Source organism: Microbacterium sp. HSID17254 (assembly GCF_003989315.1).
GTDB lineage: Bacteria > Actinomycetota > Actinomycetes > Actinomycetales > Microbacteriaceae > Microbacterium.
Window position 1 is genome coordinate 1 of sequence record NZ_RBLT01000017.1, and the last position, 55230, is coordinate 55230.

At 71.2% G+C, this 55230-nt stretch carries 58 protein-coding genes (1 of these 58 only partly in view); 36 read left to right on the forward strand and 22 right to left on the reverse strand.

Annotated features, from left to right (window positions below; genetic code table 11):
* Window positions 1-1565, forward strand: a 1565-nt coding sequence (locus D8M34_RS11030; RefSeq protein WP_274543264.1) for an SbcC/MukB-like Walker B domain-containing protein, incomplete at its 5' end; no start/stop codon positions are given.
* Window positions 1566-1567: 2 nt separating this feature from the next.
* Here D8M34_RS11030 and D8M34_RS11035 read toward each other — a convergent pair.
* Window positions 1568-2125 carry a phosphorylase family protein gene (locus D8M34_RS11035; RefSeq protein ID WP_025104480.1) on the reverse strand — a complete coding sequence of 186 codons (558 nt, stop codon included), beginning with the start codon at window positions 2123-2125 and terminating at the stop codon, window positions 1568-1570.
* Window positions 2126-2235: 110 nt separating this feature from the next.
* On the opposite strand from D8M34_RS11035, the gene nadE reads away from it, so the two are divergent.
* From nadE to D8M34_RS11050, 3 genes are all read left to right on the forward strand, one after another.
* On the forward strand, window positions 2236-3054 hold the full coding sequence (gene nadE / locus D8M34_RS11040; protein ID WP_126894009.1) for an ammonia-dependent NAD(+) synthetase: 819 nt from the start codon (window positions 2236-2238) through the stop codon (window positions 3052-3054).
* A gap of 86 nt (window positions 3055-3140) precedes the next feature.
* Complete coding sequence (locus tag D8M34_RS11045) at window positions 3141-6623, forward strand: TM0106 family RecB-like putative nuclease (RefSeq protein ID WP_126894010.1); 3483 nt, start codon at window positions 3141-3143, stop codon at window positions 6621-6623.
* Entirely contained in the window at window positions 6620-7423 is an 804-nt protein-coding gene (locus tag D8M34_RS11050; protein WP_238695644.1) for a GNAT family N-acetyltransferase, read from the forward strand. The genes D8M34_RS11045 and D8M34_RS11050 overlap by 4 nt, the downstream gene beginning before the upstream one ends.
* A gap of 24 nt (window positions 7424-7447) precedes the next feature.
* Here the strand turns inward: D8M34_RS11050 and upp are convergent, their stop codons facing one another.
* Window positions 7448-8080: a uracil phosphoribosyltransferase gene (upp, locus tag D8M34_RS11055; RefSeq protein WP_025104476.1), complete on the reverse strand. Its 633-nt coding sequence runs from the start codon at window positions 8078-8080 to the stop codon at window positions 7448-7450.
* A gap of 81 nt (window positions 8081-8161) precedes the next feature.
* On the opposite strand from upp, the gene D8M34_RS11060 reads away from it, so the two are divergent.
* Window positions 8162-8617, forward strand: a complete 456-nt coding sequence (locus tag D8M34_RS11060; protein WP_036292935.1) for a nucleoside deaminase — start codon at window positions 8162-8164, stop codon at window positions 8615-8617.
* Window positions 8618-8621: 4 nt separating this feature from the next.
* Here the strand turns inward: D8M34_RS11060 and D8M34_RS11065 are convergent, their stop codons facing one another.
* A complete protein-coding gene (locus tag D8M34_RS11065; RefSeq protein ID WP_126894011.1) occupies window positions 8622-9593 on the reverse strand; it encodes a cation diffusion facilitator family transporter in 972 nt (323 codons plus the stop codon).
* A 59-nt stretch (window positions 9594-9652) separates the two neighbouring features.
* Here D8M34_RS11065 and proC point away from each other — a divergent pair, with 59 nt between their 5' ends.
* Window positions 9653-10492: a pyrroline-5-carboxylate reductase gene (gene proC, locus D8M34_RS11070; protein ID WP_126894012.1), complete on the forward strand. Its 840-nt coding sequence runs from the start codon at window positions 9653-9655 to the stop codon at window positions 10490-10492.
* 95 nt (window positions 10493-10587) lie between these two features.
* Here proC and D8M34_RS11075 read toward each other — a convergent pair whose 3' ends face one another.
* From D8M34_RS11075 to D8M34_RS11090, 4 genes are read right to left on the reverse strand one after another with little or no spacing between them, the layout of a single operon-like run.
* The gene (locus D8M34_RS11075; RefSeq protein ID WP_126894013.1) at window positions 10588-12180 is read right to left on the reverse strand and encodes a hypothetical protein; all 1593 of its coding nucleotides are present in this window, start codon (window positions 12178-12180) and stop codon (window positions 10588-10590) included.
* Window positions 12162-12938, reverse strand: a complete 777-nt coding sequence (locus D8M34_RS11080) for an ABC transporter ATP-binding protein (RefSeq protein ID WP_085603845.1) — start codon at window positions 12936-12938, stop codon at window positions 12162-12164. Before D8M34_RS11080 ends, D8M34_RS11075 begins: the two co-directional genes overlap by 19 nt.
* Before the next feature lie 57 nt (window positions 12939-12995).
* Entirely contained in the window at window positions 12996-13667 is a 672-nt protein-coding gene (locus tag D8M34_RS11085) for a potassium channel family protein (protein ID WP_025104470.1), read from the reverse strand.
* A complete protein-coding gene (locus D8M34_RS11090) occupies window positions 13660-15090 on the reverse strand; it encodes a TrkH family potassium uptake protein (protein ID WP_025104469.1) in 1431 nt (476 codons plus the stop codon). Before D8M34_RS11090 ends, D8M34_RS11085 begins: the two co-directional genes overlap by 8 nt.
* 104 nt (window positions 15091-15194) lie before the next feature.
* Here D8M34_RS11090 and D8M34_RS11095 point away from each other — a divergent pair, with 104 nt between their 5' ends.
* From D8M34_RS11095 to D8M34_RS11140, 10 genes are all read left to right on the forward strand, one after another.
* Complete coding sequence (locus D8M34_RS11095) at window positions 15195-15611, forward strand: ArsR/SmtB family transcription factor (RefSeq protein ID WP_025104468.1); 417 nt, start codon at window positions 15195-15197, stop codon at window positions 15609-15611.
* Window positions 15612-15854: 243 nt separating this feature from the next.
* Window positions 15855-16781, forward strand: a complete 927-nt coding sequence (locus tag D8M34_RS11100) for a cyclase family protein (protein WP_025104464.1) — start codon at window positions 15855-15857, stop codon at window positions 16779-16781.
* Window positions 16782-16856: 75 nt separating this feature from the next.
* Window positions 16857-17048 (forward strand): helix-turn-helix domain-containing protein, encoded by a 192-nt coding sequence (locus D8M34_RS11105; protein WP_025104463.1) that lies wholly within the window; start codon window positions 16857-16859, stop codon window positions 17046-17048.
* A 115-nt stretch (window positions 17049-17163) separates the two neighbouring features.
* Window positions 17164-17262, forward strand: coding sequence for a 30S ribosomal protein bS22 (locus D8M34_RS11110; RefSeq protein WP_003792170.1), 99 nt, complete (start codon window positions 17164-17166; stop codon window positions 17260-17262).
* 79 nt (window positions 17263-17341) lie between these two features.
* On the forward strand, window positions 17342-17644 hold the full coding sequence (locus tag D8M34_RS11115) for a rhodanese-like domain-containing protein (RefSeq protein ID WP_025104462.1): 303 nt from the start codon (window positions 17342-17344) through the stop codon (window positions 17642-17644).
* On the forward strand, window positions 17641-17937 hold the full coding sequence (locus tag D8M34_RS11120; protein ID WP_025104461.1) for a glutaredoxin family protein: 297 nt from the start codon (window positions 17641-17643) through the stop codon (window positions 17935-17937). The genes D8M34_RS11115 and D8M34_RS11120 overlap by 4 nt, the downstream gene beginning before the upstream one ends.
* The gene (locus D8M34_RS11125; RefSeq protein ID WP_025104460.1) at window positions 17934-18236 is read left to right on the forward strand and encodes a Dabb family protein; all 303 of its coding nucleotides are present in this window, start codon (window positions 17934-17936) and stop codon (window positions 18234-18236) included. The genes D8M34_RS11120 and D8M34_RS11125 overlap by 4 nt, the downstream gene beginning before the upstream one ends.
* 143 nt (window positions 18237-18379) lie before the next feature.
* Window positions 18380-19192, forward strand: a complete 813-nt coding sequence (locus D8M34_RS11130; RefSeq protein WP_025104459.1) for a basic amino acid ABC transporter substrate-binding protein — start codon at window positions 18380-18382, stop codon at window positions 19190-19192.
* Window positions 19193-19226: 34 nt separating this feature from the next.
* Window positions 19227-20024, forward strand: coding sequence for an amino acid ABC transporter permease (locus D8M34_RS11135; protein WP_025104458.1), 798 nt, complete (start codon window positions 19227-19229; stop codon window positions 20022-20024).
* A complete protein-coding gene (locus D8M34_RS11140; protein WP_025104457.1) occupies window positions 20021-20776 on the forward strand; it encodes an amino acid ABC transporter ATP-binding protein in 756 nt (251 codons plus the stop codon). The genes D8M34_RS11135 and D8M34_RS11140 overlap by 4 nt, the downstream gene beginning before the upstream one ends.
* 100 nt (window positions 20777-20876) lie before the next feature.
* Here the strand turns inward: D8M34_RS11140 and D8M34_RS11145 are convergent, their stop codons facing one another.
* The 5 genes from D8M34_RS11145 to D8M34_RS11165 form a co-directional block, all read right to left on the reverse strand.
* Window positions 20877-21968 carry an ABC transporter ATP-binding protein gene (locus tag D8M34_RS11145; protein ID WP_126894014.1) on the reverse strand — a complete coding sequence of 364 codons (1092 nt, stop codon included), beginning with the start codon at window positions 21966-21968 and terminating at the stop codon, window positions 20877-20879.
* Window positions 21965-22756 carry an ABC transporter permease gene (locus D8M34_RS11150; protein WP_126894041.1) on the reverse strand — a complete coding sequence of 264 codons (792 nt, stop codon included), beginning with the start codon at window positions 22754-22756 and terminating at the stop codon, window positions 21965-21967. The genes D8M34_RS11145 and D8M34_RS11150 overlap by 4 nt, the downstream gene beginning before the upstream one ends.
* Window positions 22753-23691, reverse strand: coding sequence for an ABC transporter permease (locus tag D8M34_RS11155; protein ID WP_425375201.1), 939 nt, complete (start codon window positions 23689-23691; stop codon window positions 22753-22755). The genes D8M34_RS11150 and D8M34_RS11155 overlap by 4 nt, the downstream gene beginning before the upstream one ends.
* On the reverse strand, window positions 23688-24827 hold the full coding sequence (locus D8M34_RS11160; protein ID WP_126894016.1) for an ABC transporter substrate-binding protein: 1140 nt from the start codon (window positions 24825-24827) through the stop codon (window positions 23688-23690). The genes D8M34_RS11155 and D8M34_RS11160 overlap by 4 nt, the downstream gene beginning before the upstream one ends.
* Window positions 24828-24962: 135 nt before the next feature.
* Entirely contained in the window at window positions 24963-25478 is a 516-nt protein-coding gene (locus tag D8M34_RS11165) for a GNAT family N-acetyltransferase (protein WP_126894017.1), read from the reverse strand.
* Window positions 25479-25583: 105 nt separating this feature from the next.
* Here D8M34_RS11165 and D8M34_RS11170 point away from each other — a divergent pair, with 105 nt between their 5' ends.
* On the forward strand, window positions 25584-26357 hold the full coding sequence (locus D8M34_RS11170; protein WP_126894042.1) for a sulfite exporter TauE/SafE family protein: 774 nt from the start codon (window positions 25584-25586) through the stop codon (window positions 26355-26357).
* Between the two features lie 102 nt (window positions 26358-26459).
* Here the strand turns inward: D8M34_RS11170 and aspS are convergent, their stop codons facing one another.
* Window positions 26460-28238, reverse strand: a complete 1779-nt coding sequence (gene aspS, locus D8M34_RS11175; RefSeq protein WP_060921711.1) for an aspartate--tRNA ligase — start codon at window positions 28236-28238, stop codon at window positions 26460-26462.
* 132 nt (window positions 28239-28370) lie between these two features.
* Here aspS and D8M34_RS11180 point away from each other — a divergent pair, with 132 nt between their 5' ends.
* Together D8M34_RS11180 and D8M34_RS11185 are read left to right on the forward strand one after the other, a co-directional pair.
* Complete coding sequence (locus D8M34_RS11180; RefSeq protein WP_126894018.1) at window positions 28371-28760, forward strand: DUF5684 domain-containing protein; 390 nt, start codon at window positions 28371-28373, stop codon at window positions 28758-28760.
* Between the two features lies 1 nt (window position 28761).
* Window positions 28762-29403, forward strand: a complete 642-nt coding sequence (locus D8M34_RS11185; RefSeq protein WP_126894019.1) for a histidine phosphatase family protein — start codon at window positions 28762-28764, stop codon at window positions 29401-29403.
* A 66-nt stretch (window positions 29404-29469) separates the two neighbouring features.
* On the opposite strand, the gene D8M34_RS11190 is transcribed toward D8M34_RS11185, so the two are convergent.
* Entirely contained in the window at window positions 29470-30363 is an 894-nt protein-coding gene (locus D8M34_RS11190; RefSeq protein ID WP_126894020.1) for an NAD(P)/FAD-dependent oxidoreductase, read from the reverse strand.
* A 55-nt stretch (window positions 30364-30418) separates the two neighbouring features.
* Between D8M34_RS11190 and D8M34_RS11195 the strand changes: the two genes are divergently transcribed.
* From D8M34_RS11195 to ccsB, 5 genes are read left to right on the forward strand one after another with little or no spacing between them, the layout of a single operon-like run.
* A complete protein-coding gene (locus tag D8M34_RS11195) occupies window positions 30419-30823 on the forward strand; it encodes a MerR family transcriptional regulator (protein ID WP_025104446.1) in 405 nt (134 codons plus the stop codon).
* Window positions 30824-30877: 54 nt separating this feature from the next.
* Entirely contained in the window at window positions 30878-31528 is a 651-nt protein-coding gene (locus tag D8M34_RS11200; protein WP_126894021.1) for a TlpA family protein disulfide reductase, read from the forward strand.
* A 16-nt stretch (window positions 31529-31544) separates the two neighbouring features.
* Window positions 31545-32312: a cytochrome c biogenesis CcdA family protein gene (locus tag D8M34_RS11205; protein WP_126894022.1), complete on the forward strand. Its 768-nt coding sequence runs from the start codon at window positions 31545-31547 to the stop codon at window positions 32310-32312.
* 16 nt (window positions 32313-32328) lie between these two features.
* Window positions 32329-34110: a cytochrome c biogenesis protein ResB gene (gene resB / locus D8M34_RS11210; RefSeq protein WP_126894023.1), complete on the forward strand. Its 1782-nt coding sequence runs from the start codon at window positions 32329-32331 to the stop codon at window positions 34108-34110.
* Between the two features lie 9 nt (window positions 34111-34119).
* On the forward strand, window positions 34120-35100 hold the full coding sequence (ccsB, locus tag D8M34_RS11215) for a c-type cytochrome biogenesis protein CcsB (RefSeq protein WP_025104442.1): 981 nt from the start codon (window positions 34120-34122) through the stop codon (window positions 35098-35100).
* 107 nt (window positions 35101-35207) lie between these two features.
* On the opposite strand, the gene D8M34_RS11220 is transcribed toward ccsB, so the two are convergent.
* The 3 genes from D8M34_RS11220 to D8M34_RS11230 all read right to left on the reverse strand — a co-directional run bounded on the left by D8M34_RS11220 (window position 35208) and on the right by D8M34_RS11230 (window position 40673).
* Window positions 35208-35798: a 2'-5' RNA ligase family protein gene (locus D8M34_RS11220; RefSeq protein WP_238695645.1), complete on the reverse strand. Its 591-nt coding sequence runs from the start codon at window positions 35796-35798 to the stop codon at window positions 35208-35210.
* A gap of 124 nt (window positions 35799-35922) precedes the next feature.
* Entirely contained in the window at window positions 35923-37890 is a 1968-nt protein-coding gene (locus D8M34_RS11225) for a YhgE/Pip domain-containing protein (RefSeq protein WP_126894024.1), read from the reverse strand.
* Window positions 37887-40673 carry an MMPL family transporter gene (locus D8M34_RS11230; protein ID WP_126894025.1) on the reverse strand — a complete coding sequence of 929 codons (2787 nt, stop codon included), beginning with the start codon at window positions 40671-40673 and terminating at the stop codon, window positions 37887-37889. The genes D8M34_RS11225 and D8M34_RS11230 overlap by 4 nt, the downstream gene beginning before the upstream one ends.
* Window positions 40674-40802: 129 nt before the next feature.
* Here D8M34_RS11230 and D8M34_RS11235 point away from each other — a divergent pair, with 129 nt between their 5' ends.
* Window positions 40803-41429 (forward strand): TetR/AcrR family transcriptional regulator, encoded by a 627-nt coding sequence (locus D8M34_RS11235; protein WP_025104438.1) that lies wholly within the window; start codon window positions 40803-40805, stop codon window positions 41427-41429.
* Here the strand turns inward: D8M34_RS11235 and D8M34_RS11240 are convergent.
* Window positions 41426-42412, reverse strand: coding sequence for an o-succinylbenzoate synthase (locus D8M34_RS11240; protein WP_025104437.1), 987 nt, complete (start codon window positions 42410-42412; stop codon window positions 41426-41428). The two genes, D8M34_RS11235 and D8M34_RS11240, sit on opposite strands and share 4 nt — an antisense overlap.
* A gap of 90 nt (window positions 42413-42502) precedes the next feature.
* Between D8M34_RS11240 and D8M34_RS11245 the strand changes: the two genes are divergently transcribed.
* From D8M34_RS11245 to D8M34_RS11295, 11 genes are all read left to right on the forward strand, one after another.
* Window positions 42503-42835 carry a PadR family transcriptional regulator gene (locus D8M34_RS11245; protein WP_029989612.1) on the forward strand — a complete coding sequence of 111 codons (333 nt, stop codon included), beginning with the start codon at window positions 42503-42505 and terminating at the stop codon, window positions 42833-42835.
* 1 nt (window position 42836) lies between these two features.
* A complete protein-coding gene (locus tag D8M34_RS11250) occupies window positions 42837-43796 on the forward strand; it encodes a permease prefix domain 1-containing protein (protein WP_025104435.1) in 960 nt (319 codons plus the stop codon).
* Window positions 43797-43801: 5 nt separating this feature from the next.
* Window positions 43802-44722, forward strand: coding sequence for a 1,4-dihydroxy-2-naphthoyl-CoA synthase (locus D8M34_RS11255; protein WP_102208055.1), 921 nt, complete (start codon window positions 43802-43804; stop codon window positions 44720-44722).
* A gap of 15 nt (window positions 44723-44737) precedes the next feature.
* A complete protein-coding gene (locus D8M34_RS11260; protein WP_174235387.1) occupies window positions 44738-45889 on the forward strand; it encodes an AMP-binding protein in 1152 nt (383 codons plus the stop codon).
* Between the two features lie 105 nt (window positions 45890-45994).
* On the forward strand, window positions 45995-46786 hold the full coding sequence (locus D8M34_RS11265) for a class I SAM-dependent methyltransferase (RefSeq protein WP_102208056.1): 792 nt from the start codon (window positions 45995-45997) through the stop codon (window positions 46784-46786).
* Between the two features lie 54 nt (window positions 46787-46840).
* Complete coding sequence (locus D8M34_RS11270; RefSeq protein WP_126894026.1) at window positions 46841-48022, forward strand: sensor histidine kinase; 1182 nt, start codon at window positions 46841-46843, stop codon at window positions 48020-48022.
* Entirely contained in the window at window positions 48019-48654 is a 636-nt protein-coding gene (locus D8M34_RS11275; protein ID WP_025104430.1) for a response regulator, read from the forward strand. Before D8M34_RS11270 ends, D8M34_RS11275 begins: the two co-directional genes overlap by 4 nt.
* Window positions 48655-48822: 168 nt before the next feature.
* The gene (locus D8M34_RS11280) at window positions 48823-49584 is read left to right on the forward strand and encodes an ABC transporter ATP-binding protein (protein WP_025104429.1); all 762 of its coding nucleotides are present in this window, start codon (window positions 48823-48825) and stop codon (window positions 49582-49584) included.
* Entirely contained in the window at window positions 49581-51041 is a 1461-nt protein-coding gene (locus D8M34_RS11285; protein ID WP_126894027.1) for an ABC transporter permease, read from the forward strand. Before D8M34_RS11280 ends, D8M34_RS11285 begins: the two co-directional genes overlap by 4 nt.
* An 18-nt stretch (window positions 51042-51059) precedes the next feature.
* Complete coding sequence (locus tag D8M34_RS11290) at window positions 51060-51719, forward strand: 2-phosphosulfolactate phosphatase (RefSeq protein WP_126894028.1); 660 nt, start codon at window positions 51060-51062, stop codon at window positions 51717-51719.
* Window positions 51720-51745: 26 nt separating this feature from the next.
* Window positions 51746-52327 (forward strand): DUF3054 domain-containing protein, encoded by a 582-nt coding sequence (locus tag D8M34_RS11295; RefSeq protein WP_126894029.1) that lies wholly within the window; start codon window positions 51746-51748, stop codon window positions 52325-52327.
* A gap of 25 nt (window positions 52328-52352) precedes the next feature.
* Here the strand turns inward: D8M34_RS11295 and D8M34_RS11300 are convergent, their stop codons facing one another.
* The 4 genes from D8M34_RS11300 to D8M34_RS11315 all read right to left on the reverse strand — a co-directional run.
* Window positions 52353-52841, reverse strand: a complete 489-nt coding sequence (locus tag D8M34_RS11300) for a SprT-like domain-containing protein (RefSeq protein ID WP_025104425.1) — start codon at window positions 52839-52841, stop codon at window positions 52353-52355.
* 44 nt (window positions 52842-52885) lie between these two features.
* Entirely contained in the window at window positions 52886-53413 is a 528-nt protein-coding gene (locus D8M34_RS11305; protein WP_025104424.1) for a hypothetical protein, read from the reverse strand.
* Between the two features lie 81 nt (window positions 53414-53494).
* Window positions 53495-54355, reverse strand: a complete 861-nt coding sequence (locus D8M34_RS11310) for a spermidine synthase (RefSeq protein ID WP_126894030.1) — start codon at window positions 54353-54355, stop codon at window positions 53495-53497.
* 30 nt (window positions 54356-54385) lie between these two features.
* Window positions 54386-55230 carry the 3' portion of an LCP family protein gene (locus tag D8M34_RS11315; protein ID WP_126894031.1) on the reverse strand. The gene runs 421 nt beyond the window's last position, so the window shows 845 of its 1266 coding nt (coding positions 422-1266); its start codon lies off the right edge, out of view; the stop codon is at window positions 54386-54388.

Sequence of the window (55230 nt, forward strand, 5' to 3'; positions counted from 1 at the left end):
TCGACCGGGTCCTCGCCGAGGCGACGTCCGCGCAGGCCGCCGCGCAGTCGGCTCTGGCCGATCTGCGCCAGCGCCGGATCGACGGCATGGCCGGGGAGCTGGCGTCCGCTCTGATCGAGGATCACCCGTGCCCGGTGTGCGGTGCGCGGGAGCACCCGGCCCCGGCAGACCACAGCGCCGCGGTCTCCGTGGAGGACATCGCGGCTGCGGAGACCCGGAGGGACGAGGCGGCGCGCCGCGAGCAGCAGGCGAGCTCGACCTGCACGTCGCTGCAGGTCGAGCTCGCTGCGGCTCTGGCGCGCGCGGACGGACGAGACGTCGAGGCAGCGAAGGCCGAGCTCGATGCCGCCGTGGCCGCGGAGAAGGAGGCCCTCGCCGCGGCCGAGGCCGCGCGGCTGCGCGACGGCGAGCTCGTCGAGCTCGGCGCCCAGCAGAGCGCGCTCGAGGGGCGGCGCGTCCAGGACCAGGCGGCCCTCGCCGAAGCCCGTGAGCAGCTCGCCCTGGTCGTCCAGCGCGACGAGGCCGCCCGTACGGCGATCGACGAGGCGCGAGGGAGCTACGCGTCGGTGGCTGAGCGCATGGCGGAGGCCACCGCCCACCTCGCCGTCGCACGCCGCCTCCTCGACGCCGAAGCCGAACGGGCGCGGAGGCAGCAGGCGGCGGCGGAGGCGGCTGCCGAGAGGGATGCCGCCCTCGATGCCTCCGAGTTCTCCGACGTCGAGGCCGCCACCGCGGCGCTGCGTCCGCCGGCGGTGCAGACGGAGCTGGACGAGCGGGTGACGACGCACGCCGTGCAACGGGAGAAGGAGCGCGCCCTGCTCTTCGACCTCGAGCTGCGCACGCTGCCGGAGGAGCCGATCGACCTCGCGCCCCATGAGCAGGCGGCGCTCGACGCCAGAGCGGCGTGGTCCGCCGCCGTCGACGAGGCCACCAGGGCGGCGGGCGACGCGGTGCGGCTGGCCGGCCTCATCGACGCCGCGAAGGACGAACATGCCCGCACGGCGGAGGATGCCGCGGCGTTCGAGGTGCTCCAGGCCCTCGCCGACACGATCGCCGGACGAGGGGCGAACACCCGCAAGATGACGCTGGAGACCTTCGTGCTGGCGGCGGAACTCGAGGAGATCGTCGATGCCGCGAACCGCCGCCTCCACGACATGTCGGAGGGGCGCTACCGCCTGCAGCACTCCGACGCCCTGGCTGCGCGCGGTGCGGCGTCCGGGCTGGGCATCGTGGTCGCCGACGCCTTCACCGGGCAGACCCGTCCGCCGCAGTCGCTCTCGGGCGGCGAGACCTTCCTCACCTCCCTCGCGCTCGCCCTCGGACTGGCCGAGGTCGTGACGGCCCGCGCCGGAGGGATCCGCCTGGACACGCTGTTCATCGACGAGGGATTCGGGTCGCTCGACGGCGACACGCTCGACGTCGCGATGCGCACGCTCGACGAGCTGCGGCAGGGCGGTCGCACGGTCGGCGTCATCAGCCACGTCGAGGCGATGCAGGAGCAGATCCCCGCGCAGCTCACGGTCCGTGCGCTGCCGAACGGACCGAGCGTCATCGAGACGCGCTGAGGTCAGACCCCGTACTCGGCGCGGATCACCTCGCGCAGCTCGATGCTGCACCGGGCGATGGCCTCGCGGAAGTCGGCCAGGGCGCCGTCCTCCGCCTGGTCGGAAACGGCGCGGAAGGCGCGGATCGGCACGCCGAACTGCCCCGCCACCCAGATGTAGGCGTAGGTCTCCATGTCCACCAGGGCGGCACCCATCGGCCGGATCACGGCGGTGACCTCGGCGTCGTTCACGAAGTGGTCACCCGTGGCGATCACGACGCCCTCGCGGCCTGTGGTCACCTGCGGCGGAAGCGAGACGTGCCGTCCGACGACGCCGTCCAGGTCGATCACGTCGTGCTGAACCGCGGTCGCGATCTCGTGCACCGCGTACGCACGCCCCTTCTCGATGGAGCCCGCGGTGCCGACGACGACGACCTCGTCGTAGCTCTTCGCGTCGAGGGCGCGGGTCAGGGCGTACGTCGCCGGCAGCTTTCCGGGGCCGGTGACCAGGCGGTCGAAGCCGTCGAGCTCCTCGGGGAAGGCGGACAGTTCGGACTCGAGGGCGGCGACGAGGAGCTTCACCGCTTCAGTCTCTCAGGTCGCGGCCGGATACCGCGTCCCGGCGCAGTGGCGTGACCCGCACGAAACACGGAAGGGGGATACTGGAGCCGAACCGATGAGCGGAGGACAACGTGTCGTTGCAGAAGCAGATCGCGGAAGACCTGGGCGCCCGGCCCGACATCGATCCCGAAGCGGAGGTGGAGCGTCGCGTCGGGTTCCTCGCGGACTACCTGCGCACGACCGGCGCGAAGGGCTTCGTCCTCGGCATCTCCGGCGGACAGGACTCGACGCTCGCGGGGCTCCTCGCCCAGCTCGCGGTGGAGCGCGTACGTGCGGAGGGCGGGGAGGCCACCTTCCTCGCGGTGCGCCTGCCCTATCGCGTCCAGCACGACGCCGACGACGCGCAGGCGGCCCTGGACTTCATCGCGCCGGACTCGTCGATCGAGGTCAACATCCAGAACGGCGTCGAGGGCGTCGAGAAGGACATCGAGTCCGCCGTCTCCAGCGACATCTCCGACTTCAACCGCGGCAACATCAAGGCGCGCCTCCGCATGGTCACGCAGTACGCGCTCGCCGGGCATGAGGGGCTGATCGTCATCGGCACCGACCACGCCGCCGAGGCCGTCACGGGGTTCTACACGAAGTTCGGCGACGGGGCCGCTGACGTCCTCCCGCTGGCCGGTCTCACGAAGCGACAGGGGCGGGCCCTGCTCCAGTTCCTGGACGCTCCGGAGCGCCTGGCCTTCAAGGTCCCCACCGCCGACCTCCTCGACGACCAGCCGGGGCGCACGGACGAGGACGAGCTGGGGCTGACGTACGAGCAGATCGACGACTTCCTCGAGGGCCGGGAGGTCGATCCCGAGGTCGCCGGCCGCATCGAGGCGCGGTACCTCGCGACCCAGCACAAGCGTCATCTCCCGGTGACCCCCGACGACACCTGGTGGCGCTGACCGGTTCCCCCTGTGCGGGACCGCCCGCTTTTCGCCGTGTCGGATGCCGCGGATAGTGTCGAAGCAGCCGACAGAACGGGAGAATCGTGCGGATCGACACAGAGGCGCAGCGGGTCATCTGGAGCGCGAGCGACCTCAAGGCGGCCGCCGAGTGCGAGTTCGCATGGTCGCGGGCGATCGACGCGAAACTGGGTCGGGTCCCCGCCGTCGAGGAGCCGGAGGACGCGACGCTCCTCCGCGCCGCCCAGCTGGGAGACGTGCACGAGCAGAACGTGCTCGACCGCTACATCCGGGAGCTCGGCGACGAACGGGTGCACCGGATCGCCAAGGTCTCCTCGAGCGATCCTGAGGCCCTCGCGGCCGCCGTCGACGAGACGCTGAGCGCTCTGCGGTCCGACGCGCTGGTCGTCTTCCAGGCGGCCTTCGCCACCGACGAGTTCGTCGGGTTCGCCGACTTCCTCCGCCGCGATGCGGACGGACGCTGGCGGGTGCAGGACTCGAAGCTCGCCCGAAAGGCCCGCGTGACCGCCCTCATGCAGCTCGCGGCATATGTCGATCAGCTCGACCGGCTCGGCATCCCTCGAGCCGACGAGGTCGACCTCATCCACGGGGACAACAGCGTCAGCACGCACGCCGTCGACGACCTCCTTCCGCTGTTCCGTGTGCGTCGGTCGCGGCTGCGCGCTCTCATCGCGGACCGCGCCGTGGCCGATGGCGCCGCCGGGGCGCCCCTCGCGTGGGGTGACGACCGCGGCGACCTGCGCGTGGTCGCCTGCGGGCGCTGCGCCACCTGCGAGGAGCAGGTGCTGGCCCACCGGGACCTCCTCATGGTCGCCCGCATGCGTCCGGTGCAGCGGGCCCGTCTCCGCGCCGCCGGGATCCTCACGATCGACGACCTGGCTGCGGCGACGCAGGCCCCCGAGGGCATGAACGTCGACACCTTCGAGAACCTCCGCGCCCAGGCCCGGGTGCAGCTGCGGGCGGATGCCGAGGGCGCGGCGACGTACGACGTGCACTACGCCGCGGCGATCCACACCCTCCCGGTGCCCAGCCACGGCGACATCTTCTTCGACTTCGAGGGCGATCCGCTGTACACCGAGCCCGCCCCCGACGGCGAGGCGGAGTGGGGCATCGACTACCTGTTCGGCTGGGTCGACAACGCCGACCAGTACACCGCTCTCTGGGCGCACTCGTTCGCGGAGGAACGCCGGGCGCTGGAGACCTTCCTCGACTTCGTGAAGGTGCGCCGCGCCGCGCACCCCGGCATGCACATCTACCACTACGCCCCCTACGAGACCTCGCATCTGGTCGCGATGGCCGCCCGCCACGGCGTGCGCGAGGGCGAGGTGGACCGCCTCCTCCGCGAAGGCGTGTTCGTCGACCTGTACCCGCTGGTGCTGCGCACCGTGCGGGTCGGGTCGCGGTCCTACTCCATCAAGAAGCTCGAGCCGCTCTACATGGGGGAGGACGTGCGCACGAGCGACGTCCAGAAGGGCGACGACTCCATCGTGCAGTATGTCGCGGCGCGGGAACTCGCGGCAGCGGGCGCGCAGGCCGAGGCCGACGCCGTGCTCGCCGACCTCGCCGACTACAACCGCTACGACTGCGTCTCGACCCGCCGGCTGCGCAACTGGCTCATCGAGATCGCCCGCGCGGAGGGCGTGACGCCGGCCCCGCCGGACGATGCGGACGAGGTCATCTACGAGCCGTCGCCGCGTTCGCTCGCTCTGCTCGGCGACGCGGAGCGTGCGGTGGAGGTCGGTGACGACGGGCTCGTGCACCGGATCGCGGCGGCCGCCATCGACTACTTCCCGCGCGAGGCGAAGAGCTTCTGGGTCGCGCACTTCCAGCGGCTTCGGGAGCCGGTCACCATGTGGGACGGCACGCGCGACGTGGTGAAGGTCGATGCGACCCGCTCGCGGGTGCGCCGCGACTGGAGCATCGGCGAAGGCCGCCGAGTGCTGTCGCGGGAGCTCGAGATCCGCGGCGAGGTGTCCCCGGGCACGACGCTCGGCCCCGGCGCGCAGCCGTTCGCGCTCTACGACGTCCCGGCCCCGTTCGACACCGACGTCCCGTCGCGGGCCGTGCACGTGCCGCACGGGGTCACAGTCGTCGAGGTGCTGGACGACGGGTACCTCGTGGTCGAGTCCGCCGTGCAGGGACAGACCTGGGACGACCTCCCCGTCGCGCTGACCCCTGCGGCGCCGCCTCGCGTGGTGTCGCTGCAGCAGGCGATCGACGAGTGGGCGGACGCGGTGCACGCGGCCGCCCCCGACTTCCCGGAGGACGCGGCCACCGACATCCTGCGCCGCCTGCCTCCGCGCACGGTGTCGGGGAACGCGCTTCCGGCCGCAGGGGATGACACGATCGACGCGATCGTCCGCGGAGTCCTCGACCTCGACCGCAGCTACCTCGCGGTGCAGGGGCCTCCGGGCACAGGGAAGACCTACACCGGCTCGCAGGTGATCGCCCGGCTCGTCAACGAGCACGGCTTCCGCATCGGCGTCGTCGCGCAGTCCCACGCGATCATCGAGACGCTCCTGGAGCGCGTCGTCGCCGACGGTGTCGCCCCGGGCCAGGTGGCGAAGTGCCCCAAGGATGCCGACGCCGATCCCGGCTACACGGTGATCCCGAAGACCGGGATGGCCGCCTTCCTCGCCGAGCACGAGAACGAGGGTGCCGTCGTGGGCGGCACCGCGTGGGACTTCAGCAACACGCAGCGAGTCGCCAGGGGAGAGCTCGACCTGCTCGTGATCGACGAGGCCGGACAGTTCTCGCTCGCCTCCACCATCGCGGTGGCCGCCGGTGCGCAGCGGCTCCTGCTCCTCGGCGACCCTCAGCAGCTGCCCCAGGTCAGCCAGGGCGCCCACCCGGAGCCGGTGGACACCTCTGCGCTCGGCTGGGTGATGGACGGCGATCCCGTCGTGCGTCCGGAGTACGGCTACTTCCTCGCCCGCTCCTGGCGCATGCACCCGTATGTCGCGGCTCCGGTGTCGAAGCTCGCCTACGCCGGGAAGCTCGCGTCCGCTCCCGGTACCGAGCGGCGCGCGGTCGAGGGCATCGACCCGGGCCTGCACGTGGTGCCGCTGCGGCACCGCGGCAACGCGACCCAGTCCCCGGAGGAAGCCGCAGAGGTGGTGCGTATCGTCCGCGACCTCGTCGGCCGCACCTTCCATGACAACGACGCGGAGGGCAGCGTCCGCCCGCTGACGCCGGAGGACATCATCGTGGTGGCGCCGTACAACGCGCAGCGGCAGCTCGTGCACGATGCGCTCGCGGCGGCCGGTTTCGGCGGGGTCCCGGTGGGGACCGTCGACAACTTCCAGGGCAAGGAGGCGGTCGTCTCTATCACGACGCTCGCCGCGTCGAGCGGTCGGGATGCCCCGCGGGGCCCGGAGTTCCTGCTGCTGCAGAACCGGCTCAACGTGGCGATCTCCCGCGCGCAGGTCGTGGCCTACCTCATCCACTCGCCGGCGCTGCTCGACGATCTGCCGTACACGCCCGAGGGCGTCGCGAGGCTCAGCGCCTTCGCCCGCCTGGTGGGCGCGGCTGAAGAGGAGGGATCATGATGTCGTCCGTCCCCGGGTCTGCTTCCGTCGAGACGCCGACGGCTGATGAGATCCTGCGCGCCGCCGCCGCATGGGCGTGGTTTCCTCGCGGCAGCGAGGACGTCCGCGACGATCTGCTGCTCGTGCGCTACCCGGAGCGGTTCGGAGGCGGCGTCCGCGGCTCCCAGGTGACGTCGACGCGGTCCGCCGCCGAGGTGCTGGACGGAGCGCTGGAACGCACCAGAGCCTGGGGTGAGGACGTCTTCACGTTCTGGACCAACCCCGCGGACGACCCGGACCTCGAGGACGAGCTCCAGCGCCGCGGTGCGGTGCACTTCGACACCGTCACGGTGTTCGCGCGTCCGACCATCGGAGCCGCGGTCGACGTGCCGCCCGGGGTCACCGCCGAGGTCGTGCGCACGAAGGATCAGCTCCGCGAGGTCGACGCGATCGACGTCCCCGTCTGGGAGCAGCAGCCGCTGGACGAGGACGGTCTGGACGCCGAGTTCGCTGAACTCACCGCAGCCCTGTCCACGGGGGAGGGCTTCCGGGTGCTCGGCCGCATCGACGGTCGCGCGGTGAGCACCGGCGGCTGCACGATCGTCGACGGGTTCACCCGCCTGTGGGGAGCGGCGACACTCGACGCCGACCGCGGGCGCGGTGTCTATCGGGCGGTCCTCGCGGAGCGCCTGCGACAGAGCGCCGCGCGCGGGGCCGCAACGGCGCTCGTCAAGGGCCGCGTCTCGACCTCGGCACCGATCCTCGCCAGGGCCGGCTTCACGCGTTACGGCGAGGAGCGCGGCTACCGCCTGACCCTCTGACGCGAGTCGAGAGCGCGAGCGAGGTCAGACGGTGCCGTAGAGGCGGTCGCCCGCATCGCCGAGGCCGGGCACGATGTAGCCCTTCTCGTCGAGGCGCTCGTCGAGCGCTCCGAGGACGAGGGTCACATCACGGTCGCCCGCCATCGCCTCGATCGCGGCAACGCCCTCCGGGGTGCCCAGCAGGCAGATCGCGGTGACGTCCTTCGCGCCGCGGTCGAACAGGAACTGGATGGCCGCGGCCAGCGAGCCGCCGGTCGCCAGCATCGGGTCGATCGCGAAGCACTGGCGGTCGGAGAGGTCGTCCGGAAGCCGCTCGGCGTAGGTGGTGGGCTCGAAGGTCTCCTCGTCGCGGACCATGCCGAGGAAACCGACCTCCGCGGTGGGGAGGAGCTTGACGAGGCCTTCGAGCATGCCGAGACCGGCGCGCAGGATCGGCACGACGATGGGCCGCGGCTCGGAGATCTTCACGCCCGTGGTCGTGGTGACCGGCGTCGTGATCTCGATCGGCGTGACCTTCACATTCCGCGTCGCCTCGTACGCGAGGAGCGTCACGAGCTCCTCGGTCAGCTGGCGGAAGACCGGCGACGGGGTGCGCGCGTCGCGCAGCACCGAGAGCTTGTGGGTGATGAGAGGGTGGTCGGCGACGTGAACACGCATGGATACAGGCTAATGCGCGCCGCGTCCGCGCACGACATCGGGTGCCGTGGCGGCCGCCTCGTGCTGCCGTAGGCTCGGGGCATGACCGCCGCCGACCGCCTCGCGATGCAGCGGGCGCTCGAGCTCGCCGCCGAGGCCGCCACCGCCGCGGAGATCCCCGTCGGCGCCGTCGTGCTCGACGCGGACGGCCGTGTCGTGGCCGAAGGGCGGAACACCCGGGAGGCTACGCACGACCCGACCGGGCACGCCGAGATCGAGGCGATCCGCGCCGCGGCGTCGGCCCGCGGGTCGTGGAACCTCGACGGCTGCACACTCGTCGTCACCCTCGAGCCCTGCGTGATGTGCGCCGGCGCGATCCTCCAGGCACGCATCGGCCGCGTGGTCTTCGGCGCGTGGGACGACAAGGCGGGAGCGGCCGGCTCGATGTACGACGTGCTGCGCGACCGCCGCCTGCCCTATCGCGCGGAGGTGATCGGCGGCGTGGACGAGCACGCGTCCATCGCTCTGTTGCGTGCCTTCTTCGAGGACCGTCGCTGAACGCTCAGTCCGAGGACTTGAGGACGAACACGTCCGTCGAGGGCTCCGGATCGATCGCGGGACGGTAGACGTCCGGCTCGATGTAGACGACCCGGGCGACCGGCACGGCGGCGCGGATGCGGGCCTCGATCTCGTCGATGTCGTCCGCGACCTCGCGCAGCGGCTTATCGGCGCTGAGCGCGATCTTCGCGGCGACCATCAGCTCGTCCGGCCCGAGGTAGAGGGTCTTCATGTGGATGATCTTCTCGATCTCCGGACCGTCGTTGATCGCGTCCACGATGCGGTCGTAATCGGCGGGGGTCGCGCCCTCGCCGACGAGCAGGCTCTTGGTCTCCACACCCAGCACGATCGCGATGAGCACGAGCAGAACGCCGATCATCACCGTGCCCAGGGCGTCGAAGACGGGGTTGCCGGTGAGGAGCGTGAGGCCGACGCCGAGCAGGGCGAAGGTGAGGCCGGTGAGGGCCCCGACATCTTCCAGGAGGACCACGGGGAGCTCCGGCGCCTTGGACCGCCGGACGAAGGAGAACCAGGACTGGCCCTTCTCGCGGACGACGTTGCTCTCGCGCACGGCGGTGCGCAGGGAGAACGACTCCAGGCCGATCGCGATGAACAGCACGACGAGCGGGAGCCACCACCAGGTCTGGTCGATCTCATGCGGGTGGGTGAGCTTCTCCACGCCCTCGTAGATCGCGAAGAGCCCGCCGACGGAGAAGAGGATGATCGACACGACGAACGCGTAGACGTAGCGCTCGCGGCCGTAGCCGAACGGGTGCGCGCGGTCCGCGTGACGCTTCGCCTTGCGGCCGCCGAGCATCAGCAGGAGCTGGTTCCCCGAGTCGGCGACGGAGTGGATCGCCTCGGCGAGCATCGAGGCCGAGCCGGAGAGGGCCCACGCGAGGAACTTCGCGAGAGCGATGCCCAGGTTCGCCAGGAACGCCGCGACGATGGCCTTGCTGCCTCCGGATGCACTCATGCGACGAGTCTAGGACGGGAGTCCGAGCGGCACAGGAGCGCCCGCCGTAGGATGACGACATGGCTGATGCGCTCCCGTCCCTCGCGTTCCTCGGTGCCGGATCCATGGGGGGAGCGATCCTCCGCGGCGTGCTCGCCTCTGGCGTCCCGGTGGACGGAGGGATCACCGCGACGAACCGCACGCCGGAGAAGGCGGAGGCGTTCGCGGGCCTCGACGGCGTCACCAGCATCGCGCTGTCCGAGCGGCCGGAGGGCAATGCCGACGCCGTGGCCGGCGCACGGGTGGTCCTGGTCGGGGTGAAGCCGGCGATGGTCCCCGACCTGCTCCGCGAGATCGCGCCGCACCTCAGCCCGGAGACCGTCGTGGTGAGCCTCGCCGCGGGGGTCACGCTGCAGACCTTCGCGGATGTCCTCGGCCCGGAGGCCCGCGTCATCCGCTCGATGCCGAACACCCCGTCGACGATCCGCAAGGGGGTCACCGGGCTCGCGGCCGGCGCCGCGGCGACTCCCGAAGACCTCGCGCTCGTGCGCCGTCTGTTCGAGACGGTGGGGGCGGTGGTGGAGGTCCCCGAGTCGCAGATCGATGCGCTCTCGACGATCTCGGGCTCCGGTCCCGCCTACGTGTTCCTCCTCATCGAGGAGTTCACCGCGGCCGCGCGGGAGATGGGCTTCGCCGACGCGGACGCCCGGCTGCTGGCCGAGCAGACCTTCATCGGTGCAACCGCGCTGCTGGATTCGACGGGGGAGGACCCCGCCGAGCTGCGCCGCCGGGTGACGAGCCCGAAGGGGACGACGGAGCGCGCCGTCGCCGTGCTCCAGGACGCGCATCTGTCCGACACCTTCGCCGCCGCTGCCGCCGCCGCCCTCGCTCGCGCAAAGGAGCTCGCCGCCGGCGCCTGATCCCACCCTCGCGAGAGCAGGCGATCACGCGAGTTCAGGCGGCCAGCGCCCCTGGAGCCTGAACGCGCGCGAGTGCCTGTTGCGGCGAGGTGCGGCTAGGCCTCGCTGGCGACCTCGGCGAGCACCTCGGGCCAGCACCGCTGCAGGGTGCGACCGCCGAGCACCGTGCCGCCCCACAGCGCGACCCCACCGAGGACGACGGCGGCTGCGAGGCTCGCCCAGCCCAGGGGCGGGATCCAGATCGACGCGATCGCGAAGCCGAGGGCGGGGCCGCCGAGCAGCAGGGTGATCGGCGACATGATGAGCATCGCGAGGAAGGACTGCGCGCCCCCGGAGGAGCCGCGTCCGAACGGGTTGGCCTCCGGTGCCGGAGCTCGCCCCGGAAGGAACGCGCCCACCCAGGAGCCCGCGCCCGCCGACACCGCCATGAGCCCGAGAGCAGCGCCCAGGCTGCCCGGAAGCAGATCCGGACGCCCGGCCAGCAGACAGGTCACGACGCACAGGAGGATCGTGATCGGCACCGCCACCAGCGCGAACCCGAGCAGGCGTCCGACGCGATCGGCCGTCCCGCTCACCCCGGTCAGGATGTGTAGTGCGACGGCGTCGTTGTCGTAGGCGATCGCCATCTGCACGATGCTGCCGGCGAGGAGGGCGTTGATCGCGGGGATGAGGGTGATCGCGGGCGCGAAGCCGGTACTGTCCTGCTGCAGTCCGTTCATGAGCGCGAGCCCGAGGAAGATCGCGGGGAGCAGCAGGAGCATCACGATGTTGACGACCTGACGCGGGTCGCGACGGAAGTAGCGGAGCGTCCGTCCCGCGATGGCGCCGACGGGCCCCGCGGGAAGAAGACGGTCGAGCACGCCTCCCGAGCGCACGCGTCCGCCCCCGCTCGACTGCAGGGGGGCGACGAGGCGCGCAGCGAGCATCCGGCGCGCGGCGACCCAGAAGACGACAAGGGTGGCGGCGGCGATGAGCAGCCGCAGGGCGGCGGTGACGACGTCGCCCTGTGCCACCGCGGCGGGGACTCCGAACACGGCGGCGACCGGCGTCCACGCGGCGATCTCGGCGACCGCGGTGAAGGCGCCCCCGACGTCGCGCACGGTCGACAGCGCCTGCAGCCCGATGTTCAGGAGGAGGCCGGAGGAGGCCAGCAGCACCACGCCGAGGGTGAGGACGAGGTCGCGCGTCCGCCGACGGGCGAGCCATCCCGCGAGCAGCCCGCTGACGACGCGGGCGCCGAGGACGCAGGTCGCGAGGGCCACGGGGACCATGAGCACCGCGACGAGGAGGGCCGGCACGCTGACCGACCATCCCACGAGCATCAGCAGCAGGGCCAGGGCGGTGCCGATGCCGCCGATCGTCGTCATCCCCGCCACGACCAGTCCGGGGAGGAGAGCGCGGGCGGTCACCGGGAGCAGGGCGAAGCGCTCGGGGGCCAGCGAGTCGTCCGCGCTGACGAGGATCGACCCGATCCACCATCCGAGCACGATGATGGCGCCGGTGAGCACCATCGCGGTCACGGCGGCGTCCGGGGCGCCCACCCGCAGGGCGATCAGCCCAACGGTCAGAAGCCCCAGCATGCTCAGCGCGATGAGACCCACGATCACGAGGGTCACGATCATCCAGGGGTTGCGCCTGAGCTGATGTCCGAGCTGTCGCAGCCGCAGGCCTACGAGGAGCGCAACCACGCGAGCGTCTCCGTTCCGAGGTCGTGCGCGCCCACGAGGGTGAGGAAGCGCTCCTGCAGTGTGAGCCCGGCCCGCACCTCGTCGAGGGCGCCGTGGGCGAGCAGACGCCCCTCGGCGACGATGGCGACGCGGTCGCACAGCGACTCGACGAGCTCCATGACGTGGCTGGAGAGGACGACCGTGCCGCCACCGTCCACGAAGGAGCGCAGGATCTGCCGGATCGTCTGTCCGGAGACCGGGTCGACGGCTTCGAGGGGTTCGTCGAGGATCAACAGCCGGGGCGCGTGGATGAGCGCGCAGGCCAGGCCGATCTTCTTCTTCATGCCCGCCGAGTAGTCGACGACGAGGGTGTCGCCCGCCTCCGTCAGGCCGAGCGCGTCGAGGAGCTCACCGGAGCGGGAGACGACCTCTGTCTCCGGCATGCCGCGCAGCAGGCCGGTGTAGCGCAGCAGCTCGGCGCCGCTGAGCCGGTCGAGCATCCGGATGCCGTCGGGGAGCACGCCCATCCGCGCCTTCGCGGCGGCAGGGTCCTGCCAGACGTCGGCGCCGAGCACCCAGGCCGTCCCGGCGTCCGGGCGCAGGAGCCCGGTGGTCATCGCGAGCGTCGTCGTCTTGCCGGCACCGTTCGGGCCGAGCAGCCCCAGCATCGAGCCCGCGGGGACGTCCAGCGACAGCGCGTCGACGGCGACCTTCTGGCCGAACTGCTTGCGGAGCCCGCGGAGGGCGAGGACGGGCGGTGCGGGGGCGTGATCGCTCATGCCCCCATCCCACCACGCCTGCCGCGACCGGCGCATCCGCCGCGGGGAGGACCCGGCTCAGCGGTCGAGGGCGGCGAAGCGCTCGATGTCGCTGTTCGTCCCGGAGACGATGATGAGGTCGTGGTTGGTCACGATCGTGTTGGCCTCCGCGTAGCGGAACGGCTTGCCCGGGCTCTTCACCCCGACGACGGTGACCTTGTACTTCGAGCGCACGCCGGACTCGTTCAGGCCGACGCCGCGGATGAACTTCGGCGGGTACATCTTGGCCAGGACGAAGTCGTCGTCGAAGCGGATGAAGTCGAGCATGCGCCCGCTCACGAGGTGGGCCACGCGCTCGCCGGCCTCGCGCTCGGGGTAGATGACGTGGTTGGCGCCCACGCGGGCCAGGATCTTGCCGTGCGACTGGGAGACCGCCTTCGCCCAGATCTGCGGCACCTTGAGGTCGACGAGGTTCGCCGTGATGAGCACGGACGCCTCGATCGAGGAGCCGACGGCGACGACCGCGACCTGGAAGTCCTGGGCGCCGATCTGGCGGAGGGCGTCGATGTTCCGGGCGTCGGCCTGCACGGTGTGCGTGACGCGGTCCGACCACTTCTGCACGAGCTCGAGGTTGTCGTCGATCGCGAGCACCTCGCGGTCGAGGCGGTCGAGCTCGCCGGCGCAGGCGGCGCCGAACCGGCCGAGACCGATGACGAGGACGGGAGCGTCCCCCCGAAGGACTTCAACCAACGATCGGCCTTTCCACGGGCAGTGAGTAGTACTGCGTGCGCGATGTCGCGGCGACTGCCGCAGCGAGAGTCACTGTACCAACGCGGCCCATGAAGATCGTCGCGGCCATGACGTACGAGGCGGAATCCGGAAGCTCCCCGGTGAGACCCGTCGAGAGCCCGACCGTGCCGAACGCGGAGATGACGTCGAAGAGCACATGGCTGATGTCGGCCTTGGTGATCTGCGCGATCACGATGGTCGACAGCGCGACGATGGTGGCGCCCCAGGCGACGACGCTGAGGGCGACGCGCTGCACGTCGCTGGGGATGCGGCGGCCGAACGCCTCGACGGACTGGCGGCCCTTCGCCTCGGACCAGACGGCGATCGCGAGGACCGCGAGCGTGGTCACCTTGATGCCGCCCGCCGTCGACGCGGACCCGCCGCCGACGAACATGAGCATGCTGGCGGCGAGCAGCGACGAGCCGTTGAGGTCGTCCATCTCGATGACGTTGAAGCCGCCGGAGCGGGTCATCGCGGAGAGGAAGAACGCCTGGAAGGTCGTGTCCGCCGCGTCCATCGAGCCGAAGGTCTTGGGGTTGTCGTATTCGAGGATGAGGAAGGCGGCCGCGCCGAGGATGAAGAGCAGAACCGTGGTGACGATGGTCAGCTTCGAGTGCAGCGACCAGCGCTTGACGTGCCAGACGTGCTTCGCGAGCGTGTAGATCACCGGGAAGCCGATGCTCCCGAGGAACACGCCGACCATGAGCAGCGACAGCACGAGGTAGTCGTCGGCGAAGACGGCCACTCCGCCGTCGTTCGGGGCGAAGCCGGTGTTCGTGAACGCCATCGCCGAGAAGTACGGGGCCTCCCAGAGCGCGGCGATCGGGTCGACCCCCGCCATCACCAGCGCCGGATACAGGAGGGCCGCGAGGGCCGCTTCGATGAAGAGGGCGGAGAGGGCGACCGTGGTGAGCAGCTGGCCCACCTCGCCGAGGCGCACGGTCTGGCTCTCGTTGACCACGCCGCCGTGCGCGCGGAGCGGGTTCGTGTCGCCGGCCGCCATGAGCTTGGCCCGCAGCCCGAGGCGCTTCGAGATGAGCATCCCCATGAGGGAGGCGAGGGTCAGCACGCCGAGGGCGCCGATGTTGACGCCGATGAACACGACGACGTGCCCGAACGGCGACCAGTGGTTGGCCATGTCGACGGTCGCGAGGCCCGTCACGCAGATCGTGGAGACGGCGGTGAAGAGCGCGTCGCTGAGCGGTGTCACCGTGCCGCTGGCGGACGCGATCGGCAGCGAGAACAGCACCGTGAACACGAGGATCAGCAGCGCGAAGACGGCGATGGCGAACCGGGACGGCGACGAGGTGATGAGGTGCTTCACCCGGCCGGCGGCTCCGGGAAGACCGGTGCGGGGAGACGACGCCGAAACGATGCCCGACATCGCTGCCCCCTTCTTCCGCGCCGTCCGTTCCACGGCCGCAGCACGGCGCCTCTCGCCGAGCCTTCGTCATGGTACTCCGTGCCGGGGCGCACTACCCTGATCACATGACGGACATCTTCGACGTGATCGCAGACGGTACGAGGCGCGACATCCTCCAGCTCCTGCTCCGACGCACGTCCGAAGGCGAGTCCGGCACGAGCGTGAGCCAGATCGTGGCCGACCTCGGCATCAGTCAGCCCACCGTCTCGAAGCACCTCAAGGTGCTCCGCGACGCCGAGCTCGTCACCGTCCGCGAAGACGGGCAGCGCCGCTTCTACAGCCTGTCCGTCGCGCCGCTGGAGGCCGTCGACGACTGGCTGGTCCCGTTCCTCGTCGATGCGTTCGGCGATGCGGCACCGGACATCGCCTATCCGGGCGCCCCGATCCCCGACGGTGCCGCGCACGCGGCCGAGGTCGTCGGGCGTGCGGCCGCCTCCGCCAAGCACGTGGTCACGAACGCGCTGAAGCGCCTCGGCGCCTGATCCCGCGCCCCGCCCGGACGGGGAACCGCCCCCGAAGGCAGGGGGGATGCCGTCGGGGGCGGTGTGCGGACCCCAGATCCGCGCGGACTCGGCAGGTGCCGGCACGGGTCCCGCACCGACACTGGCAGGGCTGTCTGAGCGATCGGGCAATGCGGGCTATGCGCGGGCTGGACGTCGGTGTGCCGGTTCGAGCAGGGCGGGCGCGCACATCACGGTGTCGGCTGTCTCCGGCAGGATGGGCCCATGACGGACGAGTACCGCGCGCATTTCGACTTCGCGATCACCTTCGCCAACGGCGGCGGGCTGCAGGGGCAGGGGTTCCGACTCGATCTGCCACGGGAGGACGTGACCGCGGACGAGGTCGCAGCCCTGCTCGTCGCCCATCTCGGCCTGGCGCTCGTGGGCGAGGTCGAGCTCCGCGACCTGCGGATCGTCGCCGAGCCGCACCGGGGCAGCCGTGGCGTCGCGGCTCCGGCTCGTGGAGACCGCACCGAACGGGTCGTGGACCTGAGCCACCCGATCGCGGAAGGCATGGTCACCTATCCCGGGCTGCCGGCGCCGACCATCACCCCGCACCTCACCCGCGCGGCGTCGCGCGAGCGCTATGCGCCGGGGACGGAGTTCGCGATGGACGTGATCACGATGATCGGCAACACGGGTACTTACGTCGACGCGCCGTTCCACCGCTATGCGGACGGGGCCGACCTGGCGTCGCTCGACCTCGACACCCTCGTGGACCTGCCCGCCGAGGTCTTCCATCTCCGCGACGCGTGGACGCCCGAACGGCGGGGTATCAGGGCGGCGACGATCGCGGATCGTGAGCTCCGCGACACCGCGGTGCTCCTGGACACCGGCTGGAGCCGGTTGTTCGGCACGCCCGCCTACGGCACCGGCTCGCCCTTCCTCACCGAGGACGCGGCGCGCTTCCTCGTGGACGCCGGGGTGCGCCTCGTCGGCATCGACGCGCTCAACATCGACGACACGGAGAGCGGCGGGGAGCGACCCGCGCACAGCATCCTCCTCGCGGCGGGCGTGCACGTCGTCGAGCACCTCACCGCTCTGGATCGCCTCCCCGCGCGCGGGGCGCGGTTCACCGCGGCCCCTCCCGCGATCCGCGGGTTCGGGACGTTCCCGGTCCGGGCGTTCGCGACCGTGCCGACATCCCACTGATCACAACAGCCACGCGGGTTTACACGCGTCCCAGCGACCCCATAGAGTGTGCTCATCGAGAAAGGGGTACGTGGGATGCCCGAGGTTCCAGACGTCCGATTCCTGACGGTGGCCGAAGTCGCCGAGCTCATGCGCGTGTCCAAGATGACCGTGTACCGGCTCGTGCACGCCGGTGACCTCCCCGCCATCCGATTCGGACGGAGCTACCGCGTGCCGGAGTCCGCCGTCGCGGAGGCTCTGCAGCGGCCCATCGCCGACGCCGGCTGACGAAGGGGCGCGGGGCACCCTCCTGAGTTTGCTAGGATGATCCGAGGCATTTTTCGTGCTCGTACCCGGGTGTCCGATTCCGGCGACACCCAGCCCCTGACTTAGTGAGGTTTCCGTGGGTTCTGTCATCAAGAAGCGCCGCAAGCGCATGGCGAAGAAGAAGCACCGCAAGCTGCTTCGCAAGACTCGCCACCAGCGCCGCAACAAGAAGTAAGCGGCCAGACACCGAGCGCCTGTCTTCGGACGGGCGCTTTGTGTCTCTGCGCGCCGTTCCGCACCGCCGAGAGGATGTCATGAAGTCGATCACCGTCGCCGAACTCGCCGAGCGCTCCGGCACGCCCCTCATCGATGTCCGGGAGGTGCACGAGTTCCAGGCCGGCCACGTCCCCGGCGCCGTGAACATCCCGATGTCCGAGATCGGCAACCGCCTGGACGAGCTCCCGGCCGAGTCGTTCGACGTGATCTGCCAGGCCGGCGGCCGCTCGGCTCGCGTGGTCGAGGCGCTCGAGGCCCGCGGCTACGACGCGACCAACGTCGAGGGCGGCACCGGCGAGTGGATCGCCCAGGGACGCGAGGTGGAGGTCCCGTCGTCGTGACGACGCTGACCCTCATCGGCAAGCCCGACTGCCATCTGTGCGCCGTGGCCTCCGAGGTCGTCGACGCGGTCGTCGCCGAACTGCCGGACGCCGCCGCGGAGCGCATCCAGATCGTCGAGGCGTCGATCCAGGACGACCCCGCCCTGTACGAGCAGTGGTGGGAGAAGATCCCCGTCGTCCTCATCGACGGACGACTGCATGCGCACTGGCGCGTGTCCCCCGACCGTCTGCGCGAGGCGCTGGAGGAAGCCGTCGACGCGGAGGCCCGTGCCGACCAGAAGGAGCTGCGATGACCATCCGCCATGTCGTGACCTGGAAGCTCGCCGCGGAGGACGCGGGGGAGCGGCAGGCCCAGGCGGCCGAGGTCGCCCGTCGGCTCAACGCCCTCGACGGCGTCGTGCCGCAGCTGCGCAGCATCTGGGCCGGTGCGAACGACGTGTACCCGGACGCGAACTGGGACGTGACCCTGGTCGCGGACTTCGACTCCGTCGCCGACCTCGAGCAGTACCAGGTGCACCCTGCGCACGAGGAGGTCGCCGGGTACATCCGCTCGGTCGTCTCCGGCCGTGTGGCGGTCGACGCCGAGCTCTGAGCGTCGAGCGTCGTCCTCGCGGCACCGAAACACAAACGTAATGCGGCGCGAGGGGATGTCATTGGTCACGCGACGAGCCGCATGTTTAGATGAACTCCTACCCGTCCGTGGGCTCACCCGCCCCCCGACTCCCAGGAGCCGACATGTCCCGTCGTAACCTCTTCGCCGGCCTCGCGATCGCGGCCACCGCCACCCTCGCGCTCGCCGGATGCGCCACCGGCTCCTCCGATGCGGGCAGCGGCGGCGAGCCCGCCGCCGGCGACGAGTACGGCCTCGTCGAGGCGGGCACGCTCACCGTCTGCTCCGACATCCCCTACCCGCCGTTCGAGTTCGAGGGCGACGACGGCGAGTACACGGGCTTCGACATCGACCTCCTCGGCGCGATCGCCGAGCAGCTCGACCTCAAGCTCTCCGTGCAGGATGTGGGCTTCGATGCGCTGCAGTCGGGGACGACCCTCGCCGCCGGCACCTGCGACGTCGGCGCCTCGGCCATGACGATCACCGACGAGCGCAAGGCCAACATCGACTTCTCCGACCCGTACTACGACTCGCTGCAGTCGCTGCTCGTGCGCACCGACTCGGGCATCGAGTCCATCGACGACCTCGACGGCAAGAACGTCGGCGTGCAGCAGGGCACCACGGGCGAGGCGTACGCGACCGAGAACGCGAAGGGCGCGCAGCTCGTGCAGTACCCCTCCGACGGCGAGCTGTGGCCGGCCATCCAGGCGGGGCAGATCGACGCGATCCTGCAGGACCAGCCCGTCAACCTCGAGCACGAGAAGGCCGACTCCTCCTACGAGATCGTCGAGACCTACGAGACCGACGAGTCCTACGGCTTCGCCTTCGCGAAGGGCGAGAAGGACGAGCTCCTGGACGCCGTGAACGGTGCGCTCGCGGAGCTGAGGGACAACGGCGAGTACCAGAAGATCTACGACCAGTACTTCACGGCGAACTGAGCCGGGGAACACGGAGGTCGGGAGGACCTTGACAATGGCGTTGAGGCGCACCACCAAGCAGAAGCTCTACCGGTACACCGTCTATGCGGTGCTGATCGCGATCGCCGTCTGGATCGCGTTCAGCACCGACTGGGCCCGGCTCGGGCAGCTCTTCTTCAACCCCGAGGTCGCAGCCAAGATGCTGCCGGGGATCATCACGACCGCGCTCGTCAACACGCTGTGGTTCACGGCGGTGGCGTTCACGGGCGGCCTGCTCCTCGGCGTGATCCTCGCGCTGATGAAGCTGTCCGAGATCGGTCCGTTCCGGTGGATCGCGACCGTCTGGATCGAGCTGTTCCGCGGACTCCCCGCCCTGCTCACGATCTTCGCCATCGGGTTCATCGTGCCGATCGCGCTCGGTGTGCGGGCGCAGGAGCTCGGCGGTCCCGTGGTGCTCGGCCTGATCGGGCTCGTGCTCGTGGCATCGGCCTACATGGCCGAGACCATCCGCGCGGGACTCCAGGCCGTGCCGAAGGGACAGACCGAGGCGGCGCGTTCGCTCGGCATGTCGCCCATGAAGACGACCTTCTGGATCGTGGTCCCGCAGGGCTTCCGGATCATCATCCCGCCGCTGACGAACGAGTTCGTGCTGCTGCTGAAGGACACGTCGCTGCTGTTCGTCGTCGGCACGTTCGTCTGGTCGAAGGAGCTCACCACCTTCGCCCGTGACGCCAGTACGCAGAACGCCAACGGAACGCCGCTCATCATGGCGGCGATCCTCTACCTGATCGTGACGATCCCGCTCACGCGTTTCAGCGCGTGGCTGGAGCGTCGGATGGCGAGGACACGATGAGCACCGACCTGATCGACGTCCAGGCCCCCGCGATCGCGATCCAGGACCTGCACAAGAGCTTCGGCGACAACGAGGTGCTCAAGGGCATCGATCTGACGGTGCTCGCCGGCGAGGTCGTCTGTGTGATCGGCCCGTCCGGTTCCGGGAAGTCGACGCTGCTCCGCTCGGTGAACCTCCTGGAGGAGCCCACGGGCGGCAAGGTGCTCATCGAGGGCATCGACATCACCGATCCCGACATCGACATCGACCGCGTGCGCACCCGCATCGGGATGGTGTTCCAGAGCTTCAACCTCTTCCCGCACCTCAGCGTGCTCGGCAACCTCACGATCGCGCAGCAGCGGGTGAAGAAGCGCTCGAAGGCCGAGGCCGACAAGGTCGCCCGCGCCATGCTCGAGCGCGTCGGTCTCGCGGAGAAGGCCGACGCGTACCCCGGGCACCTCTCGGGTGGGCAGCAGCAGCGCGTGGCCATCGCCCGGGCGCTGTGCATGAACCCCGACATGATGCTGTTCGACGAGCCGACGTCGGCCCTCGACCCGGAGCTCGTCGGCGAGGTGCTGCAGGTCATGCGGTCGCTGGCCGACGAGGGCATGACGATGCTCGTCGTCACGCATGAGATGGGCTTCGCGCGCGAGGTCGGTTCGCGGCTGATCTTCATGGACGGCGGACACATCGTCGAGGAGGGCGACCCCCGCGAGGTGCTCGCCAATCCGCAGCATCAGCGCACGAAGGACTTCCTCTCCCGCGTCCTGTAACTCTCCCCGCCCCGGTGTCGCCGAGACCCCGGGCATTCGTCGAGACCCCCGGCTGCCGACGTCTGCAGCCGGGGGTCTCGACGTGAACCCGGGGTCTCGGTCAGCCGCGGGGGCGCGCGACCACCGGGGCGGGGGTCACCGCGATGCGGACGCGGTCGCCGAACGACGGGTGCACGGCGGGATCGTGCTGCACGCGGACCAGCTCGCCCGACTCGGTGCGCACGAGGGTCCGCCGCATGCTGCCGAGGAACGTGCTCTCCTCCACGAGGGCATCGGTTGCGGCATCCTCCGCGGAGGTGAAGCGGACGTTCTCCGGACGGAGGTACACGTCGACGGGGCCGTCGGCGGGGGTCTGCAAGGGGAGACGCTGCCCCCACACGACGACGTGCTCGCCGCCCGCGACGCCGGACACGACGCTGGAGAGGCCGACGAACGCGGCGACCTCGGCGGTCGCGGGAGTCGTGTACAGCTCTTCCGGGGAGCCGATCTGCTCGATGCGACCGGAGTTCATGACTGCTATCCGGTCCGACACCGCGAGGGCCTCTTCCTGGTCGTGCGTGACGAAGACGGTCGTGATGCCCAGCCGCAGCTGAATGCGCCGGATCTCGTCGCGGAGCTGTACGCGCACCTTGGCGTCGAGAGCCGACAGGGGTTCGTCGAGCAGCAGCACCCGGGGTTCCGTGACGAGGGCGCGAGCCAGGGCGACCCGCTGCTGCTGTCCGCCGGAGAGCTGATGCGGGAACCGGTCGGCGAGGTCGGCGAGGCCCACGAGGGCGAGCGCATCGAGGGCACGCCGCGCCGCCTCGGTTTTGCCGATACCCCGACGACGGAGCCCGAAGGCCGTGTTGTCGACGACGCGGAGGTGCGGGAACAGCGAGTACGACTGGAACACCATCCCGATGTCGCGCCGGTTCGTCGGCACCCGCGAGACGTCTCCTCCGCCCAGGAGCACCGTCCCCTCCTCGGCGCCCTCGAGTCCCGCGAGCACGCGGAGCAGCGTCGTCTTGCCGCAGCCGGAGGGGCCGAGCAGCGAGACGAACTCCCCGGGGGCGATGTCGAGGTCGACGCCGTGCAGCACCCTCGTGCCGCCGTAGCTCTTGACGATGCCGTGGAGCTCGACCCGCGTGCCGTCGCCGGCCTGGGCGAGCAGCAGGTTGTCCTTGGTGCGCGGGAGTGCGTGATCGAGGGTCATGAGCGGGCCTTTCGCGGACCGCGGGCGACGCGGCCGATGAGCAGGAGCAGGAGGAAGACGAACGACAGGGCGAGCAGCGTGAAGATCGCGGGGGCATACGGGTCTTGCTTCTGCACCACGACCATCGCCGTCTGGAAGACCTGCCGGTTGAGGAGGGACGCGATCGTGAACTCCCCGAGCACCACCGCGATGGAGATCAGCGAGGCGGCGAGCAGGCCCTGGCGGAGGTTCGGCGCGAGCACGCGGAGCACGACCGTCGGCCAGCCCGCCCCGAGCGAGCGCGCGGCCTCGGACAGCGTGCGCAGGTCCGCGGCATCGATCGACGCCTGGATCGAGCGGAAGGCGAAGGGGAGGACCGTGACACCGTACGCGAAGGCGAGGGTCCAGGTGCCGGTGCCCACGGTCCGACCGATCTGCAGGTAGATCGGCGCGAGCCCCACGACGAGCACGATCGCGGGGATCGAGATCGGCAGGAGCGCGACGAACTCGAAGGCCGCCTTGAGCCGCGGGAAGCGGAGGTTCACGAGGATCATCGTGGGAGCCAGGAGGAACAGCACGATCGACACGGTCACCACCGCGAGGGTCAGCGAGTTCCCGAGCCCCGTCCAGAGGGGCTTCAGGGCCGCCGACGCCGCGGGGTCGAAGAGGGCGGTCCAGTGCGCGAACGAGAGGCCGTCGGTGTCGCGCAGCGTGAAGAGGAACGTCGACACGAGGGGCACCGCGAAGAACGCCCCGACGACGATGCCGATCACCGCACGGGTCGCGCGGGACGGGGCGAGGCCGTTCATGCCTGCCACCGCGAAGCCCGTCGCTGGATGAGGGAGTACAGCGCCATCACGACCCCGACCACGATGATCATGCCGAGGGCGAGAGCGCCGGCGAGGTTCTCCCGACCGAGCAGGGTCTCGCTGGTGAGCGCCGTGCGGATCTGCAGCGGGACGATCTGCGAGCCCTGACTCGCGAGCGCCGCGGCCGTGGCGTACGAGGAGAACGCGTTCGCGAAGAGCAGCAGCAGGCTGGCGAGGAACGACGGCGCCAGCACCGGGAGGCCGATCCGCAGCCAGAAGCTCGCCCTGCTGCCCCCGAGGGTGAGGTTCGCCTCGACCCACTGCGGCTTCAGTGCAGCGAGGGCGGGCAGGAAGGTGATGACCATGAGCGGCACCTGGAAGTAGATGTACGGGAGGATGAGGCCGGGAAGCTCGTACAGCCACGTGCCCTCGGCGAAGATGTCGATGCCGAACGTGTCGCGGAGGAAGACCGTGACCACGCCCTGGATGCCGATCGTCGCGATGAAGGCGAAGGCGAGCATGACGCCGCCGAACTGCGCGAGGACCCCGGCGGCCGCGTCCACGGATCGGCGCACGACGCCGTCCGGGTTCATGCCGAGCAGAGCGTAGGAGACGAGGGCGCCCACGACCGCACCGACCGCCGCGGTGAGCAGCGACAGCCCCGCCGAGTTCGCGAAGGTCGTGAGCACCACCGGGTCGCCGAGGGCGGCGACGTTCGTCCAGGTGAAAGCACCGTCGCCGTCGAAGAACCCGGAGCCGATCGCGAGCACGGTCGGCACGGCGAGGAAGAGCAGCACGTAGGCGGCGAACGGTACGAGCCCCAGCCACGCCACGGACGGCGCCGACCGCCGGGCCCGCGTGTGCGACGCGGGTCCGGCGGCGGTGGCGGGGGCGGACGCCGCGGCCTCCACCCCCGGTGCGACGACGGTGGTCACTGGACGGCCGCTGCCCACTTCTCGCCGAGCAGCGTGCCGGCGTTCTCGGACTGCTCCTCGGTCGGCACGACGGTCTCCTCCGGGGCCTCGGGGAGAGCGGCCGCGAGCTTCTCGTCGATCGTGCCGGCCTCGGTCATCGCCTCCATGCGCACCGGACGGGCGCCGCCCTTCAGCCACAGGTTCTGCACCTCGTCGCTGTAGAGGAACTCCTGCCACAGACGCGCGGCGGCCGGGTTCGGAGCGTCGACGTTGATGGCCTGGTTGTAGTAGCCCGCGTAGCCGGTGCCGTCGAAGACCACGACCTTCCAGTCCGGGTTGTCGGCCGTGTGCGCCGCGTTCAGGTAGTCCCAGTCGAAGACGACGGGGGTCTCGCCGCTGGCGACGGTCGCGGTCGTGACGTCGACCTTGAGGAGGTTCCCGGCCTTCTGCAGCTCGGAGAAGAAGTCGATGCCCGGCTGGAAGTCGTCGAGCGTGCCGTCCGACTGCACGGTCGCCAGGCCCACGGCGGCGAAGGCCGCACCGGCCTGCGTCGGGTCGCCGTTGATGGCCACGGCGCCCTTGTAGTCGGCGGAGAGGAGATCGGACAACTCGGCCGGCGCCTCGAAGGCCGAGGAGTCGTAGCCGATCGACATGTAGCCGCCGTAGTCGCCGACGAAGAGGCCGGTGGGCTCCTTCAGCTCGTCGGGGATGTCGTCCCAGGTCTGGACCTTGTACGGGGCGAAGGTGTCGGTGTTCTGCAGGGCGACGGTCAGGCCGAGGTCGAAGACGTCGGGAGCGGTGTCGAGGCCCTTGTTCGTCTCGGCCGCCTGGATCTCCTCGGCGCTGGAGACGTCGGGCGAGGCCTCGTTGATGGTGATCTCGGGGTACTTCTCCGCGAACAGGTCGAGGATCTCGCCGTAGTTCGCCCAGTCGCGGGGGAGGGCGATGACGTTGAGCTGACCCTCCTCCTTCGCGGCCGCCTCCAGGTCGGCGAACGAGCCGAAGTCCTCGACGGAGGTCGCGCTCGCCGCGTCCACGGCGTCGTCACCGGCGGCCGGGGTGTCGGTCGCGGAGGCGCAGGAGGTCAGAGCGATGACGGCCGTGGTGGCCAGGGCGATGCCGGCGCCGATGCGTGCGCGGCGGATGGAGCGTGCCATGAGTGTCCTCTCGGTGTCCGGCGCTGTGAGCCGGTATCGGGTTGCGAGAGGACACTACGAGTCCGAGGTAGCCACGCGGAGCGGTGCGGGTGAACGGTCGGTGTCGGGCGGGTGGCGCGGGGATGCGCTCCGGATTCAGCGCTGCGGGACGGTGTACTTGAAGCCGCGGTGCGAGCCCACGTAGCCGAGGCGCTCATAGAACCGGTGCGCGTCGGTGCGGGCGGCGTCGGAGGTGAGCTGCACCATGGCCGCACCGAGGGCGGGCGCCGCGGTGTCGCCGACCCAGCGCATGACCGCGGAGCCGATGCCCGAGGACCGGAGGTCGCTGCGCACCCGGACCGCCTCGACGAGCAGCCGCCGAGCGCCGCGGCGCGCCATGCCGGGGATCGAGGTGAGCTGGAGAGTGCCGACCACGGCGCCCTCGAGCTCCACCACGAGGAGGTCGTTCGAGGGGTCGGCCAGGATCTCGCGGAGGCCGCGCTCGTACGCCGGACGGTCCTCGTCGGACGCCACATCTCCGCGGGCGGCGCTGATCGGGTCGTCGGCGAGCAGCGCGATGACGGCGTCGGCGTCGGCCTCGGTCGCCCGCCGGAGCACGGCGTCCCCGCTCCTCGACGCGAACGGATGCGGAAGCGGGAGAGCGGCGAGCATGAGCCCAGTCTGCCAGCGGTGGATGCGGGACGGCGCCCGCGGGTCTGGAATCATGGCGGAGTGGATATCGGCAGCCTCCTCGGACTCGAGCAGCTCACCTGGGGGATGCTGATCCTCATCATCGTGGCGGCGTTCAGTGCCGGGTGGATCGACGCGGTCGTCGGCGGCGGAGGGCTGCTGCAGCTCCCGGCGCTGCTCCTCATCCCCGGCATCGCCCCGGTCCAGGCGCTCGCGACGAACAAGCTCGCCTCCGTGTTCGGGACCGCGACCAGCAGCATCACCTACTACCGCCGCGCCAAGCCCGACCTCCGCACAGCTCTGCCGATGGCGGTGATCGCGTTGATCGGCTCGTTCGGGGGCGCGGCGGTCGCCACGGTGCTGCCCCCGGTCGCCTTCAAGCCCATCATCGTGATCGCGCTGCTGGCGGTGGCCCTGTTCACGGCGCTCCGGCCGCAGCTCGGGGCCGCGACGCAGCTGCGCTTCCACGGGCACAAGCACCACATCATGGCCGGGCTGGCCGGGCTCGGCATCGGGTTCTACGACGGGATGATCGGTCCGGGCACGGGCACCTTCCTCGTGATCACCCTCGTCGCGCTGCTGGGCTACGACTTCCTGCAGGCGAGCGCGAAGGCCAAGATCGTGAATCTCGCGACGAACGCGGGGGCGCTGCTCCTCTTCATCCCGCACGGCTCGGTGCTGTGGCTGCTCGGGGGCATCCTCGCGGTCGCGAACGTCGGCGGCAGCTACCTGGGCTCGCGGATGGCCATCTCCCGCGGGACGACGTTCATCCGCGTGGTGTTCCTCGTCGTCGTGGTGGCTCTCATCGCGAAGCTCGGCGTCGACGTGTGGAACGAGAACCTCGCCCCCCTCTTCGCCTGATTCCCCCTTTTCTCTTCGCCGAGACCCCGGGTACGCGACGAGACCCCGGGCTGCCAGCGGCAGTGTCCCGGGGTCTCGGCGGTAAGACGGGGTCTCGGCGGGTCAGGCCTCGTCCTCCGGGGTGAAGTCCACACCGGCCTCGGCGCGCTGCTCGGGGGTGATCGGCGCGGGAGCGGAGGTGAGGGGATCGAAGCCGTTCCCGGACTTCGGGAAGGCGATGACGTCGCGGATCGACTCGGTCTTCGTCAGGTGCTGGAGCACGCGGTCCATGCCGAGCGCGATGCCGCCGTGCGGGGGAGCGCCGAACTTGAACGCGTCGAGGAGGAAGCCGAACTGCTCCTGCGCCACCTCGTCGCTGATGCCCATGACCTCGAAGACCCGCTTCTGGATGTCCTCGCGGTGGATGCGGATGGACCCGCCGCCGAGCTCCGAGCCGTTGCACACGATGTCGTACGCGTAGGCGAGGGCCGAACCGGGGTCGGTGTCGAACGTGTCCTCGAACTCGGGCTTCGGGCCCGTGAACGCGTGGTGCACGGCCGTCCAGGCACCCGCGCCGACCGCGACGTCACCAGAGGCGACCGCGTCGGCGGCCGGCTCGAACATGGGGGCGTCGACGACCCACGTGAAGGCGAACTCGTCCGGGTTCAGGTACCCGAGGCGACGGCCGATCTCGACCCGTGCGGCGCCGAGCAGCGCCCGGCTCTCCTTGGTGGCACCGGCGGCGAAGAACACGCAGTCGCCCGGCTCGGCGCCCACGAACTCCGCCAGACCCGCCTGCTCGGCTTCGGACAGGTTCTTCGCGGCGGGGCCGCCCAGGGTGCCGTCCTCGTTGAACAGCACGTAGGCGAGACCACGGGCGCCGCGCTGCTTGGCCCAGTCCTGCCAGGCGTCGAGCTGCTTGCGCGGCTGGCTCGCACCGCCGGGCATGCGCACCGCACCGACGTACTCGGCCTGGAACACGCGGAACGGGGTGTCCTTGAAGTACTCGGTCGCCTCGACGAGCTCGAGTCCGAAGCGGAGGTCGGGCTTGTCGGAGCCGTACTTCGCCATGGCGTCGGCGTACGTCATCCGCGGCAGCGGGGTCTGCACCTCGACGCCGATCGTCTTCCACATCGCCACGATGAGCGACTCCATGAGGGCGATCACGTCCTCCTGGTCGACGAAGCTCATCTCGATGTCGAGCTGCGTGAACTCGGGCTGACGGTCGGCGCGGAAGTCCTCGTCGCGGTAGCAGCGGGCGATCTGGAAGTACTTCTCCACACCGCCGACCATGAGCAGCTGCTTGAAGAGCTGCGGCGACTGGGGCAGGGCGTACCAGCTGCCCGGGTGCAGACGGGCCGGGACGACGAAGTCGCGGGCGCCCTCCGGCGTGGAACGGGTGAGGGTCGGGGTCTCGACCTCGGTGAAGTCCTCGGCGTGCAGCACGTCGCGGATCGCCTTGTAGACGTCGGACCGCAGGCGCAGCGCGGAGGCGGCGGCCGGGCGGCGGAGGTCGAGGTAGCGATACTTCAGGCGCGCCTCCTCGCCGACGGTCTCGGTGTCGGCCAGAGCGGTCGAGACCTGGAACGGCAGCGGGGCCGACTCGTTCAGCACTTCGACGTCGGCCGCGATGACCTCGATCTCGCCGGAAGGGAGGTTCGGGTTCGCGTTGCCCTCGGGGCGCCGCGACACCTCGCCGGTGACCTTGAGGACGAACTCGTTGCGCAGCGGGTGGGCGATCTCCTCGTCGCGGATGACGACCTGGGCGATGCCGGACGCGTCCCGCAGATCGATGAACGCGACGCCTCCGTGGTCACGACGACGATCGACCCACCCGGTGAGGGTGACGGTCTGACCGATGTTCTCGGCGCGCAGGGAGCCTGCGGAGTGGGTGCGCAGCACGGAGGATTCCTCCTGATCCGGGGAAAGATGAACCCGCCCAGTCTACGCGGGCGTCCCGGCCCTTCCCGGCCGGGTCGCCAGCGCGGAGCAGCGGCACCTCAGTAGGATCGCCACGACGAAAGGCGGACCCCCATGAACCTCTCCATCTCGGACGGCAACGGCCTTCCCGATCTGTTCGGCGCGATCTTCTCCGGCACGACGGGACTCATCGCCCTCATCTTCTACATCCTCGTCGTCGTCGGGCTGTGGAAGGTCTTCACGAAGGCGGGGTACCCCGGCATCCTCGCGATCATCCCGATCGTGAACGTCGTGTTCCTCGTGAAGATCGCCGGGATGTCGGGCTGGTTCGCCCTGCTCTACCTCGTGCCGATCGCGAACTTCATCCTCGGGGTCATCGTCGCGTTCAAGCTCGGCGCACGCTTCGGCAAGGGCGGGGTGTTCTCCTTCTTCCTGCTGTTCCTGTTCCCCTACATCGGCTATCTGATCCTCGGGTTCGGCGACTCCCGCTACCGCGAGGTCTGACGTGGCGGCATCACTTCTGCACCTCGTTCGCCACGGTGAGGTGCACAACCCGTCCCGCGTGCTCTACGGACGGCTGCCCGACTATCACCTCAGCACCGCGGGGGAGGAGATGGCGCAGGCGGCGGCGGAGCACGTGGCGGGGCTCGGCGATGCGGTGACCGCCCTGTTCGCGTCACCGCTGGAGCGTGCGCAGGAGTCGGCGGCCCCGTTCGCGGAGGTGTTCGACCTCGAGCCCGAGACGGACATCCGTCTGATCGAGCCGACGAACGTGTTCGAGGGCACCCGGATGCGACGGTCGCTGATGAACCCGATGAACTGGTGGCACCTGCGTCAGCCGTCGCTGCCGAGCTGGGGGGAGCCGTACGCCTCGATCGCGGAGCGCATGCTCGGGGTGATGGACGAGGCCTGGACGGCCGCGGCCGAGATCCCGACCGCGGGGGACATCGTGATGGTGTCGCATCAGGCGCCGATCTGGATCACGCACCTCCGGGTCGCCGGCCTGCCGCTGCAGCACGACCCGCGGACCCGCCGCTGCGCCCTGTCGAGTGTGACCTCGTTCGCGCGCGTGGGCGACGTCTGGCGCGAGGTCTCGTACGCCGAGCCCGCCGCGACCGGCGGTGCTGTCGACGTCGGGGCCGTCTGATCCCCGTTCGAATCGCCTGAATGGCCCCATCCGGCCCGGAAATGGGACCAATCGGGCGATTCGAAGTCAGAGGGACTGGAGCACCCCCACCGCGGCGAGCTGTCCCGCGGCGGCGGCGAGGAGGACCGAGGCCATCGGGCCGGGGAGGGTCGCACGATGGGCGAGGTCGCCCGCCGCGAAGACCCCCGGAAGCGACGTCCTCCCGAACTCGTCGATCTCGATGGACCCCGACTCCAGGAGCCGCAGCCCGAGCTCCGCGGCGAAGGGCGCCCGGTGCCGCATCGTGCCGGAGGCCACGAACACCCCCGCGACGTCGAGGTCGCCCTCGGCGCTGCGCACCCGCACTCCGTCTCCGTGCGCGGCGACAGCCTCGACCGGAGCGGAGGCCACCCGCACCCCGAACTCCTCCAGCGCGACACGGTCCTCCGCGGCGAACAGCTCGCCCACCGGGACCACCGTGATCTCGCCGACGAGACGGCCGAGCAACCCGATCAGATGGGCCGCTCGGGGAGCCGCCCCGAGGATCGCGATCGGCTTCCCGGCGTGCTCGTGTCCGTCGCAGAACGGGCAGCTGAAGCCCCGGATGCCCCAGAGCTCGGCGAGACCCGGCACCGGCGGGAGGTCGTCCGCGACGCCGGTCGCCAGGATCACCCGTCGGGCGTCGGCCACCGACCCGTCGGCGAGGCTCACCGAGAAGCCCGTCTCCGCGTCGCCCGAGATCCGCTGCGCCGCGACGTCCCGCGTCTCGACGTCCGCATAGGCCGCGAGCTCCGTGCGGGCCTGGGCGCGGAGGTCCGCCGGGGCCTTCCCGTCGGCGCCGATCATGTTGTGCATGTGCTGCACGGTGCCGTTGCGGTACTCGCCCGAGTCCAGCAGGAGCACGGGCCGGTGCATCCGTCCGAGGGTCAGCGCCGCCTGGAGTCCGGCCGGACCGGCACCGATCACGATCGCGTCGTACATGGGGGTTCCCTTCTCGCGTCTTGCGTTCGGCACCAGTCTGTGACTTCATGTCAACATGAAGTCAAGTGACGCGCACCCGTGGTCCGTCGGCGAGGTCGCCGCGCGGTTCGAGATGCCGACGAACGTGCTGCGGCACTGGGAGACCGTTGGACTGCTCCGGCCGCCCCGCGACCCGGCGGGCCGGCGTCGGTACGGCGAGGACGAGGTCGTGCGCATCGCCGTCATCCAGCGCAGCAAGGCTGCCGGGATGAGCCTCGACCAGATCGCCGTGCTCCTCGACGACGGCAGCGCCGGGCGGCATCAGGTGCTGCAGCAGCATCTCGACGACCTCGACCGGCGGATGGAGGAGATGCGGCGATCGCGGGAGATGACAGAGCACGCCATGGGGTGCCGGGCGCACGACATCGCGACCTGTCCGCGGTTCCGCGCCGGGGTGGACGACGTGCTCGCGCGCTTCTGACTCCCCCGGGGGTACCCGGCCGATGCATAGGAAGCTCTGCGTAAACTCGGAGACGTGTCCCGCGCTTCCAGGATTCACCCGATCCGCAACGGCCGCCCCTCCCGTCTTCGGCCCCTCGGCCGCCTGGGCGGAGCCGCGCTCGCTGCGGTGCTCGCCGTCGGTCTGAGTGCCTGCGCTCCCGACGCCGTGAGCGAATCGTTCCTGAACGGCGAGAACACCGGCTACGTCGCCGCCGACGGCGCGATCGTCGAGATCCCCGTCGCCGAGCGCGGGGAGCCGGTCGAGTTCGCCGGGGTCACGGAGCATGGCGAGGACTTCGACAGCGCTGACATCGCCGGGAAGGTCGCGGTCGTCAACTTCTGGTATGCCGGCTGCGCCCCGTGCCGCGTCGAGGCGTCCGACCTGGAGGCGGTCTGGCAGGAACACAGCGACGCGGACGTGCAGTTCATCGGCATCAACACGCGGGACCAGGCCGACACGGCGGTCGCGTTCGCCGATGAGTTCGGGATCACGTACCCGAGCCTCATCGACGTGGACACCGCCCAGGCCAAGCTCGCCTTCGCCAAGGTCGTGCCGATCTCGGCCACCCCCACCACGCTCGTGCTCGACAAGCAGGGCCGCGTCGCCGCGAAGATCATCGGTCCGATCGACGGCACCTCCGTGCTCTCCACGCTCGTCAAGGACGCGCTGGCGGAGGACTCCTGATGTCCGCGAGGTCGTCGTGAACCCCGACGCGATCATCGGATCCGGAGCCCTCTGGATCGCGGTCCCGGTGGCGATGCTCGCCGGACTCGTCTCGTTCCTCTCGCCGTGCGTGCTCCCACTCGTTCCGGGTTACCTCGGCTTCCTCGGGGGAGCCGTCACGCCGCGGAACACCTCGACGACCGGCGACGGCGCCACCCAGACGGCGACGCGCAGCCGCCTGGTCCTCGGCGTGCTGCTGTTCATCCTCGGCTTCACCGTGGTCTTCATCCTCTACACGGTGCTCGGCGGCACCGCCGGCGTGTTCCTGCTCCAGTGGGGCGACCTCATCACCCGCATCCTCGGCGTCGTCATCATCGCGATGGGCCTGGTCTTCCTCGGGCTCTTCGGGTTCGCGCAGAAGGAGCTCCGCTTCCACGTCGACTCGAAGGCCGGGATGGTCGGGGCCCCGCTCCTCGGCGTCGCGCTCGGCATCGGCTGGGCGCCCTGCATGGGCCCCACGCTGGCCGCCATCCTCGCGCTCTCCTTCAACGCGGGCGACCCCGTGCGCGCGGGCCTCCTCGGCCTCGCGTACTCCCTGGGCCTCGGCATCCCGTTCCTGCTCGTCGCCCTCGGCTTCGGCTGGGCGACCAAGGCCATCGGGTTCCTGCGCCGCCACATCCGGGTCGTGAACATCCTCGGCGGCGTGCTGCTGATCCTCCTCGGTGTCCTGATGGTCACCGGCCTGTGGACCGACATCATGTCCCGATTGACGGCGGTGATCGGCAGTGTCATCCTCCCGCTCTGACCGCTCCGAGACGACCATGACGAAGAACAAGGGTGCCGTGACCACCGACTCCAGCGATCCGCTCCGCCCGTCCGACCACGTCGACGGCGACGACACGATCACCCAGCCGCGGCTCGGGTTCGTCGGCTGGCTCCGATGGGGGTGGCGTCAGCTCACCTCGATGCGCACGGCGCTCGTCCTGCTGCTCGTGCTGGCGATCGCGGCCATCCCCGGATCGATCTTCCCGCAGCGGATGGCCGACCCGAACGGCGTGACGCAGTGGGAGCGCGACAACCCCGACCTGTTCCCGGTGCTCGACGCGCTCAAGCTCTTCGACGTGTACCTGTCGCCCTGGTTCTCGGCGATCTACCTGCTGCTGTTCACCTCGCTCGTCGGCTGCGTCATCCCGCGCATCAAGCACCACGCCAAGGCGCTGCAGGCCCGCCCGCCGCGCACGCCGGCCCGGCTCCGCCGCCTGGAGGACTACCGCGCCGTCACCCGCGACACCGTCGCCGACTCCGGCGCGCGCACGGGCGACGCCGCCGCGGAGGCCGCCGCCTCGATCGACGTCGCCACGAAGCAGCTCAAGGCGCTCGGCTACCGCGTGGAGCGCTACGACCGCGGCCGCACGTACTCGGTGTCGGCCGAGCGCGGCTACTGGCGGGAGACGGGCAACCTGCTCTTCCACCTCGCCCTCGTCGGCGTGCTCGTGACGATCGGCGTCGGCGGCGGCTTCGCGTACACGGGCCAGCGCGTGCTCGTCGAGGGGGAGACCTTCGCCAACACGCTGCTCGACTACGACTCCATGAACCGCGGGCGCTTCGTGGCCGACGACTCCTTCGCGCCGTACTCGATGCGGCTGGACTCCTTCGACGTCACGTATCAGCCGTTCGGCGAGCCCGGCTCCGGCCAGGCCGGGAACTTCTCCGCGAACATGACCATCCAGGAGAACGGCGAGGAGCGCGAGGGCGCCGTCAAGGTCAACGAGCCGCTGGGCGTGGCCGACGACGACGTGTTCCTGCTCGGCAACGGGTACGCCCCGACGGTCACCGTGCGCGACCCCGAGGGCAACGTGGTGTTCCACAACAGCACGCCGTTCCTCCCGCAGGACAACAACATGACCTCGCTCGGCGTGCTCAAGGTGCCGGACGGCCTGGCCGAGCAGGTGGGCCTCGTCGGCTTCTTCTACCCGACCACCGGCGTGCTCGACACGGGCGCCTTCTTCTCCGCCTACCCCGACCTCACCAACCCGACGCTCACGCTCGACGTGTACACGGGCGACCTCGGGATCAACGACGGCGTGCCGCGCTCGGTCTACGTGCTCGACACCTCCGACATGACCAAGCTCACCGGACGCAGCACCGACGTGGAGTCGATCGAGCTGTCACCGGGTGAGACCGCGCAGCTGCCGAACGGCCTGGGGTCGGTCACCTTCGACGACGAGTCGCCGGAGGGCGCCACCGACGCCTCGGAGTCCGTCAAGCGCTTCGCCTCCCTGCAGATCCACCGCGACGAGTCCGGGGTGTTCGTGCTCGGGTTCGCACTGCTGGCGCTCGGTGGCCTCATGCTCGCCCTGTTCGTGCCGCGTCGGCGCGTGTGGGTGAAGGCCACCGCGGCGGACGGCGCGGTCGACCTCGAGTACGCGGCGCTGGCCCGAGGGGAAGACCCCACGCTCGCCCGCGCCGTGGACGACCTCCGTGCCGGCCACGCCCGGCTGCTCGACGCCGCGGGCGGCACGATCGCCCGTACCCCTGAAGACGCCGACGAGGATGCCGCGGACGCCGTCGCGGACCCTGCGGCCCCGGCACCCGGAAAGTAGACTGACACCATGCTCGAGCTCACCGTGATCTCGCCCGTCCTGCTGTGGACGGCGATCGCGATCTACGCGGCGGCCTTCGTGGCCTACGCCTTCGATCTCGCGCGCCGCTCGCAGGCGACGGCCGACGCCCACACCGTCCGCGAGGGCGAGCTCGTGGCCGCCGGTCGTTCCGGTGGCGTCTCGGCTTCCGCGCCCGTCGATGCGCCCGGAGCTCCGAAGCCGCAGCGCTTCGTCATGGCGCGAATCGGCACCTCGCTCACGGTGCTGGGCTTCGTGTTCCACCTCGCCGCCGCTGTGACGCGCGGCATCGCGGCCGGTCGGGTGCCGTGGGCGAACCTGTACGAGTTCGGCATGGTCGGAACGCTGCTCATCATCGCGGTCTATCTGGCGGTGCTCACCCGCCTCGACCTGCGCTTCCTCGGCACCTTCATCACGGGCCTCGTGGTGGTCCTCCTGGGCCTCGGCGCGACGAACTTCTACGTCGAGGTCTCCCCGCTGATGGACCCGCTGAAGAGCGTCTGGCTCATCATCCACGTGTTCGTCGCCTCGCTCGCGACCGCGTTCTTCGCCCTCGCCTTCGCGCTCTCGGTGATCCAGCTCATGCAGGCGCGACGCGAGCGGCTGCTCGGCGAGGGCGCGGCGAAGACCGGCCCCGGCTTCCTGCGCACCTTCCCGCCGGCGGAGCGCCTGGAAAGCCTGGCGTACCTGTTCACGATCATCGGCTTCATCCTCTGGACCTTCACGCTCATCGCCGGGTCCATCTGGGCGTACTACGCCTGGAGCCGCTTCTGGGGCTTCGACGTGAAGGAGACCTGGACATTCGTGATCTGGGTGCTCTACGCCGGGTACATCCACGCCAGGGCGACGCGTGGCTGGCGCGGCAACCCCTCGGCCTGGCTCTCGATCGTCGGCTTCACCGCCGTGATCTTCAACTTCACCATCGTCAACGTCTTCTTCAAGGGCCTGCACGCCTACTCCGGCCTGAGCTGAGCCCACCGAGCACAGCTTCGGAGATCGCGAGGGACACGCCGACGGGCGCGGCTCGGTCACGGCGTGTCGTCCGCAAATCTCCGAAGTCGTGCCCGCCGGAGCAGGGCTCAGCCGCCGAGGGGGATGACCTCGGCGTGCTCGACGCCGCCCTCGTACCAGACGAACTCGACCTCGGTGACGACCTCCGTCGGCGCAGGGAGGAGCGGACGGACCTCGGTGGCGGCGAGCTGCTGCCACGTCTCGGCATCCAGCGTCTTGCCGTAGAGCACCGAGAGGTGGAAGGTCCAGTCCTCGACGGAGAGCTCGTCGAGGCGGCGGAGATCCGTCCGCCGGAGCAGCTCCGTCAGCGAGGCGTACGCGTGCACGAGCGCGGGCGTGCGGGCGAGGCGCAGGATCACGATCTGCCACGGCGCGGGGAAGACGTCCACGGCGTCGGCGGTGAGCTCGAGAGGACCCTGTTCCCCGGCCCAGGCCCGGATCACGGCCCGCAGCTCCTCCCGACGCTCCGGCTCGAAGAAGCCGCGAAGGGTCACGTGCTCCGTGTGCGGATGCCGGAGCGGCGTGTCCAGACGACCGAGCGCGGCCTCCTGGATGGCCCGGTATTCCGCGGCGACGGCCCCGGTCGGCCGGAGCACGAGATACTGCTGTCCTTCGAGAGTCGCGAGCTGGTCCGGAGTGTCCATGAACGGTCGGCGCATGGCACGAGGGTACGGGGTACCGTCGTCGCGTCCGTGCACTGTTTCGGAGATCGCCACACGACACGCCGCTGGAGCGGGGTGCCCGGCGGCGTGTCGTGCGTGATCTCCGCAGCTGTGCCCGGGGTCAGGCGGTGACGACGGCTCGCGCCGTGGTCGTGCGGCGGACCGCGACGACCACCGTCGTGGCGACGAGCGAGAGCACGCCCCAGACGACGAGGGCGGCGACGGCGGCCCCGCTCGCCTCCACGAGACCCGCGAAGGCCGGTGCGGTCGGGAGGGCGGCCCCGATGCTCGCGAGCCAGTCGGGCACGGTCGAGATGAGTCCCGTCGCCACGGCGATGACACCGATCAGTGCGGCGATCCAGCGTCCGATGCCGCCGAACACCGCCACGAGGGCCTGGTTCACCGCGGCGAACACCACCCCGGCGAGGACGGCGGTTCCCGCGAAGGCCCACCACTCCGCGACGTCGTAGTCGGCCACGATCTGCACGATGAGCGAGACGAGCAGACCCTGGGCCGCGCCGATCGCCGCGGCCGGCCAGAACGCGCGGAGGGTGAGGGAGGCGGAGGAGCGTCGTGAGGTGAGCGTGCGCGCCGTGTGCGCGCGGAGGACGAGGAACGACGCGAGACCGCCGAACCACAGCACCACCGCGGTGAGCAGCGGGATCGCGGTGGGGCCGAAGAGCGAGCCCATCGAGGAGTCGGTCGCCACCGGATCAGCGATCACCGACGCCAGCGACGTCGACTCCTCGTCGCTGAAGGACGGGAGGGAGTCGGCCGCGGTGCGCAGTCCGCCCGCGAGGTCGCCGGTGCCGGTCGCGAGGGTGTCGAGGCCGGTGGCGAGCTCCGTGCTGCCGTCGGCGAGCTGGGTCGCACCGTCGGCGAGCTGCGTCGCGCCGGACGACAGTGCCCGCGCTCCTGCGGCCGACTGGTCCACGCCCTCGGTCGCGAGGCGGTTGAGCCCGCCGGCGAGCTCGGTCGCCCCGGCACCCGCCTGGCCGAGCTGGGTGGCCAGCGTGGAGAAGGACCCGGGAAGCGCGGCCACGCCCTCGGCCACCTGCTTGTCGTTGAGGATGCCGGCGGCGGTCCCGGCCGAGGTCGCTGCTGCCACCGCCTGCTTTGCGAGGGCGGAGAGCTGCTCGCACTCCGCCGAGCTCGGATCGGCGACGCACGCCGTGGCCGCCATCGTCCCGAGACCCTGCGCGACCGCGGCGGACTCGCCCGCAGCGGATCCGGCGGCCGCGGCCGCCGACTGGATCCCGCCCGTGAGCTGCTGCACGTCGGCGACCCGGCCCTGGAGCTCGGTCGCGCCGGAGGTGAGTCCCGCCCCGATGGTGCCGGCGCCGGTCGCCGCCTGCCGCGTCTGCCCCGCGATCGTGTCGAGGCCGGACGCGAGGGTCGAGGCCCCGGTACCAAGCTCTCCGGCACCCGCGGCGAGCTGCGTCGCACCCTCCGGGAGGGCCGCAGCGCCGGTCGCCGCGTCACGGGCCCCCTTCGCCAGCTCCAGGGCCCCATCCGCCGCGTCGCCGATCTGGTCCCCGATGGTGGTGAAGCCGACGAGGATGTTCTCCGTTGTGGCCTCGGACAGCGTGGTGCCGAGCGTCGAGGCCGCCACGTCGGCGATCTGCCCGGTGATGAGGTCGTCCGCCACGAGGCCGTCGTCGGGCGTCGTCACCTGGATCGTCGCCTGCTCCGCGTCCCCGCCGCCGTCCGCGACCGCCTGACCTGCGGAGGTCGCCGCGGCCGAGAAGTCCTCGGGGATCGTGATGACGGCCTGGTAGGTGCCGTCGGCGAGCCCGTCGGCGGCGTCCTCCTCGTTGGAGATGACCCACGTGAGGTTCGAGTCGAGATCGTCCGAGCCCTCGACGAGCCCGGACGCGAGCTGCCGCCCGAGGGGAGCGGTCTGGCCGTCGATCTCGACGGGTTCGTCGAGGTTCACGATCGCCGCGGTCATGGAGTCGAGGCGCTCGGTCGGGTTGTAGAGCGCCGCCATGAGGATGCCGCCGATCGCGGCGGGCAGCAGCAGGACGCCGAGGATCGTGAGCCAGGTGATGGGCTTACGTGAGCGGGCGCGCTCGAGGGGGAGGGTCATGCGGGCACCTCGGTCGTTTCTGCGGCGCTCGGGCGGGGCGCGCGCGTGTCGAGTACGTCGGCGGACGGCCATCCGGCGTCCGCGAGGAGGGAACGGGCCGCGTCGGGATCGACGGCGGTGGCGAAGACGGCGAGCTCTCGGCGCGACCTCGCGTCGCGCAGCATCGCGGCGACCTGGTCGCGCTCGCCGCCGCGGAGCCGGTCCGCGCCGTCGATCACCACGAGCTCGGAACGACCGCGGAGGGCTTCGCGGAGGTCGGCGAGCACCGGGGCGTCGTCTCCCGCGAGCACGCAGCCCACGTGGGAACGGACCCAGGCCGCACGACCGGGGAGCAGGTGTCCGGCGACACGGAGGCGTCCGTCGGCCGGGGCGATGCGGGCGCCGACGGTGAGAGCGAGGGCCCGCAGCGTCCCGGCGTCCGCGCCGCTCGCGACCAGGGCCGCGCCGGGTGCGAGCCGCAGCGACAGTCCCTCCGTCGTCGAGGGGCCGGCGCCGAACTCCAGGTCGTCGGCCGCGACGAGCGACCCGTCGCCCGGCCACGCCTCGAGGTGCCGTTCGCGTTCCACCGCCTCGCCCTCGATGTCCACGCGGGGGAGGATCCGCTCCAGCCAGGACGGGATCTCCCAGGCGCGCTCGCCGAGGATCGCCATGAGCGCCGGGATCAGCGTCATACGCACGAGGAAGGCGTCGAAGGCGATGCCGGCGGCGAGTCCGAGGGCGATGGGCTTGAGGGAGGAGTCGCCCTCGGGCACGAAGGCGACGAACACCGCGAACATGATGAGGCCGGCCGCCGTGACGACCTTCGCCGAACCGGTGAACCCGCTCCGTACGGCGCGCAGAGCTGCGGCCCGTCGGGTGGCGCGGTTCACCGATCCCGCACCCGGCCGGAGGTCAGGATCGTGCACGAAGTCCTCGCGCATCCGCGACACGAGGAACACCTGGTAGTCCATCGCCAGGCCGAAGAGCACGCCCATGAGGATGATCGGCATGAAGCTGATGATCGGGCCGACCTTCGCGACGTGCAGGAGGTCGGCGAACCAGCCCCACTCGAAGACCGCCCCGACGACGCCGAAGGCGGCGACGATCGACAGCAGGTAACCGGCTGCGGCGGTGATCGGCACCCAGAGGGAGCGGAACACGATGGTGAGGAGGATCAGCGAGAGACCGATAACGAAGATCCCGAAGGGCAGCAGAGCCGCCCCGAGCTGATCCGAGATGTCGATGCCGACGGCGGTGAAACCGGTGACCTTGAGGTCGATGCCGAACTCGTCCAGCCACTCGTCGTGGTGGCTGCGGAGCTCGCGCACGAGGTCGGCCGTCGCGGGGTCGTCGGGAGCCGTCTCCGGGATGATCTGGACGATGCCGGTGTCGGCGGTCTCGTTCGGCGTCGCGAGGGCGACCTCCTTCACGCCGGGAACCTCGGCCACCGCGTCTCCGAGGTCTTCCATGAGACCGAGGGGGTCGGTGGAGGTGACGATGGTGCCGGTGAGGATGAGGGGGCCGTTGAAGCCGGGGCCGAACTGCTCGCCGACGAGGTCGTAGTTCTGCCGTGCCTCGGAGTCCTTCGGCAGGACGCCGGCGTTCGGCAGGGCGAGGTCGAGGCTGAGGGCGGGGACGGCGACGATGCCGAGTCCGAGGACGACCGCGAGGGAGACGAGGACGGGGTGCTTCGTCACGCCCTCCACCCACCGACGGCTGCCGCGGGGCTTCGTGACGGCGTCCTTCGCGGCCGCCTTCTTCGGGGCCTTCGCGCGCTTCGGCCGTCCGGCCACGCGGCCCTTGAGGAATCCGAGCAGGGCGGGGGTCAGGGTCACCGCGATCGCCACGGCGACCGCGACGGCCACGGACGCCGCGACGCCCATGGTGGTGAGGAACGGGATGCCCGCGAAGCCCAGGCCGATCAGCGCGATGAGCACGGTGACGCCGGCGAAGACGACCGCCGATCCCGCCGTGCCGACCGCGCGGGCGGCCGACTCCTCAGGTTCAACGCCGTCCCGGACCTGGTCCTGGTGGCGCGCGACGATGAAGAGCGCATAGTCGATCCCGACCGCGAGCCCGAGCATCAGGGCGAGCAGCGGCGTGGTGGAGGAGACGGTCGCGAAGGCGGTCGCCGTGAAGATCCCGGCCATGGAGATGCCGACGCCGAGGATGGCGGTGAGCAGGGGGAGTCCGGCGACGACGAACGAGCGGAACGTGACGATGAGCACGAGGAGCGCGATGAGCAGGCCCACGGCCTCGGTGAGCGTGACGCCGGGGATCGAGATCGCGAAGAGGTCGCCGCCGAGAGAGGCCTGCGCACCGTCGGGGAGCTCTGCCGCGAGCTCGTCGACGGTGGAGCGCAGGGCGTCCTTCGTCTCCTCGGAGACGTCGGTGGACTCGCCGTCGAATTGCAGGCGCACGATTGCCGCCGTGTCGTCGTCGTTGATCATGCCGTTGACCATCTCGTCGTACGGCGAGGTGGCGGCGAGGACCTCGTCGAGGTCGCCGAGCTCCGACACGGCGTCCTCGATCGGCTCGCGGTACGCGTCATCGGTGATCTCGTCGCCGTCCGCGGCCACGACGATGAACTGGGCGTTCGTGCCGCTCACCTGGGGGAAGGAGCGGGAGAGCTGCTCGAGGCCGGCCTGGGACTCGGTCCCGGGGATGGAGAACGTGTTGTCGGTGCCGGCACCGAGGACCACGGCTCCAGCTCCGGCGATGCCGAGGGCGAGGAGCCAGGAGACGAGGACGCGCCATGGGTGGCGGAAGGACCAGCGTCCGAGGGACGAGAGGAGTGTGGACACGCGAATCTCCGTGGGGTGCCGGGTGGATACACAGGTGTATCCGATACATAGATGTATCGTAAGGTCATCCGCCATCCGGAGTCTGTGCACCGGGTGTGAATCGTCGAGAGGGAAGGCCAGGAGGTTCCGATGTCGTCACCCGCCACCCGCAGCCGGGAGAACACGAAGGCGCGTCTGCTGGAGGCCGCCGCGCAGGTGTTCGCCGAGGTCGGCCTGGACGGTGCCTCGGTCGAGGCGGTCTGCGAGCGCGCCGGCTTCACGCGCGGGGCGTTCTACTCGAACTTCGACTCGAAGGACGAGCTGTTCCTGACCCTCGCGGCCGGGGTCGCCGACGCGAGGGTGGCAGCCGTGCGGACTCGCGTGGAGCAGATGCGGGCGGACGGTGAGCTCGCCGACGACTGCGACCCGAAGGATCTCGTCCAGCAGATCATGGAGCTCGGCAGCGACGACCGCCTGGGTGTGATGCTGATGAGCGAGATCCGCATCCGCGCCCTGCGCGATCCGCAGTTCGGCGAGGCGTACCTCGCCCAGGAGCGCGAGATGGTGGCGAGCATCGCGCGCATCGTGGAGGACATCGTGGAGGCGGCGGGCACGCTGCGTCTCCGGCTGCCCGCGACCGATGCGGCGCGCATGCTCATGATCCTCTGGGAGGGCATGACGGTCCGCGGTGCCATGGCCGGTCGTGACGACGCGGCCCTGCGGCACTCCGGCGGCGAGGAGCTCGGGCGGCTCGTGGAGCTCCTCGTCGAGTCCTAGGCGCTGCGGGCTGCGAGCAGCTCGTGGTGGCAGCGGGCCAGTCGGGCCAGCCACCACTCCCGACGCTCGTCCGCGGCGGCGAGCCGGGTGAGCGCTGCCGGGTCGGGGGACAGGCGCCCCACCGGGATCGCGCCGTCCACGGGGCGGAGGTCGGCGACGTCGTCCTGGAACAGGGAGGCCGTGCCCAGACCGCAGTCGTAGTCGAGGGTGGGGAGCGCGGCGGCCAGCGCGGCCCCCTGCGACAGGCCGATCGCGGTGTCCAGGGCGCTGGAGACGACCGCGGGGAGGCCGGCCGCGGTGACGATCTGCAGGGCATGGGTCAGGCCGCCCAGCGGCTGGGCCTTGATGACGACGATGTCCGCCGCGCCCGCGCGCGCGACGGCGAGGGGGTCGCCGGACTTCCGGATGCTCTCGTCCGCGGCGACCGGGATCCCCATGTAGGCGATGCGCCGGCGCAGCTCGACGAGCTCGGGCACCGACGCGCAGGGCTGCTCGACGTACTCCAGATCGAAGGCGGCGAGGGCGTGCACGGCGTGCTCGGCCTCGTCGACGTTCCAGAGGCCGTTCGCGTCGATCCGGATGCGACCCTCCGGCCCGAGCACCTCGCGGACCGCCTGGACCCGGGCGACGTCGTCCGCCAGCACCTGTCCCGGCTCGGCGACCTTGACCTTCGCGGTCCGGCACCCGGAGAACCGCGCGAGGACCTCGGGCACGCGGGCGGCGTCGACGGCGGGCACGGTGGCGTTGACGCCGACCCGCTCCCGCAGCGGCGCGGGCTGCGGCGCGTAGGCGTAGTCGATCGCGGCGGCCAGCCAGGTCGCGGCCTCGGCATCGTCGTACTCGACGAACGGGGAGAACTCCGCCCAGCCCTCCGGCCCCTCGAACAGCAGGGCCTCCCGGGTGTCGACGCCGCGGAAGCGGGTCTGCATCGGCAGGGCGACGACGCGGGCGGAATCGAGGAGCTCCGTGACGGCGGGGATCATGACCCCATTGTGCGCCACGACCCCTCGACAGGATGTCGCGCGTATATGTGCCGTTGACAATGGTGTGTGACACACACTACTGTGATCGACATGAATGAGACGCTCGACACGCATCTGCAGGAACTGCGCCGCGGCACCGTGGTGCTCGCCTGCCTGCAGCTGCTGCGCACGCCGGAGTACGGGTATGCGCTGCTCGAGCAACTCGAGAGCCGCGGGTTCGCCACCGATGCGAACACGCTCTATCCGCTGCTCCGCCGTCTGGAGAAGCAGGAGTACCTGACGAGCGAGTGGAACACCGACGAGGCCCGGCCCCGCAAGTTCTATCGCACCTCGGAGGCCGGGACCCGGCTGGCCGACACCCTCACCGACGAATGGCGCGCGCTCACCACCGCGATCGCCTCCCTCACCCCCGAGGAGAACTGACATGACCGCGAGCACCCTCACCGAGCGCTACATCAGCGCCACGATCCGCAGCCTCGCGCCGGATACGCAGGACGAGGTCCGCGCCGAACTCGAAGCCGCCATCGCCGACGCCGTCGACGCGCGGCGGGAACAGGGCGAGAGCCCGGAGGAGGCGGAGCGCGCCGTCCTCACCGACCTCGGCGACCCGGGCATCCTCGCCGCCGGATACGCCGACCGCCCGCTGCACCTCATCGGCCCTCGGTACTACCTCACCTGGTGGCGGCTGCTGAAGCTGCTCCTGTTCATCGTGCCGCCGTTCGCCGCGGTGGGCGTCGCGATCGGGCAGCTGATCACCGGCGGCGGACCCGGCGAGGTCATCGGCGCGGTCGTCTCGGTCACGCTGTCGGTGATCGTGCACCTGTGCTTCTGGGTCACGCTCGTCTTCGTCGTGCTGGAGCGCGCCGGCGCCGACACCGGCGTGCGATGGAACGTGGACCAGCTTCCGGAGCCGACGGAGCACGGGGCCGCCCGCGCCGACGTGATCGCCTCGCTCGTGTTCCTCCTCGCCGGCATCGGCGCGATCGTGTGGGACGCGACGCTCGGATTCTTCCCGACCGGCGGCGACCCCATCCCGATCCTGGCGCCCGCGCTCTGGCCGGTGGGCATCGGCATCCTCCTCGCGCTCATGATCGCGGAGGCCGTCCTGGCCGTCGCCGTGTACGCGCGTCGGCGGTGGACCGTCGCCGCGGCCGTCGTGAACACCGTCCTCGCCGTCGCCTTCGCCGTGTGGGCCCTCACCCTGCTCCTGCAGGGCGAGCTCCTCAACCCGGCCTTCCTGGAGTTCGTGTTCACGGACAACGGGGTGGATGCCGACACGATGCGCGTGCTCACGGTGATCACCGGCGTCGGCCTCGTGGCCTTCCCGGCCTGGGACATCGTCGACGGGTGGATGAAGACGGCGCGTGCCCGGGGAATAGGCTGAAGACCGTGACCGATGCCTTCGTCTCCGACCTGTTCGATCCCGCCGAGTGGGAGCTGGCGCCCGGCGCCGAGCACTACACCGACATCACGGCGCACGTGAGCCGCGACGGCGGGGTCGCCCGCATCGCCTTCCACCGACCCGAGGTGCGCAACGCCTTCCGCCCGCACACGGTCGACGAGCTCTACCGGGCGCTCGACATCGCACGGCAGGACGCGCGGATCGGGGCGGTGCTGCTGACCGGCAACGGACCGAGCCCGAAGGACGGCGGCTGGGCGTTCTGCTCCGGAGGGGATCAGCGCATCCGCGGCCGCGACGGGTACAAATACTCGGACGCCGAGACCGCCGTCGTCAGCGGAGCGTCCGCGGCGGCTGTCGGGCGTTTGCACATCCTCGAGGTGCAGCGGCTCATCCGGTTCATGCCGAAGGTCGTCATCGCCGTGGTCCCCGGGTGGGCGGCGGGTGGCGGGCACTCGCTGCACGTGGTGTGCGACCTGACAATCGCGTCGGCCGAGCACGCGCGCTTCAAGCAGACGGATGCCGACGTCGGCAGCTTCGACGCGGGATACGGCTCCGCCTACATGGCCCGGCAGACGGGACAGAAGTTCGCGCGGGAGGTGTTCTTCCTCGCCGAGGAGTACTCGGCGCAGCGGGCCTACGAGGCGGGGGCCGTGAACCGCGTGGTGCCGCACGCCGAACTCGAGCGCGAGGCGCTGAAGATGGCGCGCACCGTGCTGACGAAGTCGCCGACGGCGATCCGGATGCTGAAGTTCGCCTTCAACGCCGTCGACGACGGGCTCGTCGGGCAGCAGGTGTTCGCGGGCGAGGCCACCCGCCTCGCGTACGGCACGGACGAGGCCGTGGAGGGGCGGGATTCGTTCCTCGAGAAGCGCGCCCCCGATTGGTCGTCCTTCCCCTGGCACTACTGAGCCGGAGAGACGATCGTGACCGCCCTCATCCCGACCGACGCGGAAGACACCGTGCTCCTGCGGGAGGCGCTGCTCCGAGCTCTCGACGAGGGACCGGCTCTCGGCTTCGGCATGCTCGCCGACGCTCCGGCGGAGGTGGACGACGGCATCGCCGCAGTGATCGCGACCTCCGGATCCAGCGGCGTCCCGAAGCGGGTGGCGCTGAGCGGCGAGGCCCTGCGGGCGAGTGCGGAGGCCACCGCCGCCCGGATCGGCAGCGGTCGCTGGCTGCTCGCCCTGCCGGCCGGCTACGTCGCGGGGCTGCAGGTGATGGTGCGCTCGATCCTCGCGGGCACGGAGCCGACCCGGATCGAGGGACGGTTCACACCGCGGGCGTTCGCCGAGGCCACGCGGAGCATGCGCCACGCTACGACCGCGGGCGTCCTCCCGGCCCTGTACACCTCCCTCGTCCCGGCGCAGATCGCGACGCTGCTCGACGCGAGCGCCGAGCCGGGTGTGCTCGCGGCGCTGCAGGCGTATGAGGCCATCCTCGTCGGGGGTCAGGCGCTCCCGGAGCCGCTGCGGGAGCGGGCGGCCGACCTCGGGGTCCGTCTCGTGCGGACCTACGGCTCGACGGAGACCAGCGGCGGCTGCGTGTACGACGGCGTCCCGCTCGACACCGTGAACGTCCGGGCGGTCGACGGCGAGCTGCGGATCGCCGGCCCCATGCTCGCGGAGGGCTATCTGGGCGACCCGGCGCTGACCGCGCGCACCTTCGCGCGGGACGAGCACGGAATCCGCTGGTACCGGACGGGCGACCTCGGGCTCCTCGAGGACGGCGTGGTGCGCGTGCATGGTCGCGCGGACAACGTGATCGTGTCGGGCGGCATCAACATCTCGCTCGACCGGGTGGAGCGCATCGTCCGCGCCGTGCCCGGGCTGCATCAGGCCGTGGTCGTGGCTGTCGACGACGAGCGCTGGGGGGAGGCCTCGGTCATCGTCGCGGCACGCGGGGAGGCCCTGCGGCGCAGCGAGTCCGAGCAGCTCGCCCAGGCCAGGGAAGCGGTGGCCGGCGAGATCGGCGCGCACGCGCGTCCGTCCCGCCTGATCCTCGTGGACGAACTCGACGTCCTCTCCTCCGGCAAGCCCGACCGCGAGGCGATCCGCCGGATGGTCTCCGCGCTCTAGCCCGTCGACCCACCCCGTTCGCGCCGCCCCGGCCCTTTGCGGGCGTCCGGAAGGGGCCGGGACACACGGAAAGGGGTGGGTCGACGGGAGTGCCAGACTGAGGGCATGGCCTCGTACACGCATGGACACCACGAATCCGTCCTCCGCTCGCACAGTGTGCGGGACATCGCGAACTCGGCGGCCTACCTTCGACCGCACCTCACGGCAGAGACCCGGCTCCTCGACGTGGGAGCGGGGCCCGGATCGATCACGGTGGACTTCGCGGGTGTGGTCGCGCACGTCACGGCGACCGAGATCGACGACGCCGCGCTGTCCCTCTCCCGCGACCTCGCCGCCGCGCGGGGAGTCGCGAACATCGCCTTCTCCGTCGAGGACGTGCACGCGCTGAGCTTCGCCGACGACTCCTTCGACGTCGTGCACGCGCACCAGGTGCTGCAGCACGTCGCCGATCCGGTGCAGGCACTGCGGGAGATGCGCCGGGTCGCGAAGCCCGGGGGACTCATCGCCGCCCGCGACGCCGACTACGCGGGCTTCCTGTGGTTCCCGGTCTTGCCGGAGCTCGACCGGTGGCTCGCGCTGTACCGCGCCGCCGCCCGGGCGAACGGCGGAGAACCGGATGCCGGCCGCCGCCTCCTGGCCTGGGCGCGGGCGGCGGGCTTCGAAGACGTCACGGCGACCGCGTCGACCTGGTGCTATGCGACGCCGTCGGAGCGCGCCTGGTGGGGCGGGATGTGGGCCGACCGCATCCTGGAGTCGGCGCTCGCCCGGCAGCTCGTGGACGAGGGGATGGCCTCCGCGGCCGACCTGCAGGAGATCAGCGACGCCTGGAAGCGCTGGGCCGACGACGGCGACGGCTGGTTCCTCGTGCCGCATGGGGAGATCCTCGCCCGCGCCTGACGGATACATCCCGCGACGGATGCCGCGCCCGAGCCGCTCGCGTAGCGTGGGGGAGTGATCCGTCCGCTGTCCCGTACCGGCCTCGTCCTCGACATCGTCGGGGCGGTGCTGCTGTTCGCGCTTCTGACGCCGCTCGGGGTCGTGTTCTATGCGCCCCAGCCGGACGTGGCCGGGTCCTCCGCGGTCAACGTCATCGGTCTGATCTCGTCGTCGGTGTTCCTGTTCGGCGGTGTCGCGATCGGTCGTCTGGCACCCGGTCTCGCGCTGGCCGCGGCCTGGGCCGGAGCCATCGTGCAGATGCTGGCCGGGTTCGGGCCGCTGCCGACCGACTTCGCGATCCTCCTCGTGCTGTACGCGACCTCCGCGTGGGGCACCCGCCGCGTGCTCTGGTGGGGGTTCGGATCGGTGATCGTCGGCGGCATCGTCGCCGCGCTGTACATGGTCGTCGTCGGGGGCGTCATGTTCGGCTCCGGCAGCGGCTGGGAGCTCGTGACCGGAGGCACCCTGCTCGTCGCGGCCTCCATCATGGCGCTGGGGTTCGCGTGGGTGTGCGGCCTCCTCTGGCGGGTCGTGCTGCGCAACCGGCGCACGCGTTCGGCGCAGCTGCAGGCCGAGGCCCTGGCCGCCGAGGAGCAGGAACGGGTGCGCATCGCGCGGGACATGCATGACGTCGTGGCCCACTCGCTCGCCGTCGTCATCGCCCAGGCCGACGGTGCCCGCTATGCCGCGGCGGTGAAGCCGGAGATCGCGACGGAGGCCCTCGGCACGATCGCGCAGACCGCCCGCGGAGCCCTGAGCGACGTGCGGATGCTCCTCACCCAGCTCCGTCATCGTCAGGGCGACGGTCCGCAGCCGACCCTCGCCGATCTCGAGACGCTGTTCGCCCAGGTGCGCCAGGCCGGCATCGAGCCGCGGGTCACGGTCGACCCCATGCCTCCGGGGGAGCCGCCGGGGGCCATCCAGCTCGCGGTCTACCGGATCCTCCAGGAGGCGCTGACGAACGCGATCCGCCACGGCGACGGCGCGGTGGACGTGCATCTCGCGTGGCTCCCGGATCGCGTCGACATCGAGGTCCGCAACACCGTCTCGCCCGAGTCGACGCCGGGGACCCCCGGAGGACACGGGCTCATCGGCATGCGCGAGCGCGCCCAGCTCGTGGGCGGTAGTCTGCAAGCCGAGCGCCGTGGTGCGCAGTTCATCGTCCAGAGCAGCCTTCCGATCGGAGCCCCGCAGTGATCAGAGTCGTGCTGGTGGACGACCAGGCGCTGTTCCGGGCGGGGATCCGCATGCTCGTGGCCTCCCAGCCGGACCTCGAGGTCGTGGGGGAGGCGGGCAACGGGCGCGAGGCTCTCGACGTGGTCGCCGCGACCCGGCCGGACGTGGTGCTCATGGACATCCGGATGCCGGTCATGGACGGGCTGACCGCGACCGCGGAGATCCTGTCCCGCCCGGAACCCCCGCGCATCGTGATGCTGACCACGTTCGACCTCGACGAGGCGGCGGCGCGGGCGATCCGGCAGGGGGCGAGCGGCTTCCTCCTCAAGGACGCCGATCCGGAGTTCCTGCTCGCCGCGATCCGGACCGTGCACGCGGGGTCGAGCGTGATCGCGGCCTCGGCTACCCGGGAACTGTTCGAGCACTTCGCGGAGGCTCCGAAGCCCGTGCCGCCGCAGTACGCCGAGCTGACGGAGCGGGAGCGGGAGATCTTCGCGCTCGCCGCCCGGGGACTCTCGAACGCCGAGATCGCCGCGCGGGAGTTCCTCAGCGAGGCCACGGTGAAGACCCACATCAGCCGCATCCTCACGAAGCTCGCGCTCCGCGACCGCGTGCAGCTCGTCGTGTTCGCTTTCGAGCACGGCCTCGCCTGACGCCGACCCACCCCCTTCCGTTCGACCCGGCCCCTTGCGGCGGTCCGTAGAGGGGTGGGAGGAACGCAAGGGGGTGGGTCGGGAGGACGCGGGATCATCCTCGCGATGTAGCGGGATGCTCCCGGGGGGCGACGCGACGAGCGGGAGTGCGGAAATAGCGTCGTGGACATGGAGATCACGACCACCGACCTCGGGCTCGCCGCCCGCGTCCAGCACCTGAAGAAGACCTACGGCTCGGGCGAGGGCACCGTCCGCGCGCTCGACGACGTGAGCGTCGGCATCCGCCGCGGACAGTTCACCGCCATCATGGGTCCGTCCGGCTCGGGCAAGTCCACCCTCATGCACATCATGGCCGGCCTCGACAGCCCGACGGAGGGGCGGGCGTGGATCGGCGACACCGAGATCACGGGTCTCGGCGACCTCGACCTGACCATCCTGCGCCGCCGCCGCGTCGGGTTCATCTTCCAGGCGTTCAACCTCGTCCCCACGCTCGACGCCCTCGGCAACATCCTGCTGCCGTTCGAGCTCGACGGCCGCCGCCCCAGCGCCATCGAGCGGGCACGGATCGACGGGCTCATCGAGACGCTCGGCCTCGGCAAGCGCCTCGGGCACCGGCCGCACCAGCTCTCGGGAGGGCAGCAGCAGCGCGTCGCCATCGCCAGGGCCCTCGCCACCGCCCCCGACCTCGTGTTCGCGGACGAGCCCACGGGCAACCTCGACTCCCAGACCGGACGGGAGGTGCTGCGCCTGCTCGCGGCCGCCAGTCGGGAGCACGGCCAGTCCATCGCGATGGTCACGCATGACGCGATCGCGGCGAGCCACGCCGACCGGGTGCTCTACCTCGGCGACGGGCGGATCGTGGCGGATCACCCGCGGCAGACCGCGGAGCAGATCTCGGCCTACATGCTCGCCGCGGAGGTGTCGGCATGACCGCGCTCGCCACGGTCGTCCCGGAGACGCGGACGACCGGACCCCGGCTGGCCTGGCTCCGCGACCGCGGCATGGGCGCGAGCGTCCTCGTCGCCGCGCTCTCGTCCGCGTTCGGCGTCTTCCTCGTCGAGATCACGGCCTACATCGGCGCCGTGCTCCAGGCCGATCCGTTCATCGGCGACAGCGGCACGCTCGCGGTCGTCGTCGCGATCCTGTCGGTGCTGCTCACCGCCGTCGCGATGTACGTGGCCGCGATCGTCACGGCGAACACGTTCTCGACGATCATCGCGGGCCGCACCCGGCAGATCGCGCTGATGCGTCTCATCGGGGCGACCGCGCGCTCGCAGCGGGCGCAGGTCGGCCGGCAGGGGCTCGTCGTCGGGCTCCTCGGCGCGGGCCTCGGCCTTCTCGCCGGATTGCTCCTCTCCGCGGCGGCCGTCCAGCTCGGCGGGCAGCTCGTCGCCACCTCGCCGTCGTCCTTCTCGCTCGCCCAGCCCGCTCTCGCCCTCCCGGCGGTCGGCGTCGCGCTCACCACCTGGGCGGCCGCCTGGGTGGGGTCGCGCCGCGTGCTCGCGGTGACGCCGCTGCAGGCTCTGGGCGGCGCCGTCGAGCGCACCCGTGACGAGGTCTCTGGGCGCAAGGGTCGCCATGTCGGGGCCTGGGTGCTGCTGATCTCCGGCGCGGCTCTGCTCGCGGGCGGCGTCGTCCTCGGACTCGTCACACCGCTCGGTGTCGTGGTCGCGTTCTTCGGCGGCATCCTCTCCTTCACCGGGCTCGCCCTGGGTTCCGTGCTGTTCATGCCGCCGGTGCTCCGCCTCGTGGGGCGCCTGTTCGGCTCGAGCGCGACCGCCCGGCTCGCGGCCGAGAACGCCCTGCGGTACCCGGAGCGGTCGTCGCGGATGGCCATCGGCGTCGTCATGGGCGTGACCCTGGTGACGATGTTCGCGGTGGCGCTGGAGTCGTCGAAGCGCCTGATGACCAGCCAGACCACGGAGGAGATCCCGGCAGAGTTCTTCGCGCCGTACGACGCCTTCGCGGCCATCATGATGGTGCTCGTCGCCGTCTCGGCCGTGATCGCAGCCGTCGGCCTCGTCAACCTCCTCACCATCGGCGTCGTGCAGCGGCGCCGCGAGCTCGGACTGCTGCGCTCGATCGGTCTGTCCAACCGCCAGGTGCGCCGCATGGTGCTGCTGGAGGCGACGCACGTCACGGTGGCGGCGACCCTCACCGGTCTCGTGCTCGGGGTGCTCTACGGGTGGATCGCGGCCCAGTCGCTGCTCGGCTCCGTTCCGGTCCTGCCGGAGTTCACGCCCGCCGGGCTGATCGCCCCGCAGGTGCCGTGGCTTCCCGTGGTGATCATCATCGCCGCGACCGCGCTGCTCACGCTCGTGGCCGCCGCGACGCCGACCCGGCTGGCGACCAGGGTGGCTCCGGTCGAGGCACTCGCGGCGGACTGACGGCTCTAGGCTGGACGGATGCCGTCGCCGTTCGATCAGTCCCCGTACCAGGTCCGACTCGACTGGGGGGTGTCCGGGCTCGCCCGTCTCGCCCCGGCCGACGTCGTCGTGGTGATCGACGTCCTCCGGTTCTCCTCGACGGTCGCCGATGCGGTGGCCGCGGGAGCGGAGGTCGAGCTGGCCGGAGCGCTCGACTGGTCGCGGAACGGGGCGGCGGTGGCAGCCGCCGCCCCGACCGGGGCCACGGTCCTGCTGGGCTCGATCCGCAACGCCGGTCCCGTGGCCAGGGCCGTGCAGGTGGAGCAGGAACGCCGCCAGGGCCGCACCTCGGTCGCGCTCGTCCCGGCCGGCGAGCTCGATGCCGCAGGGGAGCTGCGCGTCGCCGTGGAGGACCAGCTCGGGGCCGGAGCGATCGCGGCGGCGCTCACCGATCTCGGCATCGACCACACGGCACCGGACGCCGCCGTGGCCGCAGAGGGCTTCCGCGCGCTGCGGCGTGCGCTGAAGCACCTGATCGGGGCGACGGGCTCCGGACGCGAGCTGCAGGCCGGGGTATCCGCGACCGATCGCATCCGGGCCGCCGGACTGGTGCCGACCAGCACCGCGGACGCCGCCGTCCTGGACGCGGTGGACGCCGTCCCCGTTCTGCGCGACGGGCGGTTCACGCGCTTCGAGTGAGCACGCGATCCGCGTAGGGTCGAGGAATGAGGTTCCTCCCCGCTCTCCTCGTCGACGCCGTCCTCGTCCTCGTCTTCGCCGCCATCGGTCGCGCCTCCCACCAGGAGGACCCGGCAGGGTTCCTCCTCACGGCGTGGCCGTTCCTCGTGGCCCTGCTGGTGGGGCACGCCGCTGCGCTGCTGCTCCCCGCACGGCCGCGGCGGCCGTGGTCGCTGCCGTGGGGCGCGGTGGTGTGGGTGGTGACGGTCGTCGTCGGCATGCTGCTGCGTCTGCTCAGCGGAGACACCGCGGAGGTGCCCTTCGTCATCGTGGCGACGCTCGTGCTCGGCGTGTTCCTGCTCGGCTGGCGTGGTCTCACCGCGCTCGTTCGTCGACGCCGCCGTCACCACGAGACCGCAGCCGAGACCGAGACGGAGTCCGGGCTGACCCCGTCGACCGAACCCGCGGCACATCGAGACGCGGCCGCCGGTCAGGCACCCTCGGACGCGGAGGAGGACGCCGCGCCTGCTGCGGAAGACGCCGCGCCTGCTGAGGAGGACGCCGCGCCGGCCGAGGAGGACGCCTCCGCGTCCGAAGAGCAGCCGCGCTCCGGCGGTTCAGCCGTCTGAGCAGGCGACCCCGCTCCCCCGGCCCTCAGCGCGGGGCCTGCGCGGCGAGGCGGGCGTCGGTCGTGATCTCGCGACGCGTCCAGGCGAAGAGGTGCTGGGCATCGAACGTGCGGGAGCAGCGGGCGCAGGACGTGGCCCGGCTCGGGCGGCGGTGTCGATACGTGACGTGACCGGCCGGGCAGCGGCCGACCCACGGAGCGAGCTCGACGGCGGTCTCCCCGCGGTGCGTCGTGCCGCCGACATAGCCCAGGTCGCGCGCCACGCGCTTCCAGGCGGGGCCATGGGCGGCCTGGTGTCCGGCGAGGGCGTGGGCCACCTCGTGCAGGAGCACCTGGTGGATCTCGTCGTCCTCGAAGCGGGCGGCGAGATACCGCGACACGGTGATGCGCTTGCGCGTGTAGTCGCATTGGCCGGCGCGACGCTTGGCATGGTCGAAGTCGAACGACCAGCTGTCGTCGAGATGCAACCGGATCAGTGCCTCGCCCCAGACGCGCACGCGGTCAAGTTCCGCCATGCGCTCAGGCTAAGGCATGCCGCGGACACTCGGGCGCAACGACGTCAGCCGGCGACGAGCTGCGCCGGACGACGGCGCTCCACGGCCTCGATGGCGAGGAGCACGGTCTCCAGCTCCCGGTCCTCCGCGCCGGACTCGCGCCGCAGGAACAGCGACTGCTTGAAGCTCTCCCGCGCGGTCTCGTAGTCCTCGGCGTCGTAGGCGTTCTTGCCGTGGTGCTGATAGGCGAAAGCGGCGATCGACAGCCAGCGCTGCCCCTCCGCCTCCGCGGCGCACGTGGCCAGCTCCTGCTCGGCGGCGGCGTATGCGCCCCGGTACTGCAGGATCGTCGCGTGCAGCACCCGGGCGCGGAGCACGTCCTTGCGGGTGCCGGCCATCCGGGCCTGCCGCACGGCTTCGTCGGCGAGCGCGAGGGCGTCGTCGAGGCGTCCCAGCACCTTCAGCAGCCAGACCCGCTCCAGCAGGGCGGGAAGGCTGCGCTGCTCCTCGATCTCGGCCAGGCGTGCCGCGCACTCGTCGAGATCGACCTGTTCGCGGAGGCTCTCCCGGTCGTATCCCCGGATCAAACTCATTGCTCTCCTTCCGCGCGTCCCCGCACCTGTCCCCGTCCAGTCTGCCTGCCGCTTCCGCGCTCCTCGGGGCGGCGCGCCCGATCAGCGCAGGAACAGCGAGGCATCGGGTCGCGGGGACGCGACGGCGTCGGCGTCCGTGACGATCCGGGCGCCCTGGAGGAAGGCGCGGGCCTCGTCCCCCTGGGCGATCTTCGCGGGATGCGGACCCGCGGCGAGCATCCGCGGCAGCCACTCCGTCGGGAGAGGGGCGGCGGATGCCGCGACCACGAGGTTGCCGAAGCGGCGGCCCTTGAGCACCTGGGTGTCGGCGAGGATCCCGATCTCCGGGAGCACCTCGGCGATGGTCGCGGCCTGTCGACGGGCGAACGCGAGACCGGGACCGTCGGCGACGTTGACGAGCAGGACGCCGCCGGGGGCGAGCAGCGCGGCGAGCTCCCGGTAGAACTCGACGCTCGTGAGGTGGGCGGGTGTCTGCGCGCCCGAGTACACATCCGAGACGACGAGGTCGCACGCGCCGTGCAGGGCCGCCGGAAGCTTCCGGACCCCTTCCCTCGCATCGCCGATGCGCAACCGGATGGCCGCCCCCTTCGGCAGGGGGAGGTGCTCGCGGACGAGCTGCACCAGCGGGGCCTCCAGTTCGATGACCTGCTGGCGCGACCCGGGGCGGGTCGCGTCGATGTAGCGGGGGATGGTGAGGGCCCCGGCGCCGAGGTGCACCGCGGTGAGCGACCCGGGGCGGAGTTGGTCGATCACCGCGCCCATCCGCACGATGTACTCGAAGTGCAGGTGCGTGGGGTCGTCGAGGTCGACGTGCGACTGCGGGGTGTCGTCCACGACGAGCTCGTAGCCGCTCGTGAACTCCGAGGGGACGATCCGGGCGAGGCCGCCATGGTCGAGGCGGGTCTGCGGGTGCTCGGCGTCCCGTGATCGCGTCCGTCCCATGCTGTCGAGCCTACGCCGGGGCGGTGGCGATCAGCGCTGGTTGCCCACCGCGCAGGTCTCCTGCTCGAGGGTCTGCCCCGACACCTCCGGCGGGAGCGTCGCGCGCGCGTCCGGCGTGGCGCTCGCCTCGGGAGTGGATTCCGACTCCGGCGTCTCGGGCGCCGTGGGCGCGGGGGTGACCAGCTCCACGCCGCGGTGCGTCGTCACGTCGCCGGTGAGCTGGAGCGGCTGTCCGGCCCGCACCGCGTCCCACAGCGCGGCCGCGGCCTCCTCGTCCGGCACGACCTTGTCGTCGTCGAACGGATCGGCGATGTTCGGGTACTGCACGAACACGAAGTCGCTGAAGTTCACATCCTTGAGGGCGAGTGCGAGCTGGGCCAGGCGCAGCGGGTCGGCGAGCTCGTCGCTGGGATCGATGTTGTCGGCGATGGCGTTCGTCAGTCGCAGCACCTTGGGGATGTCGGTCAGAGTGTCCTCGCTGAGCACCTTCTTGGCCAGCCGCGACATGTACTGCTGCTGGTTGGAGATGCGCGCGAGGTCGCTCTCGTCCCCCACGCCGTGCCGGGTGCGGATGAACTGGAGGGCCTCCACGCCCGAGACCGTCCGCAGGCCCGCCGGCCAGTCGATGCCGGTGTGGCGATCGCGGATGCCGTCGCCGGCGATGCAGACCTCGACGCCGCCGATCGCGTCGGTGACGGCCATGACGCCGTCGAAGCTGATCTTGGCGGCGAACTCGATGGGGATATCGCCCAGTTCGCTCACGGTCTTCGCGATGCAGGAGAGGCCGGCGTGCTCGAACAGCGCGTTCATCGACGCCTTCTCCATCGCGGACGCGACGGAGCCGTCCTCGCGGGTGCACTCGGGTACGGGGACGC

Excerpts from the sequence above, each read along its gene's own strand:
- D8M34_RS11050 (WP_238695644.1), top strand. The coding sequence starts at position 6,620 with ATGATGTCGTCCGTCCCCGGGTCTGCTTCCGTCGAGACGCCGACGGCT.
- upp (WP_025104476.1), bottom strand. The coding sequence starts at position 8,080 with ATGCGTGTTCACGTCGCCGACCACCCTCTCATCACCCACAAGCTCTCG.
- D8M34_RS11060 (WP_036292935.1), top strand. The coding sequence starts at position 8,162 with ATGACCGCCGCCGACCGCCTCGCGATGCAGCGGGCGCTCGAGCTCGCC.
- D8M34_RS11065 (WP_126894011.1), bottom strand. The coding sequence starts at position 9,593 with ATGAGTGCATCCGGAGGCAGCAAGGCCATCGTCGCGGCGTTCCTGGCG.
- proC (WP_126894012.1), top strand. The coding sequence starts at position 9,653 with ATGGCTGATGCGCTCCCGTCCCTCGCGTTCCTCGGTGCCGGATCCATG.
- D8M34_RS11080 (WP_085603845.1), bottom strand. The coding sequence starts at position 12,938 with ATGAGCGATCACGCCCCCGCACCGCCCGTCCTCGCCCTCCGCGGGCTC.
- D8M34_RS11090 (WP_025104469.1), bottom strand. The coding sequence starts at position 15,090 with ATGTCGGGCATCGTTTCGGCGTCGTCTCCCCGCACCGGTCTTCCCGGA.
- D8M34_RS11095 (WP_025104468.1), top strand. The coding sequence starts at position 15,195 with ATGACGGACATCTTCGACGTGATCGCAGACGGTACGAGGCGCGACATC.
- D8M34_RS11100 (WP_025104464.1), top strand. The coding sequence starts at position 15,855 with ATGACGGACGAGTACCGCGCGCATTTCGACTTCGCGATCACCTTCGCC.
- D8M34_RS11105 (WP_025104463.1), top strand. The coding sequence starts at position 16,857 with ATGCCCGAGGTTCCAGACGTCCGATTCCTGACGGTGGCCGAAGTCGCC.
- D8M34_RS11115 (WP_025104462.1), top strand. The coding sequence starts at position 17,342 with ATGAAGTCGATCACCGTCGCCGAACTCGCCGAGCGCTCCGGCACGCCC.
- D8M34_RS11125 (WP_025104460.1), top strand. The coding sequence starts at position 17,934 with ATGACCATCCGCCATGTCGTGACCTGGAAGCTCGCCGCGGAGGACGCG.
- D8M34_RS11130 (WP_025104459.1), top strand. The coding sequence starts at position 18,380 with ATGTCCCGTCGTAACCTCTTCGCCGGCCTCGCGATCGCGGCCACCGCC.
- D8M34_RS11135 (WP_025104458.1), top strand. The coding sequence starts at position 19,227 with ATGGCGTTGAGGCGCACCACCAAGCAGAAGCTCTACCGGTACACCGTC.
- D8M34_RS11140 (WP_025104457.1), top strand. The coding sequence starts at position 20,021 with ATGAGCACCGACCTGATCGACGTCCAGGCCCCCGCGATCGCGATCCAG.
- D8M34_RS11145 (WP_126894014.1), bottom strand. The coding sequence starts at position 21,968 with ATGACCCTCGATCACGCACTCCCGCGCACCAAGGACAACCTGCTGCTC.
- D8M34_RS11150 (WP_126894041.1), bottom strand. The coding sequence starts at position 22,756 with ATGAACGGCCTCGCCCCGTCCCGCGCGACCCGTGCGGTGATCGGCATC.
- D8M34_RS11160 (WP_126894016.1), bottom strand. The coding sequence starts at position 24,827 with ATGGCACGCTCCATCCGCCGCGCACGCATCGGCGCCGGCATCGCCCTG.
- D8M34_RS11165 (WP_126894017.1), bottom strand. The coding sequence starts at position 25,478 with ATGCTCGCCGCTCTCCCGCTTCCGCATCCGTTCGCGTCGAGGAGCGGG.
- D8M34_RS11170 (WP_126894042.1), top strand. The coding sequence starts at position 25,584 with ATGCTGATCCTCATCATCGTGGCGGCGTTCAGTGCCGGGTGGATCGAC.
- D8M34_RS11180 (WP_126894018.1), top strand. The coding sequence starts at position 28,371 with ATGAACCTCTCCATCTCGGACGGCAACGGCCTTCCCGATCTGTTCGGC.
- D8M34_RS11190 (WP_126894020.1), bottom strand. The coding sequence starts at position 30,363 with ATGTACGACGCGATCGTGATCGGTGCCGGTCCGGCCGGACTCCAGGCG.
- D8M34_RS11195 (WP_025104446.1), top strand. The coding sequence starts at position 30,419 with ATGAAGTCAAGTGACGCGCACCCGTGGTCCGTCGGCGAGGTCGCCGCG.
- resB (WP_126894023.1), top strand. The coding sequence starts at position 32,329 with ATGACGAAGAACAAGGGTGCCGTGACCACCGACTCCAGCGATCCGCTC.
- ccsB (WP_025104442.1), top strand. The coding sequence starts at position 34,120 with ATGCTCGAGCTCACCGTGATCTCGCCCGTCCTGCTGTGGACGGCGATC.
- D8M34_RS11220 (WP_238695645.1), bottom strand. The coding sequence starts at position 35,798 with ATGCGCCGACCGTTCATGGACACTCCGGACCAGCTCGCGACTCTCGAA.
- D8M34_RS11225 (WP_126894024.1), bottom strand. The coding sequence starts at position 37,890 with ATGACCCTCCCCCTCGAGCGCGCCCGCTCACGTAAGCCCATCACCTGG.
- D8M34_RS11235 (WP_025104438.1), top strand. The coding sequence starts at position 40,803 with ATGTCGTCACCCGCCACCCGCAGCCGGGAGAACACGAAGGCGCGTCTG.
- D8M34_RS11240 (WP_025104437.1), bottom strand. The coding sequence starts at position 42,412 with ATGATCCCCGCCGTCACGGAGCTCCTCGATTCCGCCCGCGTCGTCGCC.
- D8M34_RS11245 (WP_029989612.1), top strand. The coding sequence starts at position 42,503 with ATGAATGAGACGCTCGACACGCATCTGCAGGAACTGCGCCGCGGCACC.
- D8M34_RS11250 (WP_025104435.1), top strand. The coding sequence starts at position 42,837 with ATGACCGCGAGCACCCTCACCGAGCGCTACATCAGCGCCACGATCCGC.
- D8M34_RS11265 (WP_102208056.1), top strand. The coding sequence starts at position 45,995 with ATGGCCTCGTACACGCATGGACACCACGAATCCGTCCTCCGCTCGCAC.
- D8M34_RS11280 (WP_025104429.1), top strand. The coding sequence starts at position 48,823 with ATGGAGATCACGACCACCGACCTCGGGCTCGCCGCCCGCGTCCAGCAC.
- D8M34_RS11285 (WP_126894027.1), top strand. The coding sequence starts at position 49,581 with ATGACCGCGCTCGCCACGGTCGTCCCGGAGACGCGGACGACCGGACCC.
- D8M34_RS11290 (WP_126894028.1), top strand. The coding sequence starts at position 51,060 with ATGCCGTCGCCGTTCGATCAGTCCCCGTACCAGGTCCGACTCGACTGG.
- D8M34_RS11295 (WP_126894029.1), top strand. The coding sequence starts at position 51,746 with ATGAGGTTCCTCCCCGCTCTCCTCGTCGACGCCGTCCTCGTCCTCGTC.
- D8M34_RS11300 (WP_025104425.1), bottom strand. The coding sequence starts at position 52,841 with ATGGCGGAACTTGACCGCGTGCGCGTCTGGGGCGAGGCACTGATCCGG.
- D8M34_RS11305 (WP_025104424.1), bottom strand. The coding sequence starts at position 53,413 with ATGAGTTTGATCCGGGGATACGACCGGGAGAGCCTCCGCGAACAGGTC.
- D8M34_RS11310 (WP_126894030.1), bottom strand. The coding sequence starts at position 54,355 with ATGGGACGGACGCGATCACGGGACGCCGAGCACCCGCAGACCCGCCTC.